This window comes from Desulforhopalus glucosivorans (assembly GCF_054397165.1).
Map to the genome: position 1 here is coordinate 4,870,001 of NZ_AP044854.1, position 57,671 is coordinate 4,927,671.

Here is a 57,671-nt window from a genome sequence, read left to right on the forward strand (position 1 = left end):
CACTTCAAGATGAGATATCCCATGGCGTAAGCCATCTGAAGGGTCGTGGTAGACCACCACGTTGATAGGTCAGGTGTGGAAGAGTAGTAATACTTGGAGCTAACTGATACTAATAACCCGTGTGGCTTATCCATATTTTTTGATTAAACTAACTACTGATTATTCTACTATTCGATTATTTAGATACTCTTAGTATTGCAAGAGCCTTGCTCTTGCAACGCTTAGAGAATCGTATCCCACGAGCCACAGGCGAGATGGGATTACATAGTAAAACAGTGCACGGTAGAATGGATACTATCCTCCCCTACCCCAGGCACAAAAAGTTTTACGGCGGTCATAGCAAAGAGGATCCACCCGTTCCCATTCCGAACACGGAAGTTAAGCTCTTTAGCGCCGATGGTACTGCACGGGCGACTGTGTGGGAGAGTAGGTCATCGCCGTATTTTTTATACAATCCCCAATTAGCATTTATGCTGATTGGGGATTTTTTTTGTGAAATATATTTTCCCAAAACAGCAAACAAAGATAATTTGCTGCCGAGATTCAGAGAAATGACGTACGCTTGCTGTCTTTCTTAATTGGTTTCGTTTATGTACGTAAGGCGGCCCATAGATGAAAATTATAGGTTGTATGTGAGACAAAGTATGCTTCACTCATAATTTAAGGACTGAGTTGCTACTGAGGTGCAATTTAAAGGACTTTGGGGGGAGATAGTGGGTTGTTGTAATTGAGAGCAGATAGTTCCTACGCTTTCAGTTTGCCAACAATTCCATCCACGGTGATATCAAGGTTTTCAATGATAATACCTGTGTATCGCTGAATTGTGTCGCAGATATATTTGCTGAGGTCGTTGAGCTCGCCTGTGAGATTTTTCCCGTAAGAGAGTACAATATGAAGTTCAATTGTGTATCCAGAGCGGAGTACTTTGATTTTTACCTTTTTAACCTGGATTTCATCATCATACTCATCAATGCAGTGGAGTATCATCTGGGTAAGGGCGGCTTCAGTGATATTAACCTTGCCGGCATTAATGGCTTCCTGATGGAAATCTGGCTGGACTATTGATTTTTCAAAAAATTTTGATTTCTTCTGACCGTCTTTTCGTTTGTCACCGCTAAAAAAGATCCTGATTGTTTCAGAGAGAATCTGAGCGTAATCTCTTTTAACCTCTATTGCAGGGACAGGTATTACATGTTTGCCCTCTTCAAACCTGGATTTGATTGCTGCTTCAATATCCTCTTGACTAGCAATTTCTTCAATTTGAATCACTTGGCTTATTGGTGGTAGATCTAATCTATTTGCAAGTCTTTCAACCATTTTGGTAGAGGTACCAAGTATAAGTACCTTTTTAACCTTTTTATCACGTAGTACCTTAATGACATCGTCGCGCTGACTAGTGTCTAAAAAGAGTGCTGTTTTAATTGCACTGAGATACAGCTTTTCCTGTTTCGCGGATCGTCCTGCTAGGATCGTATCATCATGAATGAGAAGACCGTCGTCAATGATGTATGGGATGTCTAGTTTCTCAGCAAGGAGTTTTGCCCTGAAACTCTTCCCCGTACCACTTTTACCTACAAGGGCGTACACAGTGATACCTTTAATTTTCCCTTTAACCCTGCTAAAGAAATTGTAAATTTCTTTTCCGGTAAGATAAACCCATTGATTGTCGTTATTGTTCTTTACTGAGGTCATTATATCCAATAATAAAAAGTGATAACCAGTTTTCAAATCACGTTTCCAGACAATTGAATTTATTGTCAACGTGGTAATAGGGGCAGAGGTTAATTACCCTTTGAGTCTATGTCTTCTCTTGTTTCCAATTTACCTTCAATGCAACTATCTTCCAACAAAATATCGATGATTTGCTTAGGACTATTGCAATCTAAAAGAAACTATAACTTTTTTGGGAGTGAAGAAGGGAATGCTGGCTCGTATATGATATAATTGCAAAACTTAAGTGAGGTTTATCAAAAGTGTAAAGAGGCCTACCGAAATCTAAAAAGTGGTAGGCCTATGGTTTGAACACTACACCTCTATTGGAGGATTACCCCATAGGTGTAATGGTGACTTCTACTCTTCTATTATGTGCATAACTCGATGATATTGGTTGACTCTCACCATAACCTACAGTTGTTATCCTTTGTGGATTCACTCCTTGTTGTACAAGTGCATTCTTAACCGCTTCTGCACGGTTCCAAGAGAGTTGTTGATTGTAAGATTCTGAGCCCCGTTGGTCTGTGTGTCCGGCAACCTGGATTCTGGTGTCAGGATATCTGTTAAGTACAGAGGCCATTCTTGATATTTCCTGATAGCCACCTGGTTTCAACACTACCGAATTATTGCCAAAATATGTTTCACCCTTAAATGTTGCCACCAGCACATCCTGGCTACGCCGTATGCTAGACGCTTCAGAGGCAGCCATTACGTTTCTCAGTTCCTGTTCCTGATAATCCATATATTGGCCGAGTTGGTTGCCGGTGAGTCCACCAAGGGCAGCACCTATACCAGCACCCCAGAGTGTTGATTGGTGGTCTCGACCTATTGCCTGACCTAATGCTGCACCTAATCCGGCACCGACTCCCGCTCCTATTGCTGTTCCCTGTTTTTGGTTTGTGTTTAAACTGGCACAGGAAGAGAGTGAGAATATGAGGAATAGTCCGATGATTGAATTGATAAATAATTTATGCATTTTAAATCTCCTGTCTTGAGTTCAGTGGTGTTCATTAAGTTGTGCTTGTCTTGCCTCCAAAGTAAGTTTTACAGGACTGAAAATCATTGGACATTGGGCGGTATCCGAACAGTATCTATCCATGTCGACCATATGTCGTGTACATGTCGGGTTAATATCGCGTTCTACAGAGGAAGAAATAACTCGCTTTATTTCATGTTGTGGAGATGGGTCGCGGCAAGTAAGGGGAGATCAGGAGGAGCAAACATACGTTTTGGAAGTTATATCACCTTATCATTAATTCAGTTGTATATATCGAAATAAGTAGTAAAAATATAAAAATGCATAAAACAAGGTAAGTAACATTAAAAAAAATATATAACATAGGGTGGTGAATGACAACGAATGGATGTGGAAATGCGTGATATGAATGTCCTTCTTAAAGATATGCAGAGCTATGTAAAAGATACTATTGGCCTTAATGTAGTAGCTAAAAAATGGCGAACTGATAATAAAATGCCAAGAGTATTATCTGAATTCTGTACTTTTTTTGAGGTTGAAATTCTTGGAGTCAAGTATCTGTTGATGACCATTAGCAGTAGTAAGGAAAGCTCACCGATTTATGCGAAAAGAATGATTGACTTGATGGCTGATAACTGGAGGGGGGAGGTAATCTACCTGCTTCCCCGGGTGACGAGCTATAACCGTAAGCGTCTCATTGAGAGAAAAATATCGTTTATTGTACCTGGGAATCAATTGTATCTACCAATCTGTGGCATTGATCTGCGTGAGCATTTTAAACGTTTGCGTGTCACAAAGAATACGTTTAGCCCCTCCACCCAAGTCATACTGTTGTCAATGCTCTATGGACGATTGACGGGGCAGGTCACCCCATCTCGGTTAGCAAAAAAGTTGCAATACACTTCTATGACTATGAGTCGAGGTCTCGATGAATTGACGAGTGAAGGGTTATTTAGAGAACAGACTGAGTGGCGGGAGCGTATAGTTCAGTTTGACGGGGGGAGGAAGGAGTTATGGGACGCTGTCAAAGATCGGATGAAATCGCCTGTCAAAAAGAAGTATGATGTCCTGCTTCCAACAGGTATAGTGAAGACTCACCTCATTGATGCTGGTGAGTCTGCTCTTTCACGATATAATATGATGGCCCAACCACCAAACCCAGTTTATGCCGTAAGCGGAAAGACATGGAAATTACTCTCTAACATGGATGGATTTATCGAGCTTGAGAGTAGTGAGCCCGATTCAGTAGTAGTAGAAGTATGGAAATACAGCCCTGAAGTTTTTTCAAAGAAGAACCTGATCGATCCTGTATCACTCTATTTGAGTATGGTTGAGCCATCTCGGGAAGATGTGGCTGCTGCGTTGGTGAAATTAATTACCTTTGTAGAAGAAGGTTTGCGTAATACTCAAAGTGGTTTGAAAAGTAGCTGATAAATGATGATTACGACGTGTCACGGAGAAGGGGATAATTGTATATGACCGGTGGAATATTTGCCATATTGGATGACATAGCGGTGCTTCTAGATGATGTGGCTGTGATGAGTAAGGTTGCGGCAAAAAAAACTGCAGGAATTCTTGGTGATGATTTAGCAGTGAATGCCGAAAAAGCAACAGGCTTTAGAGCGTCGAGGGAACTGCCTGTCTTGTGGGCTATTACCAAGGGCTCATTTATAAATAAAATCATAATATTGCCACTGGCTTTTCTGCTCAGTGCATATGCATCGTGGTTGATTGTCCCCATATTACTTCTGGGCGGTGCCTACCTCAGTTATGAGGGAATGGAGAAAATATACCATGTTCTATTTCATACGCCCCATGGAACCCCAGCTGCTGAAACGGTTGACGATGATACTACGTTACTTAAAATTGAAGCGGCTAAAATAAAATCTGCCGTTCGTACGGATTTTATTCTTTCAATAGAAATTATTATGATTGCACTCGGCGCAGTAATTGAACAGAAGTTTCTGCTGCAGGTGATGGTGGTTAGTGTGATTGCTCTTCTAGCAACAGTCGGTGTCTATGGGATTGTGGCTCTTATAGTACGGATGGATGATGCGGGTTTATATCTCACCAGGATGGCTGAGGGAACTAAGGGGACGGTAGCTGGGTTTCAGAGGTGGTTTGGACGTGGCCTGATAGTCTCACTTCCGTATGTTATACGTACACTTGGTATCATTGGGACCATTGCCATGCTTATGGTTGGTGGGGGAATGTTTACCCATAATATAGCTGCTGTACACCATGCACTCCAATTTATGCCATCGCTTCTCGCGACTCTTCTCTGTGGCATAGCGGTCGGTAGTGTACTTGTGGCTGTACAGCTTCTTTTTCAGCGTATGTTTGGAAATGAGACTACGTTATGATTTCTCTTGAAATAGCCCATGACATTATAAAACAGGTTACCGCTCTGGATTCGGTCGTTTTTCCATTAGAAGAGGCTTTAGGAAGAATTTGTGCTGAAGATGTTTACGCTGTAGCAGATTGTCCGACGGTTGACTCATCTCTAAAAGATGGTTTTGCAGTCATAGCCTCTGAAATTGAAGAGGCCACTGAGGAACATCCGGTTGATCTATATGTCTCTGGCACTCTTTCTGCAGGAGATGAGGTCGGGGCTACCCTAGTTGGGAGGGGTGAGGCCGTTCGTATTATGACGGGGGCTCAGATTCCTTCGGGTGCAACTTCTGTTGTCGCTTCCGAGTTTGCTGAGGTCAACGGTGCCGCTGTTCGTGTGCAGGCCGATGCTGCAGAAGGTCGCAACATTCTAAGAAAAGGAAGTGATATTAAAAGTGGCCAGCTAGTTCTCTGTGAGGGGACTGAGATTGGACCTGCACAGCTAGGATATCTGGCTTCAGCTGGCATTGGCTCTCTTCTCTGTCATCCCTCTATTGATGTAGCGGTTGTAGCAACTGGGAGTGAACTCGTCTGGCCCGGAGAAGAGCTGATAGAGGGAAAGGTTACTGCAAGTAATATGGTTGCAGCTCGTGCTGAATTAATGGGGCTTGGTTGTAAGGTTTCCACATCAATATTTCGAGACAACTTCGATGAACTAGAGGAGCAATTTAAAAATTGTATTAATCGATTTGATCTCCTTATCACTTGCGGTGGCGTACTTGATGGAGATAAAGATCTCACGATGAAGGCCATGGAACGCCTTGGTATGGAAAAGATGTTTCACCGTGTTCGCATAGGCCCAGGAAAAGGGGCTTGTTTTGGCCGTCTCGGGAGAACCCTGGTTTGCAATCTTCCTGGGGGCCCTCCATCAAACCATGTTGCATTGTTGTTGCTTGCACTTCCAGCCTGTCGCCGTCTTATGGGGGTTGACAATTGTTTTCCAGCAAAAAGTAGAGTCGTTGTGCAGGAAAAACTCCATGGACAGAAAGGATGGACGCAACTGGTGTACTGTAGAGTTGAGTATACTGGAGAAACTCTCGTGGCTACACCCTTGCAGCATATGGGTCGACTAGCAGCAATGGCCGCGGCTAATGCTCTTGTGGAGTTGCCCGAAAGCTGTGGAGGTCTGGATGCTGGAGGTGAGGCACTTGCCTGGATCTTTAGCCCGGAAAATGTACTGTATTCCTGATGGCGCAGTATGATACGGTCCCATTAAGAAGGGTAGAAAGATGTTGAGGAGTTGATTCTATCACCAAATCCATTCGGTTTTCACGTTAAGTTTCTTCTTGTTTATAATGAGAAATTTCAGTTACGGCTTAAAGAAAAGATAAGAATATATTTAAATTAATTGCTTGTTTGTAAATTATTTTTTGATTTAGAAGTAACTCGCTTTTGTCCCGAGGAATTTGACGATTATGTATTCTAGAAAGAGTGTATACTTCATTACTATTGTATTGGTCAGGCGATATCAATATGGTGGCGTATTGTCTGATATTTGAATTAACGAGGTGACTTGTAGGTAAGTAGTTAATAATGCAGGAATTGGGGCGATTGAATTGAAGATCAATTCAATCAATGTTTAGCTGTATATTGTTGTAGGGAGTACAATTTGAGTGCAATCGACGGCCTTCCCGACTATCGATTCGCGAAAAGGAAGGCTAGTTTTTCTTTCTTTTTATCACTGTAGCAAAACCTGCTAAACCAGTACCAAATAGCAGCATTGTTGCAGGTGCAGGTGCGTTAGATTCATTTTCATTCACACTGATGACACTAGACAATTCTATTGTCGATGCAGATATGTCAGTATTCTGGTGGGGTGTCATATATAGAAAAGATGCAATACCCATTATGATCGCTAGAGTTGTTAATTTGGATGTAGCATAAATATTCATCTCTCTCTCCCTTGTTAAACTTGAATCTGTTTCGTTTTTTATAGATAAGCAATATGCATACCAATAGAAGAGGTTTTGTAAAAGATGCGTGATTCCAAGCTTTGGCTACATTGAGAGAAATTGGAGATGTTACTCCTGACCTTGTTGTGGTGCGTTATCATGGAAAAACATCCGAAAATCCGGAAATGCGGATGGATTGTTTGGTAATAGGTCTCTTAAGAATCTGCTGAGTAGCTGAATAGGGGCAAAATGAGAAAAACAGAGTAATCTTTAATCTGCTAAGTATATGTTACAACAGTGGTTATGTTTATTCCTTGATGACATTCGAATTTCCGGACTTCCGTCTTCTGAGAGTGATTGGCTGTTTTTCTCGTTTTCGTTCCAGCCAGTTTTGGTAGAGATCCACGGTAAACATGAGGAGAAGTATGAAGATGACAATCCATTGGGGGATGTAAGGGAATGCGCTTCCATTAATGGCGAGGTGTGCCACGTGCCCGCCTTCAAGAATGAGAACGAAGCCGATCAGTAATAGAACAAAGAGGCCGAGTATTTCAAAGTCTGGATTTTCATTCATATAGTCGGAAATAGTTCCTGCAAAAAACAGCATAACGGCCACAGAAATTACCACAGATCCAGCCATAACCAGAAAAATATCAGTCATACCAACGACGGTGAGGATAGAGTCCACAGAAAAAAGAAGGTTCATACCAACGATAATAAAGATCACTTGGTAAAAACTCGATGTGGCTTTGACCTCTTGCTCAAGCCCTTTAGACTTATGTCGTAGTTCTTTCACCCCTTTCCATATAAGGAATAAGCCTCCAATACAGAGTACCAGCGATTTGCCGCTCAGTTCACCTACAACATGGATTGAGAGTATGTTTATATCAAGGTGATGGAAAACATTTGTTGCATATTTCAGTACATAGCTGACCATCGAGAGGAGTATGATCCTGAAAACCATTGCCAGTAGCAGGCCAATATTAACGGCAGATTTGCGTTGTGCCTGGGGGAGTTTGTTCGCGAGGATGGTTATGATAATGAGATTGTCCGCACCAAGGGCTATTTGAATAAGGGTGACCGAAAAGAGGTTAACCCAGAAAACACTCTCTGTAAGTATTTCAAACATCCTTGTCTCTCCATAACAATGTATTTTAGCGTAATGTATAAATTAATCAGGCCATCCTAGCATACCACCACCCTTGATCTCAAATGGTTTTCGCTGTATTGCTATTTTAGAGTGAGCTTATTGGATATTATGCAGAAAGAAGTGGGAGAAAAATAATGGAAGATGACTTCGATTTTTGGAATGATCATTCAACTGAATATCTGGGAATGGCTTATATGTGGGACAGAAGGAAGGTCCTGGATAATCCAGATGGCATGGGGCAAAAGACAGGAGATTGCGGTGATACTATAACGATGTATCTTCAAGTAGAAGATGGTCTAGTAAAGCAACTCTGTTTTGAACTGGATGGGTGTATTAATACAAATGCCTGTTGCAACGTTGTTGCCTCTATGGTTGAAAATAATCCTGTTGCTGAGGGCTGGCAGATTACTCCTCTAATGGTTATCGAGTACTTAGGGACACTACCAGATGATCATCATCACTGTGCGGAGCTTGCAGTGGGGACCTTCTATCTTACCTTGGCGGACTACGAAAAAAAATCATCTTGAGGTAACTGTGTATATAAATGCTACTGAAGAGGGCCCTCTGGTGGTGTTTCGGTCTGTTCGAGGATGGCTCCATTTCCCTGGGACATTGATATGACATGAAGGGCGAAATGGTAATCCATGTCTTTGGGATCGCCGCTGAATGTCGCTAGGAACAGATCGGCCATGGTGAGGATGATTTCTTTAAATGGCCCTGTAACGATCATATTTTCAACACTGTGCTCTCCTAGATTATGGACTGTGAATCTCACCATATTGTGTCACCATGCGGGTTGATGTTAATTACAAAAGAAGGTCAATTCCTCTGGATGCTGCTATCTCAGCAAGCTCTTTAAGATGAGCTCTTTGTGTCGATGCCACAATAGACTCCATTACTGAGGTTATGGTTCTGGAATTCAGGCTGAACTCCACACCACAGCAATACTCAATCCCATGTCTTTTTCTTACTTTGGACAGATGCCTCACGGTGCTGCTTATCCTCGCCCGAAGTTCATCATCTATATAGAGTTTTAAGAAGAGTTCATCCTCTAGTTGGAGTTGGCGGTGGACATGCTTGTCAATTGATATGCCCATTCCTTTTCTGCTGATATCAATTGGGTTTGTAGTGAGCTCCAGTGGACCATTTTCTCTTTCAACCTCTACGACAAAATCCTGGTGATCGGGAACCTTTGCCCGAAACTCTCTTGCATTTTTTTCAATTCGTAGAATTGATGGATAGGCGAGCTGTAGAACAGGAAGTTCGTTAATTCTGGTAATGTTTTTAAAGGTGGTCCCCATTTCAATCCCGTATTCTTTGGTGAACATGCGGAGAATCACGCTGGTGGATTGCCTGAGACGTAAGCTGCCGAGGCCGGGTTCTAGTGGGAGGGTAATGATATGGTCAAGGGAAAGAAGGTAGTCACCAGGATTGTATGTTGGTTGTAATATATCATCTTCTTCGGTTTCAGGTGCTGGGTTGTGGTCCTGAAGTCTTGAAAAATAGAGGCTTGGCATTTTATCCAGTTCTACCTCAAGGATCTTTTCATCAAGTAGGGCTGTCTGGAGGTAGGGGAGTATTTCTTCCTGATTTGTAAGTATTTCACCTCTCTCAATTTTCTCAGTGAGTTCGTCACTTGAATAGGATAAAGAGGGGAAGTAGAGCTGTAGAAGTTTTTTTATATCGTCATTCATCTGTTTTGATATTCCCTACCGTGAAAATAATAAGCACAGCTTTTTGGGGCTGATGCATTCTTTCCCTTATGAAATTATCGTAACAAACCTAACCCCTGTAAAGAGGAAGTAAAGCCAGGGTAAGTCGTTCGAAGGTGCGTTTATGTTCACATTCTCACAGCAACTCACAGTTCTTGCAGCTCTTTGTTTTTGAACAGAATTTCTGGAGTAAGGCACTAAAATGGGAGAACCTTCTTCAAAATGATGTTTTTGAAACCATCTATTGTGTATTATATACGAATGGCTTTAAAAACTTTCAGTTAAAAACAATACATTATAATATTACACAATGAAACAACTGACAACTCCAAGGATGGATCAGTGTATCGGGTGCCAATCCTGCTCACTTGCCTGTGCTCGTCTTGTACACAAGAAGCTGTCCTGGAACACTTCTGGTATTCGTATTCACTCGTCTGGCGGACTATCCACAGGTTTTGTGGCTAATCGTTGCCTTGCCTGCGATCCTGCTCCTTGTGCTGACGCCTGTCCGACAGGTGCTTTTACCCATCGGCCGGGAGGAGGGGTTGTAGTAAAGAAGAAACTTTGTATTCAGTGTTCGTCCTGCGTGGCAGTCTGCCCGGTGGATGCGATCTACGAAGATCGGGTAGGCGACGTCTATGTCTGTATTCATTGTGGTCTGTGTGTACCTTTTTGTCCCCAGAACTGTCTAGAGATGATTGAAAGTGATAACATTGAAGAGGTGTTGCTATGATGGGTGAAGAATTCAGAATTCTTCTGGTTGATGCCTCAAGTGGTAAAGGGAAGATTGTTGAGATGGAAGGGAGGAATACGGTGGCCGGTGGTAGTGGTCTGGCCGCTCTCTTGTATCAAAAATATGGAAAACCGAAGAGCCCATGGGATGATGAGGGGCAGCCGGTTATTTTCGCCATCGGCCCTTTGACAGGTTACTTCCCGCTCATGAGCAAAATTGTATGTTCTTTTAAGTCAAACTATCATGGGGAGTATACTGAAAGTCATGCCGGTGGCAGGGCAGCACTGTCGCTTCGATTTTCAAATCTTGACGCTCTGGTGATTGTTGGAAAATGCAAGGGGCTGAGTTGTCTGAGTATAGGTGCAAGCCATATTGAGTTTAAGGATGCCGCGTTTCTACGAGGAACCGATGCGGAGAGCTCCGGCAAACTCATCCGCCGGATGTTTAAGTCAGGTGGTGGGCATCGCTCTATTATGCGTATAGGTCCATCGGGTGAGCTTGGCTCGGCTATGGCGTGTGTTAATGTGGATACCTATCGGCATTTTGGCAGAATGGGTGGCGGTGCAGCTCTTGGTGCTAAAAACATTAAGGGCATTGTTATTCACGGAGATTCCGATTTTCAGGCACCTGGTGGAAAAGAATACACTAATCTATATAAGGACGTATATCAGTTAGTAACTTCCACAGATATGATGAAGAAGTATCATAATCTAGGAACTCCTGCCAATTTGCAGACGTTGAATGATATATCTTCCCTGCCCTGGAATAATCTTCAGAAAACTGCTGACCCCGGAATCACCACTATCACAGGAGAGCGCTTTGCAGATGAGACCCTGTTGCGTAACGGGGCCTGCTCCGGCTGCCCTGTGGGTTGTATTCATATCGGTTTTATTCGTGAGAAAATGGCCCAGGACAACCGTTACCACTACCATCAGGTTGCCTATGATTATGAGCCAATCTTTGCAGCCGGGACCATGCTCGGGGTAAAAAATTCGTTTGATATCCTGCGTATTTTGGATGTGATGGAACGAGTCGGTCTCGATGCCATGTCCGGTGGAGTTGCGCTGGCATGGGCAACGGAGGCTATGGACAAGGGGCTGATCTCTGAAAAAGATACACTTGTTGCCTTGAAGTTTGGAGATGCTAATGCGTATCAGCAGGCAGCGCGGTATCTTGGACGGGGTGCTAACGATTTTTATCGCTTGCTTGGGCAGGGGACACTGAAGGCTGCGGAAGTGTATGGTGGCAGTGAGTTCGCTTGCGTACTTGGGCAGGAGATGGCAGGCTACGCTACAGGAGAACTGTTTTTTGCAGCTCAAACCCTCGGTTTCAGGCATTCACACTTAGATACCGGTGCCTACAGTTATGATCAGAAGAACAGTGAGAAAAATGTTGAAAAGGCGGTGGACTTTCTTGTCGCCGATGAACCCGGCAGGGCATTTATGACCTCAATGGTGGCCTGTCTTTTTGCGCGGTCAGCCTACTCAGAAGAGATGCTTTCCCGCTGTCTCAGCGCAGTGGGGTATACCACCTTGGCTAACTCAATCCCTGAAACTTCAGAGTATATTAGACGACTCAGGTGGAAGGTGAGAGCTGAAACAGGATTTAGCCCCGATAATTTTTCAATTCCAAAGCGTTTTTATAAGGTTGAAACCTGGAAGGGTGCAGTTGATAAACAGTATCTTGATGATTTGAAAAGCGCCTATGGACAGCGAATCATGGGGCTTGTGACAGATGAGAGGTAAAGCGCTCAGCTTTTGTAATAAAAATGGGATGTCCGGTAGAGCCGGGCATCCCATTTTTTATTTACATACGTTGAAGATTACAGCAGATCGGCGATGGCAGCTTTTTCACTGAGGAGTTCTTCCTCGGTGGCCTTCATCATATTACTTTGGAACTCTGTGATTTCAAGGCCGGTCACCTCCTGCCAATCACCGTTTGCACAGACAATGGGACGAGCGTAGATCAATTCCTCGTCGATACCGTAGCTATTGCCCATGCTTGGTACACCCATGCTGACCCAACCACCGTCAGAGCCGAGGGCCCAGCTTCTCATATGGTCAACAGCAGCTGAAGCAGCAGAAGCGGCACTGGAAGCTCCGCGAGCCTTTATGATTGCTGCACCACGCTGCTGTACTGTTGGGATGAAGTCGTTTACATACCAGTCGTTGTCAACCTTATCCTTTACTGGGACGCCGTCAACAGTGGCATATGCGATGTCAGGGAACTGTGTTGCTGAGTGGTTGCCCCAAACGACCATTTTCTCAACTTTGGTAGAGTGGCTACCTGTTTTTTCAGCAATTTGCGATAAAGAGCGATTGTGATCGAGTCGCATCATGGCGGTGAAGTTGCGCGGATTGAGGTCCGGTGCATTTTTCATGGCGATGAGGCAATTGGTGTTTGCAGGATTACCTACAACGAGGATCTTTACGTCACGACTTGCATGGTCGTTGAGGGCCTTGCCCTGAACAGTAAAGATGGCTCCATTTGCTTTAAGAAGATCACTGCGCTCCATGCCGGGACCACGGGGTCTGGAACCGACGAGAAGGCCAAAGTCGATATCTTTGAAGGCGACATTTGGGTCGTCAGTTGCAATAATACCCGCAACCAGCGGGAAAGCACAGTCATTTAATTCCATGACGACCCCTTTAAGGGCGTCCATTGCGGGAGGTATTTCAAGAAGTTGAAGGATGACAGGCTGGTCTTTTCCTAGCATGTCTCCACTAGCTACCCGAAAAATAAGGGAATAACTGATTTGTCCGGCAGCGCCGGTGATTGCAACACGTACTGGGGTTTTCATTCTTTTTCTCCTAGCAGACTTTTTCGGATTATTACACAAAAACCTTCTGTTAACAGCAAACAGTAATAAGATAACATAATGTTACTCAGTAATCTAGTCCCAGGGTGCGTGTGTGGTGTAATTTATTTTACAGAAACGTAAAATGTTGTTTAAGTGCTTGAAAATTATGGTTTTCCGAATCCGCCACCCCCGGGTGTTTTAATGGTTATTGAGTCGTTGGCAGACAAAAAAACCTCATCGTTTCCTTTTAGCTCCTGTTTGCTTCCATCGTTTCGAGTAACGATGTTCTGACCTTTTTTTCCAGGACCACCGCCCCTCAGGCCATAGGGTTCAGTCTCCCTGTGGGAGGAAAGTATCGTAGCTGTCATCGGTTCTAAAAAGCGAATCTTGCGTATAACCCCATCTCCGCCAGGGTACTTCCCTTTTCCGCCGGAATCTTTTCTAATGGAAAAAGATTCAACCTGAACTGGAAAGCGGTGCTCAACGACTTCAGGGTCCGTCATGCGGGTGTTTGTCATATGGCTGTGGACAGCGTTTGTACCAGGGTGATCGGGTCCCGCCCCTGTTCCTCCACAGATGGTTTCATAGTTTTGGTGGGTGGCATTGCCGTAGACAAAATTATTCATCGTTCCCTGGGAGGAGGCAAGTACACCCAGTGCACCGAAAAGTGCATCGGTGATCCCTTGAGACACCTCGGTGTTGCCAGAGATTACAGCCGCCGGGTATTTTGGGTTTATCATGGACTTCTCAGGGATGACAAGTTGTAGAGGTTTCATGCAACCTTCGTTGAGTGGGATGTTGTCAGCCACAAGAGTTCTAAATACATAAAGAACAGCTGCCTTGCACACTCCAGCAGGGGCATTGTAGTTACCGGCGCTTTGGGGAGATGTGCCACTAAAGTCAATAGTTGCCTCTCTCTTGTCACGGTCCACCGTAATATTCACATCAATGTGTCTTCCCTCATCCATGGGATAGGTGAAACTGCAGTCCTGTAGTACATCGACCACGCGCCGTACGGATTCTTCCGCGTTATCCTGCACATGTTTCATATAGGCGTGGACCACATCTATACCGAAATTATCCACCATTTTGTGCAGTTCGATACTTCCTGTGGTGTTGGCGGCTATCTGGGCTGTGAGGTCTGCCATGTTTTGATCTATATTGCGGCAGGGATAGCGGCCTGAAGCGAGTAGGTCTCTTGTTTCTTTTTCTCGAAGGGTCCCTTTTTCAACGAGGAGAAAATTATCGATCAAAACTCCTTCATCTTCAATGTGCGTACTGTCTGGGGGGGATGAGCCAGGGGTGCGACCACCGATGTCGGCATGGTGGCCTCTTGAACCAAGATAAAAGAGGATCTCTTTTTCATCACTGCTAAAAACTGGCGTTATCACCGTGACATCTGGAAGATGGGTTCCACCATTGTAGGGAGCGTTCAGCATATAGCTGTTTCCCGGTTGCATGGATGAACCATTTTCGCGGATTATTGTTTTAATGGATTCGCCCATGGAGCCAAGGTGCACTGGGACGTGGGGCGCATTGGCAACCAGATTACCTTGTTGGTCAAAAAGGGCGCAGGAAAAATCCAGACGCTCTTTGATGTTAACAGAGTATGAGGTGTTGGCAAGGGTTGCCCCCATCTGTTCTGCAATGGACATAAAGAGATTGTTGAATACCTCAAGCATAACGGGGTCAGCAGATGTGCCAATGGCATGCTGTTTTTCCTGTTCAAGATATCGGTTGATGATAAGATTATCAAATTGATCAATTTCTGCTCTCCAGCCCGGTTCTACAATGACTGTTCCTGTTTTCTCAGCTATTATGGCAGGTCCGGTTATCTGTTGGCCCGTTTGTATACTGTCTCGGTTAAAGAGTGAAACGTTTACCTGCTTGCCATCAGCGATCATATCTACTGAGTCGACAGGGCTGAGTATCGATTTCACGGGCTCGGTGACGTTGTTGTGTGCCACTTCAACGGTTTCACTGTGTCCAACTCCTTCAACAGATAAGGCTTCAACAATCAGACCACGTTCTTTTGCAATAAAACCGAAGCGCTGTTGGTGGGCCTTCTCAAAGTTCTTCTGCATGGCTTCAACTGTATCGAAGTCAACCAGTAGGCTACTATCGGTACCGTCATAGCGGATATGGCATTTTTCGATAATTGATATTTTCTCGCTCTCCACTCCCTGTGCTGCTATCTCCTGTGATACTTCGTGGATAAATGGAGATGAGGCTTCTTCTATCGTTTGTAGAGCCTGATTATCCAAGGGGATCTCGAGCTGGGTTTCTCGCATGGCCCGAATGTCAGCCAGGCCCATACCATAGGCTGAGAGAACTCCAGCAAAAGGATGGAGAAATACCTTTTTCATGCCAAGTGCATCAGCGACTAGACAAGCATGCTGACCACCAGCACCACCAAAACAGTTGAGGGTGTAGTCGGTTACGTCATACCCCCTCTGGACAGAAATCTTCTTAATGGCGTTTGCCATATTTTCGACAGCAATGCGGAGAAAACCAGCGGCCACCTCTTCAGGGGATTGCTCGGGCAGGCCGGTGCTCGAGGCTATTTGGGTGGCAAGATCGGAAAATTTTTCCAGGACAATGTTCTTATCTAGTGGTTCGTTAGCCTCAGGGCCAAACACTTCAGGAAAATATTTGGGCTGGATCTTGCCAAGCATGACATTGCAGTCAGTAACGGTAAGCTCTCCGCCTCTTCGGTAGCATGCAGGACCTGGGTTTGCCCCTGCAGATTCCGGACCTACGCGGTATCTTGCACCGTCAAAGTTGAGAATGGACCCACCACCAGCGGCAACGGTGTGGATGTGCATCATCGGAGCTCGCATCCGGATTCCCGCAACCATGGTTTCAAAACTTCTTTCGTACTCACCGTTGTAGTGGGCAATATCAGTGGATGTCCCCCCCATATCAAAGCCAATGAGTTTGTTGTCACCTGCCATTGTAGCGGTTTTTACCATGCCGACTACACCGCCTGCCGGTCCAGACAGGATGGCATCTTTTCCCTGGAATAATTTTGCATCGGTCAGACCACCGTTTGATTGCATAAACATGAGCTGGGGGTTGTCATCGTTGTCGTTACTTAATTGCCCTGCAACGAGTTCAACGTAACGGCGCAGAATAGGTGAGAGGTAGCTGTCTACAACGGTTGTATCTCCTCTAGAGACAAGCTTTATAAGAGGGCTGACTTTGTGACTTGTTGAGATCTGTGTATAACCAATTTCTTCGGCTAATTGTGCTATTTGCTCTTCGTGGTGACTATATCTGTAACCATGCATCAAAACAATAGCGATAGCCCTGATACCCTGGTCAAAAGCTTGCTGCAGAAGAGTTCTGGCTCTTTCTGTATCGAGTTGCTCCAGTACCTCACCTTCAGCACTCACACGCTCATTAATTTCAATCACTGTCTCATAGAGCATTTCAGGAAGCTGTATGTGTCTTGCAAAAAGATCCGGTCGACTCTGGTAGCCGATGCGCAGGGCATCACCAAAGCCCCGTGTTATTGCAAGAAGCGTCCGGTCACCTTTGCGCTCGAGCAGTGCGTTGGTCGCAACAGTTGTTCCCATTTTTACTGAATGGATGATACCGGCTGGGATAGGCTCATTCTCGGAAATATTGAGGAGATCACGGATCCCCTGCACCGCAGCATCTTTATACTTTTCAGGATTTTCAGAGAGGAGCTTGTGGGTAACGAGATTGCCGTTTGGTGTTTTGGCTACTAAGTCGGTAAAAGTTCCACCGCGATCAATCCAAATCTGCCACTGTGTCATAGCTGTCTCCTGCTCGTTAATCTGATAATTTGTTGATCTTTCGTGTTAATGTAAAGACTGTTTGACAAAAATGTATTGCATTTTGATAAATTGTCGATAAAGTATCTGTAAATGAAGATAATTGCAAGTATGTGATAAAAAGTCAACATTCTTGTTTACCTTGTTGATCTTCTGTAGAAATAGTGACACATATACAGAACAGGAGTGCGGTAGAAGAAGTTATTATTAATTAAAGGATACTTTAAAAAAGTGGAAATATGTACAGTTTGAGTACAAGGTTTCGTTGAACAAATAAGTACTTTTTTGAAGCTTCCCTAAAAAGAGGTAGGTAAATGATGCTAACAAAACGACTAGTTTCAACATTAACTGGTATTACTGTAGGTTTAGGAATGAGCTGTAGTGTAATGGCTGCAACCTGGGATATGCCGACACCGTATCCGGACAAGACCTTCCACACACAAAATATTGCCGCCTTTGCAAAAGATATAGAGACCGCAACCGGTGGAGAGCTGAAGATCAATATTCACTCTGCGGGCTCACTTTTTAAACATCCTGAGATTAAGAATGCGGTGCGGGGTGGTCAGGTCCCTGCCGGTGAGTTTTTTCTCTCACTACTCTCCAATGAACATGCTGCCTTTGGTGCTGATTCTCAGCCATTTCTTGCGACAAACTATGATGAGGCCAAAAAATTATGGGATGCTCAAAAGCCGATTGTTGCAAAGCTGCTTGATAAGCAGGGTCTCATGCCGTTGTTCTCAGTTCCATGGCCTCCTCAAGGTCTCTATACCAAAAAAGAGATTAAGACCGTGGAAGATCTGAAAGGTATAAAATTCAGAGCCTATAACGCAACCCTTGAACTCTTTGCAAATAAAATTGGCGCGGCGCCAACACAGGTAGAAGTCCCTGATATTCCACAGGCATTTGCGACAGGCCGTGTTGAGGCAATGGTTACCTCCCCGTCAACGGGTGCTAACTCCAAGGCATGGGATTTTGTAACTCATTACACTGATATTCAGGCCTGGCTTCCTAAAAATATAGTTGTTGTGAGCAAAAAAGCATTTAGAAAACTTGACCAAAAATCTCAGGATGCCGTTCTTGCTGCTGCACAAACTGCAGAGGATCGGGGTTGGGAGATGAGTAAGAAAGAGACTGCTGAGAAAACAGCGATCCTGAAAGATAACGGTATTATTGTTGTGACCCCAAGCGATGAGCTGATGAAAGGGCTGAAGGACATAGGCTTGGAGATGATTGTAGAATGGCAAAAATCAGCCGGGGCTGAAGGTGAGGCTCTCCTCAAGGCGTATGAGGCTAAGTAGGCTGAGGTTATAAGGGCTATCTACGATCAGTAAGTCATGAGAAGACGGGAATACCGTCTTCTCATAATGTGTTGTCACGATAACTGGTTGTGCTCGATGAGAGGCTTTTGATGAGTAGGAGAAAATATGCGGTATTTGCTGGATAATCTGTACAAATCGAGTTGCTGGCTTGCGGCAACATGTATTGGTGCAATTTGCCTCCTCGTTGTTTCCCAGGTGTTTCTTAATATTCTTGATCGCTTAAGTACACTTATACTGGGCAGTGCTATAGGCTTAACAATTCCATCCTATTCTGATTTTACCGGGTTCTTACTCGCAGCGGCCTCCTTTTTATCTCTTGCCCACGCCTTGCGGGAAGGGTCTCACATACGGGTCGTACTGGTTCTCGGTCATTTGCCGGATAAAATTCGCCATCTGGCCGAAATCTGGTGTGTTGGCTTTGCTCTTAGTATTGCAGGTTATTTTACGTATTACACCGCAAAACTGACTCATGAGTCCTACAGTTATCACGATCTGTCGTCCGGGATGATTGCTGTGCCAATCTGGATTCCTCAATCATTTATGCTCATTGGACTTATTATCCTAACGATTGCCTTGGTTGATGAACTGGTCACTGTTTTGAGTGGCCGAGATCCAAGTTATGAAGACAAGGGTGAACGATTGCTCTCAGATGGACCTGCTACGTCTTCTGGGCTTAATGTGGATGGGGAGCTGTAAGTATGCCTGAAATATCACTGACTTTAATTCTACTTCTCATTCTCTTTTCTCTGCTTGCAAGTGGTGTATGGGTTGCTTTTTCACTTTTTGCCGTTGGTATGGCGGCCCTGGCCCTTTTTTCAGAGGCTCCATTAGGTGAGGTGATGGCGACTACTGTATGGGGAGCTAGTAATGGATGGGCCTTGGCAGCACTACCTCTATTTATATGGATGGGAGAGATTCTCTTTCGCTCAAGGCTCTCAGAAGACATGTTCACCGGTCTGTCCCCATGGCTGACCCACCTGCCAGGGAGACTGCTCCATGTGAATATCTTAGGATGTGGAATCTTTGCAGCTGTATCCGGTTCGTCGGCGGCAACTGCTGCAACCATTGGAAAAATGTCCATCCCGGAACTTGCACGACGTGGATATCCACAGTCCATGATGCTCGGTACCCTCGCGGGTTCAGCTACTCTGGGTCTGCTTATTCCTCCGTCTATCATTTTAATTGTATACGGCGTTGCAACCGAGCAATCCATTGCACGATTATTTATCGCAGGTGTACTCCCAGGCATAATGCTGGTAACACTTTTTATTGGCTATGTTGTTATCTGGTCTCTATTTCATAAGGATGCTATTCCAGCAGGGGAAGAAAATTACACCTTTAAAGAAAAGATCCAGGCATCAAAAAGCCTTATTCCTGTTTTACTTCTTATCCTAGGAGTGATCGGGTCAATCTACTCGGGTATTGCATCTCCTACAGATGCAGCTGCTGTTGGAGTTGTGCTCGCCCTTGTTCTATCGTGGTATACAGGTTCTCTTACGAAGAAGAACTTTATCGACAGTCTCATGGGCGCTACTAAGACGTCATCCATGATTGCATTTATTCTTGCTGGAGCGGCCTTTTTAACAGTTGCCATGGGCTTTACAGGGATTCCTAAGGTTCTGGCCACATGGATCGGGGGGATGAGCCTGTCTCCCTACGCACTTCTTGCAGCTCTTACTCTCTTTTTTATTGTAATGGGTTGTTTTCTGGACGGCATTTCAGTGGTGGTACTTACCACATCTGTCATAATGCCCATGGTGGAGCAGGCGGGGATAGACCCGCTCTGGTTCGGAATTTTTGTGGTTATTGTGGTGGAAATGGCGCAGATCACTCCGCCTGTAGGCTTTAATCTTTTTGTTATTCAGGGGCTTACTGGTGTTGATATTTTGAAAGTTGCCCTTGCAGCCTTACCATTCTTTCTTCTACTGCTATTAGGCCTTGGTTTGATAGTTTTCTTTCCGGAAATTGTAACTTTTTTGCCTAATATGATGGGTAATTAGCCCGCGTGTTACAGGGATTTTGGGGCTGGTTTCTCTTACAAAGAGGTGGCAGCCCGTGATGCCTGGTCATAGAGGCCTGACATTAATCTCAGAAGGGCTGCATTATGACTCATCTCTGAACCGTCGGAAATCAGTTTTCGGTAGGCCGATGTTAAACATTGTTCTCGTATTTCTCTATATTTGGCACATGCGTCCCGTCCCTCTGTTGTGGTGGTGTAGTAGATTTCCTTTCCCTTTTTTTCCCGGGCAACCAGTCCACTCTTGACAAGTTTTTTTAACGCATAATTCACTGTGTGCTGGTCTTCAACATGGAGAACAAAACAGATATCCACAAGACGCTTTTGCCGGTTTCGATGGTTGACGTTGTGGAGGACCAGTACGTCAAGGGAGCTGAAGTCAGCATAACCTGCTGCGTGCATACAGCGAATCATCCAGCGGGTGAAAGCGTGGTGGGCAATAATCATCCCATATTCAAATTCACTGAGAGGCCATGAATCTTCAGAGGCCAGGTGCTCTGAGGATACGATAGGTGCAATAGGTGGATCTTCAGGGATGATCGGATCATTACTCATAGTATTTTATTGTTGCAGTCTTGTTTGGGTACTCTCTGACAGCGGTCTGGATAGATCGGAAATAGTCGTGGTTTGGCTCACTCAGAAAATAGTGAAACAAACCAGTAAAAATATCGCAAAGGTTCAACTATTCAACTGGTGCTTCAGGTCTTCCTTCATTAATTTATAAATGATGGCGTCTATAAGTGCCTGCCAACTTGCCTCGATAATGTTAACAGAAACTCCAACCGTTCCCCAGTTTGAATCGCCGTCTTTGCTTTCAATAAGGACACGAACCCTTGCGTGGGTTCCATGTTCCCCTGTGAGAACGCGTACCTTGTAATCCACTAGTTCCATCTCTTCGAGGATTGGATAATACTCAACGAGTGCCTTGCGGATGGCACCATCAAGAGCATTAACAGGGCCATCTCCCATGGCAGCGGTGTGAACCTCGTTTCCACCAATAAAAAGACGAATAGTTGCTTCGGTAAGCGGCGGTTTATCCATGCGGTATTTGTGGTTCATTACCCGAAAACTTTCAAACTTAAAGAAGTTGCGTTGAAGGCCCATGGCCCTTCGCATGAGCAGTTCAAAGCTTGCCTCAGCACCTTCATATTGATATCCCTGATTTTCAAGTTCTTTGAGTTCAGCAATAATGGTAGAAAGAACAGGATCACTAGGCTCAAGGTTAAGTTTCCACTGTTTGGCCTTATGTAGAATATTGGAACGTCCACTCTGGTCCGAAATGAGTATACGTCTAAAATTTCCGACCTTATCTGGAGTTATGTGTTCGTAGGTAATAGGGTTTTTTTTGACGGCACTTACGTGGATTCCACCTTTGTGGGCAAAGGCGGATTCTCCAACATAGGGCTGGTAGCGGTTGTGAGGGAGATTCGCCAGCTCATTGATGAGGCGTGAGGTGGAGTGCAGTTTGTCTATATGTTTTCTTACCTCGCAGTCAACACCGAGTTTAAACACGAGGGCGGGAATGATGGAGGTAAGATTGGCGTTCCCGCATCGTTCTCCAAAGCCATTGATCGTTCCCTGGATCTGGGCCACCTTGGACTCGGTCACTGCAATGAGCGCGTTGGCTACAGCTGTTTCAGAGTCGTTGTGTGAATGTATGCCGATTTTAGCAGATTTCCCGGCGCGTTCCAAATGGGTCTTTACTGTTTCGATTATATCAGGAATCTCGTTGGGTAAGGTGCCTCCATTAGTGTCACAGAGGATAAGGGTTTCTGCGCCACCCGTAACCGCACTTTCAAGGGTTTGCAGGGCAAATTCCTGATTAGCCTTAAAGCCATCGAAAAAATGTTCAGCATCGTAGAAAAGGTGCTCTACATGTGGACGAAGGAATGCCAGGGTGTCTTCTATAATCTGAAGATTTTCTTCTAACGTGATATGCAGGGCGTCCTCAACATGAATGTCCCAGCTTTTGCCAAAAATTGTGATAACTGGAGTGCCGGCAGCAAGTAAGGCAAGGAGGTTTGGATCTTTATCCGGAGTGTTGCGGATATGGCGTGTTGAACCAAAAGCTGCAAGCTTTGCATGTTGTAAGGTTACAGAGCGCATCTTGGTAAAGTATTCAGCAGAAATGGGATTAGATCCGGGCCAGCCACCCTCTATGAAGTCGATTCCAAGTTTATCGAGGGCAATGGTAATGCGTATCTTGTCGTCAACTGAAAGGTTGAAATTCTCAGCCTGAGTACCATCTCGAAGGGTAGTGTCGTAGAGTTCAACTATGTGGGTCATGTTCTTCCTTTAAACCTTGGATCGAAAAAACTGCATACTCCGTAATGGGTGTGGGAGAAAAGATTCGATAATTTATGTCTTAGAAATTCGTCTCTTGTTTTTGTGAGAGAATTTTGTGAAGGCCTTTATCCCGGCTTATTTCTCTTTTACCGAGGTTATGTAAATCGCAAAATGCAACCGTGCATAATAAAAGAGTTCGGTGCAAAAAGCAAAAGCTTAAAATTTGTTTCGTTCCTTTGGGGATGGGTGGGACACGTAACGGGCTTTAGATGAGTATTCTAGGTGGATGGTGGGAGGGTTTTTAGGGGGAAAGATTGAATAAAAACCACCCATCCTGAAACAATCAGAATGGGTTGTTTTTGTACTGATCCCGGTAAAGGAGAAGAATGCCGGGGTACGACGTCGTTTAGCCAAAGAAGATGTTTGGCAGAAATGTTACGATACTTGGGAAGAGCCCAAGAATAAAAAGACCTAAGATCTGCAATCCAACAAACGGCAAGATACCCTTATAGATATGGCCCATGGTATAACCTTCCGGGGCAACCCCTTTAAAGTAAAAGAGAGCATAACCAAAAGGAGGTGTGAGAAAAGAAGTCTGTAGATTCACACACAGGAGGATGGAGAACCAGAGCGGATCAAAACCAATCTCGGTTGCAATGGGCATGAAGATCGGAACAGTAACGAGCAGGATTGCAGCCCAGTCGATGAACATTCCCATAAGAAAAACAATACCCATCATGATGAGGAGTACAGTCCACTTAGAAAGGCCTGAACCAACAAGCACGTCGGCCACAACATCACCACCACCCATAGAGAGGAAGACGGTGGAGAAGAATTTACCACCAATAAAGAGCATCATAACCATGGCAGTAGTCGACATGGTGGCATGGGCGGATTCTTTTAAAACAGTCCAGTTGAACTTTCCATTGGCAATAGCAAGAATAAGAGCACCAAGAGCACCAAGGGCAGCGGCCTCAGTAGGTGTAGCAACACCTGCGAGGATAGTTCCCATCACAGCGAGGATGAGAGCCATTGGTGGAATCAGTGACTTTAAGGTCTTTACAATTTTCTTTGTAGCCGTCCAGTTAGAAGCCTCTTCTTTGGAGATAGGAGGTCCAAGCTGGGGATTGATGTTACAGCGAATAAGGATGTAAACAAAGTAGAGTGAAGCAAGGAGCAGACCCGGAAAGATGGAACCGGCAAAGAGGTTACCGACAGAGGTCTCTTTCATTCCGGTCAGTCCACCATACACAACCATCATGATAGATGGCGGAATAAGAATACCGAGGGTACCTGCGGCACAGATGATACCTGCAGACATCTCCTTTTGATATCCCTTTTTCATGAGAGCAGGTGTTGCAAGGAGTCCCATGGCAACAACGGAGGCTCCGATGATACCTGTGGTGGCAGCAAATACGGTACAAACAACGACAACCGCAAGACCGAGCCCACCTTTAAGTCCACCAAGGACCACAAAGAGCGTCTCAAATAACTCATCGGCTACCTTTGACCGATCAAGCAACTGGGCCATCAGAATAAAGAGGGGGATGGCAACCAGTACGTAGTTGTTCATAAGGCCCCATGCATTATTGGAAAACATGTCAAAGAGGCCAACGATGTCCCAGCCGTTATCAATAAGACCAAAGAGGGTCGCGACAGCAGCAAGGGTGTAGGCCAGTGGATGGCCCAGGGTAATTGCGAAAATAAGTGTGCCAAACATGGCCACTGTGAGCATTTCAGGACTCATGATTAACCTCTATTTATCGTTGTTAAAAAGAACCTGCAGGTCTTTTATGAGATTGGAAATACCCTGCAGCAACAGCATTGCAAAACAGAGGGCCATAACAATTTTAAAGGGGTAGATAATAGGAGCCCAGCTTGTGGAGTTCCTTTCCAGACCTTCAACAGAACTGATTGCAAACTTGCTGGCGGATACGGTCATACAGATCATAACCGGCATAAAGAGAACAACAGTTGTAATTGCTCTGAGTGCAGCCTGGACTTTCACTGGTGCAAGTGAAGAAAAGATATCAACCTGTACGTGTCCTTTTTTGACATCAGTATAGGAAATACCAAACATGTAGTGCATACCGTACAGAAAGGCGGTGGCCTCAAAACCCCATGTGGTGGGAGCGTTGAAACCGTAACGCATAATAACTTCGTAAATAACAACACCCAGGAGGGGAAGTATAAGCATTGAGGTCAATTCACCTTGTTTCCTGGTGAATGTGTCTATGCCGTCAGATATTTTTGAGAACATCACAGAATCCTTGTAGTCACATGATTGAACAAAACCCGGTAAACGAGAACTAGTCGGCCAGGATAAGTGCCTTAGAAATTCATTTCAAATAATGTAAAAATGAATTTCTAAGAAACTAATAACGCAGGGGAAAAAGGCCCTCTCTGGTACATTAGAGAGGGCCTTTTCAAACGTCTGCAAAAGCAGATACTTACGAGGACTTACTCAGTAATCTGACCTGAAATGTAAGTCTCATATGGCCAAGGAGTAGCGCCACCTCGTGCTTCACGCCATACGGAGTACTCTTCGATGAATGCTTCCTGGCTGTCGAGGGCTTTCTTAACATCTGGGTGCTTGGTCTTCACTTCATCAAGATAGGTCTTAGCAACCTTACGGAACTCGATGAGGGTCTCTTTATCCATCTTCACGATTTCAACTTTTTCTTTGAACTTGTTGATCGCTTCAGCGTTCAGAGCGTTAATCCAGTTGTAGGACCATGCCTGGGTCTCAGCAGCAGCGATCTTTACGATCCACTTGAGATCTTCTGGAAGCTCTTCCCATGCTTTCTGGTTGAAAAAGAGTGCACACTGGATACCAGGCTGATGAACACCAGGCTGAATAGCGTACTTGGTGATTTCGTCAAAACCCATTGGGTAGTTGATTGCAGGAGAACTGAACTCAGCAGCATCAATAACACCACGCTCAAGAGCGAGATATACCTCGCCACCAGGTAGTGGAGATACGGAAGCACCGAGGTTATTCATGATATCCATGAACCAGCCTGGGGTACGAAGACGCATACCTTTGAAGTCTTCCATTTTGGTTGCGCGCTTGTTAGAGAAAAGTCCCATTTCCTGACCGAGCTGTCCACCAGGAAGTGCGAAAAGACCGAACTGACCGTAAAGGTCCTGCATCTGCTGCAAACCACCTTTTTCCTGGAGCCAGATGTTATACCCTTCAGCATCAAGACCAAAAGGAACGGAAGCAAAGGCAACGAAAGCCTCATTCTTACCTTTCCAGTATCCAGGCCAGTCATGTCCTACCTGAGCGGAACCTTTAGCAACAGCGTCAAAGGATTGCATTGCAGGAACGAGTTCGCCTGCAGAAAAAGGCTTAATGTTAAGACGACCAGCAGAAGCGAGTCTTACGGAGTCAGCAAAGTGAGTAGCAACATCATAAAAGAGCAGCCCTTTAGACCAGGGCATAACCATTTTCCACTTAATTGTTTCAGTGGATGGCTTGAACTTAACCCTTTTGGCTTCAGCATGACGGGGGTCGCTACCGAACTTTTCTCGTTTGGCAGCGTTTGCTGTGCTCAAGGTGAGCCCTGTGGTCAGCAACAGAGTGAGAGCGACTGCAAAAAATCTTTTCATTTGTAACTCCTCTTTTGATCTTTGTTTTTAGCATTGACAACTTTTGATGCCAATACCTGCCTTACCAGTCGAACTGATAACTTGATTGGTTGACAGACGAATTGGTAGTACCAATTTTTTATCATATTAAAAAATAGTGTCAAGAAAAAACTTGCTCCTGGTCGTTATCTCTGATAAATAAAAGGGCAGAGGGCAATTGTGGCTTCAGCGGTTATGCTGAGTTAATAGAGGGAATTTTTACAAAAAATGGTCATACCAATACATTTTGTTGTGGGTCGTGTTAATTTTTTTCCAGGAAAAACGTCTTAGGTTGAGAAAAAAATAGCTATACAACTCCGGTCTCGATTTGAATGGACCTCTAAAAAACCTTGTGATTAACAGGTGGTAAATAGTTTGATACTGCTCTTTTCTTAGGTATCACACAGGAAATGTGTATGCTGGGTTGATTAGAGTTGCATTAAATTGGTCTATTGCCTACCCTAGTGGCTCTGTTGTTGACAGGTTTTAGTGTGTAGTCAGTGCAGTTACTCTATGAATTGCACTAAGTATGATGGTCGGACCCATTTCGTTTTTTGTACGAATTGTGCCGCCGTTGTCAATTTTAGAATATTCGGGAATAATGAATCTTAAACCAATAAAACCAAAGCGTATTTCTGATCAGGTCTTTGAACAAATTCGCGAGTTGATTTATAAAGGTGAATTTAAGCCGGGGCAGCAGATATTACCTGAACGGGAACTAGCCCAATCAATGGCAGTAAGTCGAACATCTGTGAGAAACGCCATTAATAAACTCGTTACCATGGGGTTATTGGAGCATCGCCAGGGACAGGGAACTTTTGTCAGTTCTCCTGAGCGAAGAGAAGGGAACCCGCTCGCGGCTGTTATGGCTACAGATGAGGCAACTCTTGACGATCTACTTGAGGTTCGCATGGGCCTTGAGTGCAATGCTGCATTTCTCGCTGCACAACGGGCAACAGAAACAGACATCATTGCTATTAAGAAGAGTCTCGTGGAAATGGAAGAAGATCTTGCTACAACAGACAGGATTGGAACCGGATCAGATGCTGCATTTCATATGGCGATTACCTTTTCAACAAAGAATCCAGTTCTCATTCACCTGATGAGAAATTTTTATGATTTTCTCTTTGTTGGCATTAAAAAGAATCTGACCCATATGTACATGGACCGGGACGCTTTGGAAGAAGTAATCGTCCATCACACGGAAATTTTTGCAGCAGTAGAACATCGCGTTCCCCAGGATGCGTATGATGCAATGCAGAATCATATACGATTTGTACAGAACTACTTTAAGGGCAGAAATACTTGATATGTACTGATAAAGAATTCATGGTCGAAAATAAAAAGCCCCGTTTGTGCTCAGCACAAACGGGGCTTTTTATTTAATGTATTCTACTTAAAGCCGTAGAAACCGGGAAAGATAACAATGGAAAAGAGTACGCACATCTGGATAATGATGAACGGAATCACACCACGGTATAAGTCGACCGTCCTCACCTCAGGCGGACATACTCCTTTGAGGTAAAAGAGGGAAAAACCAAAGGGAGGTGTGAGAAAAGAGGTCTGCAGGTTCATGGCAATAAGGATTGCGAACCAGAGTGGGTTGATACCAATTGCTTCGGCAATAGGGAGCAGTATCGGTACAACAATATAGGAAATTTCAATAAAATCGATAAAGAAGCCAAGCACCATGATGGCAAGCATCGAGAGTAAAATAAAGGTCCATTTCTGTCCTGGAAGATTAGTGAGTGTATCTTCAACAATGTAGTCAGCACCACTATAGACAAAGACCATGGAAAAGGCTGTGGCACCAATAAGGATGGCGAAAACCATTGCCGTGATTTTGACGGTCTCAATGGCCGCCTCATCAACGATCTGAAAGCTGAGCTTTTTATACATTGCGGCAAGTATAAGTGCACCAACACTACCAACCGAGGCTGATTCTGTGGGTGTTGCGATACCTGCAAAAATAGAACCCAGCACAAGTATAATAAGGGTGAGTGGTGGAAAAATTGCAAAAACTGCCCTTTTGACATTTCCAGAACGGGTTCCCTGTTGTGGGGGAAGTGGAGGCGCTACTTCTTTGTTGATAAAGGCCAAAATGAGGATGTAGGTAATATATAAGACAACAAGGAGAAGGCCAGGCCCCACCGCTGCCTGGAAAAGGTCACCAACAGGTTGTTGAAATACATCGCCTAAGATAATAAGTACAATTGAAGGAGGAATGATTTGCCCCAGGGTTCCGGCAGCGCAGATGGTCCCGGTTGCCAGCTGTTTGGAATAACCGTATTTGAGCATAACTGGAAGAGAGATAACTCCCATGGCAACAACCGAGGCTCCAACCACTCCAGTGGATGCGGCAAGAAGGGCTCCAACCAGTACAGTGCTTACTGCAACTCCACCCCTGACCTTGCCAAAGAGTGTTCCCATGGCTTCAAGAAGACGCTCGGCCAGCTCCGATTTTTGCAGAATGATCCCCATAAATATAAAAAGTGGGATCGCCATTAAAATCGTGTTGTTCATGATGGAGTAAATACGAAACGGCATCATAGAAAACATCTGAAAAAACTCTTCGGAAACGAGAGCAAAGCCAAGATCTGGGGCGAGTTCTATGATGGCTGCAAAGATACCAAAGAATATCGAAACAGAACCGAAAGTAAAGGCCACCGGATAGCCCACTGACAACATGGCTAGGGCTGCAAAGAACATTACAATACCAATCATTTGCTCACCTCCTGTGTCTTGGTGAGCCGAGCAGCATTTTCACCTCGTAATAGATTTATGTTTTTTATGGTGTAACCTACAGATGCGAAGATAAGGGTAAAAAAGGCCAGGGGAATCATACCCTTGATGACCCATCTAAAAGGAAGTCCACCGGGATCCTCTGAGATCTCCTTGATTTGGTAGGCATCATTTACGAAATTGAATGAGCCAAAGAAAATCAACAGGGCAAGTGGTAGTAAAAAAAAGATTGTACCAAAAATATTGATAATTGCCTTTTTTCGTACAGTATACCTGTCGTAGAGGAAATCCACCCGAACATGCCCTTCGTCAAGAAGAGCAACTGATACCCCAAAAAGAATAACAATAGAAAAGAGATGCCATTCCATCTCCTGCATTCCCACTGAACTATTGCGAAAGAAATAGCGCATGACAACATCAAAAAACACATTGAATGTCATCAGCAGTAGTACCACAGAAAGAATTCTACCGAGTATGCGGTTCATCCGCATAAAAACCTGTTCCGCTTTAATCAACATACTTCTACTCCTACTTCAATTTTCAGTGGTGACGCCTGCTTTAAGTATCCGACGTTGTACATCTGATATGGATACAAGTGAGCAAAAATGACAACGCCCCTCCATAAAAGTTATGGGGGGGCGGTTTTTAGCAACTACATACGACCTGCGTCTTACTCAGCAACCATTTCGGATGTCTGTAAGTAGTATTGAGTAGACATTTTGGTCCATTCACGAGCTTTGCTCATGTAGGCTTTTTGTGATTCATACACTTCTTTAAAATCAGGATTTTCAGCAGCATAACCTTCCATAACCTCATCCGTGGCCTTTTTCATAGCCTTGAGAACTTCTTTAGGGAAGATTTTAACTTTAATATTAGGGAACTCTTCTTTTATTTGTCCCCAGGCGACAGCACTCATGTTGAAGTTGTCGCTGTACATATCTGCTGAAACTGCCTGCATGGCTGTCTTAAGGACAGTCTGATATTCGGCAGGAAGCTTGTCGAACTCCTTCTTGTTGATAAGGAACTGCATATCAGATGCAGGCTCATGCCAGCCAGCATAGTAGTATGGAGCAACCTTGTGGAAGCCCATTTTGATGTCCATTCCAGGACCAACCCATTCAAGGGCGTCAATGGTGCCACGGTCAAGGGCTGTGTAGAGCTCACCTGGTGGGATATTGGTTACGTTGACACCAAGTTTTGCAAAAACTTCACCAGCAAGACCAGGGATACGCATTTTCAGACCTTTAAGGTCATCAAGAGAGTTGATTTCCTTACGGAACCATCCACCCATCTGTACACCAGTGTTACCACCAGGGAAGGAATAGATGCCGAACTTATCAAAGGTCTTTTGTTGCAGCTCCATGCCATCGTTGTAGTAGAGCCATGCGGCTTGCTCAGCTGCGGTCATACCAAAAGGTACGGTGGTAAAAAATACTGAAGTGATGTCCTTACCTTTCCAATAGTATGCTGCGGAGTGGCCCATTTCGTATTGGCCACCTTTAACCATATCAAGAATTCCAAGAGGAGCCTTATGCTTTTCAGAGCCTTCAACACGAATGGTAAAATTACCACCGGTCATTTCTTCCACCATTTTGGCAAGTTTGGGTGCAGGAGAGGCCAGTGGGGTCAGGGTGCTCGACCAGGTCATGGCCATTTTCCAGCGGATCTTTTTTGCTGCCATTGCAGGTGTAGCTACTATGGCAATAGCTGCAAATGCTAAGGCTATCTTTCCAATATGTTTCATAGTCTCCTCCAGTACTTGAGTAAGGGTATACCCTCAGTGGGTGGGGTTGGCTACAGGTCACCGTTCTCGGTTACTTGCAGTTAGAATAATTATGTAGGTTGCATATATGTAATACGTTACAGGTATTATATCAATACCTTTACGCTGTAAGCCCTGTCGGTGTTGGAAAAATACGGAATTGTAGTGGTTCAGCTGACATTATAAGATTTTTTTGCCAAAAAGTGATGATAATAGATTCACTGCCATCTGGGCAGTGCGGTTTTGAATATCTAGTATGGGGTTTATTTCCATAATATCAACAGAGTGGATCATTTTTGTGTCGGCCAGGATCTCCATGATGAGTTGGCCTTCACGGTAGGTGAGGCCTCCCTGGGAAGGCGTTCCTACCCCTGGGGCATCAAGAGGGTCCATGACGTCTAGATCGAGACTGATATGAAGCTTATTGAGATGGCCTAGAATATCCAGGGTATTGGTAAGGACTGTTCGAATACCCATCTCGTCCACGTCACGCATGGTAAAAACTGTACACCCGGCCTCTTTAATGAGGAGTTTTTCTTCCGGGTCCAGGTCGCGTATACCTATCATGACCGTGTTTTCAGGTTTAACCTTAGGGCCACTGCGACCAATATTTATAAGTTCAGGGGCGCCTTTGCCAAGGAGTGTGGCAAGGGCCATACCGTGCACATTCCCACTGTAGGAACTTTCGGGAGTGTTGAAGTCTCCGTGGGCATCAATCCAGATGAGTCCCACATCACAGCCATGGGTCACTCCACCGACAGTGCCTATGGAGGCGGAGTGGTCACCACCGAGGAAGATTGGAATCTCGCCAGCCTTAATGGCTGCCCGACCAAGTTCATAGGCGGTGGTACACGCTTTTTCGATGAGGGGTAATCGCTTTTCTATGGTGGTGTCGCTCAAAGCGTAATGGCCGGGGATAGTTATATCCCCACTATCAAAACATTCATAACCAAGGGTTTGAAGGCTTTGCGCAAGATTAGCGTAGCGTACAGCACTTGGCCCCATATCTACACCCCGGTGGTTTTGGCCAAGGTCCATGGGGATGCCAATGATTCGGGCTTTTTTTGTCATAGACATTTTATCTCCTGAGGTGATTCCAAAGGTTGACGATAAAGTCCTGAACGTTTGTGAGAATAGCCTGGGCTTGGGCAGAACCCCTATTTGCCAGTTTGTCAGCGCTGAATTCTGACATATCCACCACATAAAAATAAACAGGGCGAACTGTTCCATCCTCTAAAACCTTATAACCAGGCGTCATATTGCCAAAGGCGATGGAGTGGAGCTGGGTTGCCATTGTGATGACTGTGGTGGCCTTTCTGGCATGTTCACGCATCAGGTTCTGGGAGGTGTATACATTACCAACAGTTTCCGGCAGGGGGCCGTCGTCGCGTATTGAGCCCGCCAACACATAGGGGACGTTGGATTTTTCGCAGGCGTACATTATACCATTATCTATTCCCATGGTTTTGATGGCGTTTTTGATGGAGCCCGCCTTTCTTACCTGGTTGAGGATGTCGAGGTGGTTGTAGTGGCCCATGGGTTGTAGGGTCTGGGTGTAAATGTTTTGACCGAGGCCGGTGTTGTATATTGCAGCTTCTATATCATGGGTGGCAAGGGCATTACCCGCCATAAGGCCATGGCAGTAGCCGTTTTCAATCAGCCCCTGCATGGCTGCTCTGGAATCCTTGTCAAAAGCAACAGCGGGGCCAAGAACCCAGACAATATGACCATGGTCCCGGTCATGTTTTAATATTTCGTATAGGGCGTCGTAGGAGTAGGAAAAAGGAGTTTCTCTTGTGCCCCGAGACCTGAAAGAGAACTTGTCTTCATTTTCCTCTATCTGGTCAAATCCGGTGTTGTGGACAAGAATACCTTCTTCACCATTTTCAGTGCGGCCAGTTACGACCATGTCACCGGCTTTAAGGTTTCTTGCTTCAACCACATCAACCTCAAAGTTTTTCACTACAAAAACGGCATCCATCCTACTCTCTGGTGCAAGGGCCCATTTGTCATCTTTTACTTTGATGTATTCAGGGTGGTTGGAGGTCGCATGATAGTTATCGGGGGCGAGTCCGTCACCCGGTGCGGGTTTGAGGGTTGCGAGGGGGCTTTTAATTAAAAATTCTTGATCAAAGTCAGGTGGGGTGTAGGTGACAGTCAGGCTCATTTGCATCCTCTCTTCTGTATGGTTTACTCATTGAATTCAATTGCAATGGATTATATGAATTGTTAGAAAAATTGCAATCTTTGTTCGGGTGGCCTGTAACTTGACCAATACGTGTAATAGATATACAATATAAGTTATCTATGTCACAACGTTTCTTTAACTTTGTCAGGTGCTTATGAATCGATCCGCTTTTTTGACGACCGGTCTTGCAATCAAAGCGCTCTCTCGTCTGACCAAGGCTGACATTGTCACGCACGGCAAAGAGAACCTTCCTTCTGGACCCACCATTTTTGTGATGAACCATTTCACGCGGGTCGAGACCATTATTCTTCCTAATTATATATATGAACTTACAGGGAAACCTGTATACTCCCTTGCTGCTGCGGTCCTTTTTAAAGGGGGGCTGGAAAAGCTTTTTGACCTTGTAGGGGTGGTTTCAACGGCGGATCCCCAGCGTGATGAACTTATTCTTCAGAGTTTACTGGCTGGTAATTCCAACTGGATCATCTTCCCTGAAGGAAGTATGGTCAAGACCAAAAAAATCGTCGACGATGGCAAATATATGATTGCCCATCCAAGCGGCATGCATGAACCCCATACAGGGGCTGCAGCGCTTGCCCTTCGCGCGGAGTTATACCGCCAGAAACTTGTGGTGAAAGAAGCTGAAGCGCCAGGCAGTACGAACCGAATGTTAGAGCTGCTGGGTGTAAAGAGCTTCAGGGAGGTGGCCCAGCAGCCCACAACTATTGTACCTGTAAATCTCACCTATTACCCCATTCGGGCCGCTGAAAATATCGCCCTTGATATAGCCTCTAAGATTGTAAAAGATATGCCCGAAAGGGTGGTTGAAGAAATTATGACAGAAGGTACGATGCTGCTTTCTGGGGTTGATCTTGATATTCGTTTTGGAAAGCCCATTGAGATCAACAACTACCTCTCTGATAGTTGGATGGATTCTGAATTCACCGGGTATTCGGTTTCTCCGGAGATTAAAAAGGAGATGAAGACTACTGCCTATAACGTCATGCAGCAATATATGGATGATATCTATAGTCTGACTACGGTGAACCACGAACATCTATTTGCCAGTTTTCTGAGGCTTTACCCCTTTAAACGATTGCTTGAGACCGAGTTTAGGCGCAGGGTATTTTATGCCGCAACACTCATAAGTGATAAGGCTCGTGGCCTTGATATCGCTCTTCACAAGTCGCTGAAGTCCGAACAAAGCCACCTTGTTACCGATGATAGATATAAAAAGTATGAGAACTTCTTAAAATTGGCGCTTGAAAAGGGCATTGTTGAAAAAAAGGGGAAATATCTGGTTCGTGACCGTTCAAAATTATCAGTTCCCCTCAGTCTACACAGGGGACGGATTAATAACCCCATTGAGGTTATGGCCAATGAGGTAGAACCGCTAAAAAAGTTACAGTTTCTTATTAAATCCATAGCATTACAACCGAACATCCTTCTTAAACACTCAGTTGCCAGGTATCTCCTGAAAAAGAACCTGGATCAGTATAACCTGGATTGTAGTCGATTTGGCAGGCTTGGAGATGGCGGGAGTTCTTGCGTTGGCAGACCCTTTCTTTTGCAGGGGGTCAGAAAAACAGGTGTGGTCTTGGTCCACAGTTACCTGTCCCTGCCAAAAGAGGTTGAAAACATAGCCAGATCTTTCAGGAAAAAAGGATTCACGGTTTATGTGGTGAGGCTTCCTGGTCATGGCACCTCTGCTGAAGATCTTGCAACAAGAAATTATCAACAGTGGGTTGAGGCGGTGGAAAACGGTTATGTCATAATGAGTTCTTTGTGTAAACATGTCATTGTTGGAGGCGTTGGTGTTGGTGGCAGTCTGAGTCTTGATCTTGCTGGCAGGGTCCCGGAGGTGAAGGGAGCCTTTGCCGTTTGCCCTCCATATAGTCTAAAAAATTATTCAACTAATTTTATGCCGGCCCAGGATGTTTGGAACAGGATGTTAAATAAACTCAGCCGGGGTGAGGCTCAGGAGAAATATCTGGAGTTTTCCTATGGAAACAGTCTCATTAACTATGTGGAGAATCCTGTAGAGGGTATTCGCCAGCTTGGTGATTATCTGGGGTCAATCAGCAAAAACTATAGTAATGTTCATCAGCCGGTTTTTGTAATTCAGGCCGATGAAAATCAGGTGGTTGATTCGAAGGGGTCGCGGAAAGTGTACAATAAGATTGGTTCAAAAAATAAAGAATTTTGTCTGCTGAGTTCAGATCAACACATTCTTATCAATGGCGAAGGGGCCGCCAAAGTGGTAAGAAAAATAGTATCATTTGCTCAAAGCTTGTGATCGAAGAGAATTATCCGATTTAACTGAAAATAAGAGTGGAGCAAGAGATTGACTGGGGTAACTGAGGAATCAGTCTGGCATGCATACTATGATGCCTTTCCATATATTAATAAGGATGATGTCCGGCCTTTCTGTCATCCGAGGAAGTTACTGCATCCGGACGGAAGTGATCGGTCGATTATTCTGATTCATGGCTTGTCCGACTCCCCTTACTCGGTGCTTGCTATTGGAAATTATTTCCACCATGACCTGGGCTACGATGTGTATCTGCCGTTACTTCAGTGTCATGGGTTCAACCATGCAAACGGTATGCGTGGTGTCAAATTGGATGCCTGGAAGAAAAACATACAGTTTGCAATTGAGGTGGCAACTCAACGCGATTGTCGTGTGTCCATAGGTGGGCTTTCCACCGGAGGGGCTTTAGCGTTTCATTTTATAGTACAAGACCGAAGACTTGGGGGGGAATTGTATCTATTTTCGGCAGCCTTTGGTTTGTATGGCGGTAAAAAAAATATACTCTCTCCAATTATTGAAGGCTTTTTAAAGCTGCCGTTTGTTCCCTTACTCACAACCGGTTGCTCCCTTATTGATGAAAATCCCTATCGCTACAAACGGGTTCCCCTTGTCGCTGGACGTGAACTCGCTTTTCTGATGGTAGAAAACCAGGTATTGCTTAAGGAAATAGCCGCTGCCGAAGTATTTCCAACCAAGGTTTTTTCGGCCTGGTCTGACGCGGACAGGGTTGTACGCACTGATCTGCTAGCAGATTTTGAAGAAATCCTGATTGAGGGTTGCTTTGAATCATTTGTTGTACCGAAGCGTGTCGGCGTTTCCCATGCCGGTGTTGTGTTAGCTGAACATGTCTACGGGGTGAATTCCTCCCCGGATGATCCTCCTGTGGAAAATGCAAATCCATATTTTAACCTGATGATGGATTCGATGGCCCGTTTTGAAAACGTACATCGACTGGACTGAGATGGGTTCTCTCAGGTTCTTCATTATTCTATCACTTTGTATACTCCCACGCCTGGTCTTTGGTCTTGAACCTAGCGAGGTTCTGGTTGTCGCTAATAAGGATATGGCTGGCAGCGTTGACCTTGCAAAATATTATATGGGAAAACGCGGTATTCCTCCTTCCCACCTTCTGTCCCTGTCCCTTAGTCTTGAGGAAACCATGGCGCGGCAGGAGTATGATCAGGGGCTTGTCCCGGCGGTTACTGCCTTACTTGATAAGTTACAACTAAACCCACCTAAGCAACGCATTGCTGCTATTGTTCTCATGTATGGCGTGCCGCTGAAGGTTGCGGCTCCAGTGCCGGGCCGCGAGACCATTGAGCGCATTCAAGATTATCGTTTAGACCAGAAGAAACTTGAAGAAAATAGTAACGAAGATGTTCCCGACATAAAGATAGAGAAAAAGCGTCTTGGTGAAAAAATTAGTGAATTATTGAACCTTAATCAGCGGGCTGCCGTTGACTCGGAACTCTCCCTTGTGAAGGTAACAGAATATGATCTTAATGATTGGATTAAAAACCCCTATTACCTTGGTTATCAGGGGCAGGCGTTAGCGATAACCAAAAATGATGTATTATTAGTGTCTCGCCTCGATGGGCCCGATCCTGAGACGGTGTATCGCGTTATCGATGACACGCTCTGGGCTGAGAAACATGGTCTGCAAGGACGGGCCTATTTTGATGCACGCTGGTCAGAGGCCGAATCAGCCGGGAAAAATGATGGCTATGGTTTTTACGACCTCTCCCTTCATAAAATCGCTAAGATTGTGGGGCACAGACTGCCGGTAACGCTTGATGAGACGGGACAACTCTTTGCACCACAGGCCTGTCCTGATGCTGCGTTGTATTGTGGCTGGTATTCTCTTGGTCAATATGTGGATAGTTTTGCCTGGCAGCGGGGGGCCATAGGTTATCACATTGCAAGTAGCGAATGTACAACCCTGCGCAAGTCGGAAAGTAAGGTCTGGTGTAAGCAGATGCTGGAAAAAGGTGTTGCAGCAACGATCGGCCCTGTCCATGAACCATATGTTCAGGGCTTCCCTCTTCCTCAGATATTTTTCGCTCAACTTATAGAAGGATATATGAGTCTTGGGGAGGCGTATCTGGTTTCTCTACCGTATATTTCATGGCAGATGGTGTTAGTGGGGGACCCTTTGTATCAACCATTTTCCCCTCTGGAGCTAAGCTCAACTCCAGAGGGGTGAGATGGTTAAGCAGTCAGTTTGGTTAGTTTGCATCGCGGTACATGGACTCAATGTCTTTGGCCAAATGTTGTTCAATGACCTTACGTTTCATTTTAAGGGTAGGGGTGAGCAGGCCTTCTTCCACAGTCCACGGTGAGAGATTTAAGGTGATTTCTTTTATGAAAATAAATCCTGGGAAACCACTTAACAGTTTGTCCACCCTGTCTTTAACGACCTCTTTTACCTCAGGGAGCCTTAAGGACTCCTGAGTTGCAGGAACGCCTAGCTTCTGGGCAAACTCCTCCCAGAAAAATGGATTGAGGACGCAAATGAGTGTGAGGTAGGGGCGTCCCTCTCCAATCACCATAGTGTTTTCAAACATCGGATCAAGGCTGATAGCCATTTCCATATCGGTGGGAGACACCTTCTCTCCGTTACTAAGAACGATGATCTCCTTTAAACGGCCCGTTATAAAAATACGACCATCTTCTAATCTTGCCTTATCGCCTGTATGGAGCCAACCATCGGTGTCAATTATTTCATTGGTGGCACTTTTGTTGTTCCAATACCCCTGCATATTGCAAGGACCTTTAACTAAAAGTTCGTCATGATCACCTAACTTTACCAATATGTCGGAAAGTGGTTTGCCAACAGAGTCGGGGTGGTTGTCTTCAGCCCGGTTGACGCTGACAACAGGGCTTGTCTCCGTAAGGCCATATCCTTGATAGATTGGCAAGCCAAGGCCTATGAAAAACTTGGAGATATCACTGGAAAGAGCAGCACCACCAGCGATGATGATACGGAGATTGCCGCCCAGTTTATCACGAACTTTTACTCCTACAAGCTTGTTTAGTATTGGTTGCAGGAGAAGGGACGGCTTCCAGCTTGCCCTCTTTTGTGTGAACAGGAAATGTTGCCAGCCAGTGTCGATTGCCTTCTCAAATAGTTTTGTCTTGGCAGGAGATGCACTTTGGACCTTGGAGGTGATGCTGGCGTACATCTTTTCAAAAATTCTGGGAACTGCAACCATTACAGTTGGTTTGATGGTCAAAAGATCTTCAGCCAGGTCCGGGATGGATCTTGCAAAAGTAACACTGGCACCGGCCATTATAGGTAAATAGTATCCGGCTGTTCGTTCCAACATATGTGACAGTGGCAAAAATGATAGAAATGAATCACTTGGGTAGATGTCCATGGCGAGAAGCCCTGCATAACTGTTGGAGAGAATGTTTTCGTGGCTCAGCATAACTCCTTTGGGTGGGCCAGTGGTACCGGAGGTGTAAACAATGGTCGCTGTGTCTGAATTGGTTGGTGTAAAGACGCCAGTATCTGTTTTGTCTATTGCAGGAAGCCAGTCACTAAGGCAAATCAGTAAAGACTCTGGTTTCTGGACTTGGCAATCATCTATGGTGATTACTCTCTGCAGGCTGGTTACATCTCTTAATTTGGGGGCGAGATCGTCGTAATAGATGCTGCCGGGACAAATAAGGACCCTTGAATCAGTATCTTTTAATATATAGGCTATATTCTCAGGCCTGTCGTTGAAATAGAGCGGAACAACTATGAGGCCAAGAGATAGTGCCGCCTGTTCGAACATAACCCAGAAAATGGAGTTTGGCAGCATTATGGCCACCCTGTCACCAGGGGTAAGATGTTCATTTTTTAGGGCAGCCCTCCACTGGCAAAGATGTGTAAACATTTGTTGCCAGGTTACTTCTTCCCAGCAGGTGTTAGTTGCAGAAAAATGTGCGTAGGCAACCTGGTCAGAGGAGCGCTGTACTCTTTCTAAAAATAGTTCAGAAAGAGAATCGCAAGAATGGGCAGAGATATAATCGGTAGGGCTGTTTTTTGTCATTGGTCCCCCTTGTTAGCTAGAATAAATGAGCCTGTTGAAAAAATAAAATTTTCGTCCAAGGTTGAGGCTTGTGATAAATTTTACCACAGGCATATAGCTGATATCTCGAAGTCTCCGCTTATTTAGTGCCTTACCATTGAACTTCTGTCCTAAATAACAAGAAACGCAGTGAGCTATGCGAAATCGTGAGGTCGAATTAACCGACAAAGCTCTTTCCCAGCTTATTTTCTGTTTACTGGGGTTAGTATATTATAAGCTTTCACCAGCCTGGTGCACAAATAATATGTTGCCTATCTGGTTCTGGAATTAAGTTTTGCTTTCTGGTAACGTGTTGTACAAGTAAAAGATTGTTATCAGTTTAGTCCTTTGGGGGGCATTTTAGGTCCTGATGTATCATTTTTTATGAATGGATTTTGTGAAAGTGGTTACATCTGTCAGGTAAGCGTACGACTTCAGATTGAAAACTGAGCTGAGTGTCGGTTTGTTTTGCGATTTCTGTGGGTAGGTCTTTTTGAGGGATACCCTTGCTAGGGGTATTCGTTTTCTGATTTTTTTTTAATTTTAAAATCCGAATAGATAAACTGGTTGTATGAAATTGAATTTAATACGAGGCTACTATGAAAGTTAAAAATTTGTGTAAATGCTGTCTTGTAGTGATAATAGGTTTGTTTTCATACACAGCTTCCTGGGCAGAAGAGGTACCCTGGACGAAGAAACTACCCTTTGAAAATGCAACAATCAACTACACCATTAGTGGATTGGAGCAGGGAGAAGAAATACTTTATATACGTGATTACGGGAAAGAACAGGCGACTTATTCGGATTCAATCACCAAGATAATGGGGATGGCAGTGGAGGAGAAGAGGGTCGAGTTTGTTGATGAAGATTATGTTTATTCATACGATCTTCAGGCCAAAGAGGGAACTAAAAGTGTTAATCCTCAAAAATATATGGCCAAAGCCTATGCTAAGTTGACCCGGGAAGAGAAAAAACAGGTTTTGAAAAATGCCGAGGAAATGGGCACTGCTTTTACGAGTGGAATGGGCGGTAGTATTCAGGAGAAGGCCACTGAAATTCTGGGGTATGAGTGTGACAAGATAGATATTATGGGTGGTGGTGCGACCTATGTCATGCATGGGACAGGAATCCCGCTTAAGGTTGAAGTCAACATGATGGGGATGAAGCTCGTTACTATGGCAACTTCCGTTGATACCGGGAAAATTGATCCCAGGCATTTTGTACATCCCGTAGGAATAGAAGCAAAGGTTGATCCGGAAGCAGATGCCGTGGCTGAGGCGATGGGCCAGCAGGTTATTGATTCTCTCAAAGATCCTGAGGCTGCCGAAAAGGGCATGAGTGCGCTGCATGGTGCTGCGGCCCAGGAAAATATGACAGAAGAAGAAAAGCAGATTATGGAAGAGGCAGGAGAGCTGCTCAAAGGAATGCAGAATATCTTTGGTCAATAAAGAGTAGTACTGAATAGTTTTAGGAGATGTTGAAATGAAACGAATTATGCTCAGCTGTCTATTGATGCTGACCCTCGCTGCCTGTGGTGGTGTTGATGTGCAGACAGAGATTAGTGAAAAAGCCGATTTTAGTCATCTGCTTGCTTATGGTTGGTTAGATATGAAGGACGCTTCCCTGGAGGGCGTTCGGGTAGACAACCCTGATGTAGCGGAGTGGGTTAAGGTCTCTGTTGAGAAAGAGTTGAAGAAAAAGGGGTATATAAAAGCCACTCAGGGACAACCTGATTTTCTGATCAGCTGGTTTGGTGCTGTGGAAACAAAGGTTAAGGTTGAGTCTGTTTCTCATTTGTATAGCTCCTATGGTTATGGTCCAGTGGCTTCGAGTATGCCTCTTGAGGTTCAAAAGGGTGACACCAGTCGCGAATACAAAGAAGGTACTATATTGCTTGATGTGCTCGATCCTGTTAGTCACACTATGCTTTGGCGGGGGAGCGGTACTGATCGTGTTTTAAAGGATCTAGACAAAGAAGAAGCTGCCCTTTATGTGAACAGGTTGGTTGGAAACATACTCAAATCATTTCCAGTAGCGAAAAAGTAGAAGATAATTTTCGTAAAAAAGCACGTATATTTAGTGGGTTGTTTGTTGGCTTGTGATTATCTTTAAAAAGATAAGAAAAAGATGTTAAAAATCTGTTGACAGCTTAGGGCGAGCAGTATATATTGCCCGCCTACGTTGCTTCAGCGATAAAAACAAACTTAATCGCAACATGATTAAGAGCTGATAAAACGAACGCTCCTCGATAGCTCAGTTGGTAGAGCAGGTGGCTGTTAACCACCTTGTCGCAAGTTCGAGTCTTGCTCGAGGAGCCAGTTTACTTCAGGTTCTCTTTAGAGCCTTTTTTTATATAGTCGGGGCGTAGCGCAGCCTGGTTAGCGCGCCTGCCTTGGGAGCAGGAGGCCGTAGGTTCGAATCCTACCGCCCCGACCACGAAATATAAGGGTTTCAGCTTTTTAGCTGGAACCCTTTTTTTCGTTTTAAGCATAAATTAAGCATAATCGATGCAGTGTTTTGTGATAGGGTTAAAAGAGTGTCAAATAAAGATTGCTGGTGGGGTGAGTGCTTTCAACGTAGGTCTTTTGGAAAGGTAGCCATTGATACGACGTTTGAGGAAATCAATGTCAGAACTAGATACTTTAGTGCCATTTGGTATATGCCAGTCAGCGAGCATTTCGATTTCCAAAATGAAAAAACCACTGCGTTTGAGTATGTTGATTTTAGTCCTGGAGGTCTTGCTGGTGTCGGTTACTTCGATACCGATTGGTGAGCCGATATTTCCGTAGTATTTGTAGTCAGGGTCTAAATTGAAGCAACAATCAACATATACCTTTTTATCACTGTGGACTGGATCACATATTTTCCATTCATCACTTGCTGATTCTATTTCTATAGTAATCTCCTTTCCATGTACCAAAAAATGAAATTCTGACATCCTGCACAAGGCGGCTTGTACCAATTCATGAGCAATACCTTTACTACCTCTACCATGCCCACCCCCTGTTGGAGTAGTTAAGTATGAGAAGCTTGAAGCTCCACTCTTTCGTTCAACAGGGAATAGATATCTCAGGGCGTTTAGGTCAAACAAGTATTTCCATTTCTCTGGGGTCAGTTTTGGACGCTGAAAGGGGGGTAATATTGAAAGCTGATTGACAATTATGTGGCTGTTTGGCGAAATAGTAGACATTCTAGTCGGTAAGTTTTGAGCTGTCTACTAACTTATGAATTAAGAGACACGGGGGTAAGGAAAGCTAGTTTGCGCTGTGTGAAAAAAATTTGGTAAGATCTTACTGCAAAACTTAAGAGCGGGTTGTTTCCAGGTCCTCTGAATGGAGTATGTACTGTTTTGTCTCTAGAGACATTTATGTGTTGTATTTGAAAGAAAAATGTATGCATAATTCTTTCAAAAATATTTAGAGTTGAATGTTGCAACGAATTGTAATAGTGCATTATATAGAGAGAATATTGGAAAATATTTTTTGGTTAAGGCTCGTTACCCTTTATACGTTGATGCGGTTGACGATTCTTACTGAGACATGATGAGAATTTTAACTACTATGTAGTTAAAAACTACAAGGAAATAGGGTGTCTTTTTGTTTTCGAGAAGCAAAAACATTTTGATTAGTTCTAATTAGAATATTTCCATGGGCACTTGGGGCTTGCACTTATCATCTGAAGAGGTAATGTGAGAAAAATGTATACTTATTTCTTTCAAAATATCGATGACTAAACATACAAAAAGTGTTGATTATAAGATAATTAGCAGAATTTATGGCAAGAAGAGGGGGTGGGTCTTTACTCCAGGAAGTTTTAAGGACCTGGGCTCTCGTTCTGGCATAGATATGGCACTGATGCGTTATAAGGAAAAAGGCACAATTCGGAAGTTAGCACGAGGGTTATATTATTATCCGAAAGTGGATCCAGTTCTTGGTTTTATGCCCCCTTCCACTGAGGATATTGCTCGAGCTCTTGCTGGTCGAGATGCGACAAAAATACAACCGTCTGGTGCTCATGCAGCAAATTTGCTAGGTCTGACGACACAGATTCCAATGAAAATGGTGTATTTAACAGATGGTCGGTCTAGAACGGTTAAGATCGGTAATCGTCAGATTGTTCTGCAGCATAGAGAACCGAAAAATTTAGCAACAGCTGGAAAAATTAGTGGCCTCGTCATACAGGCACTAAAGTACTTAGGGCAAGATCATGTTGATGATCAACTAATTGAACAACTTGATCGACGTCTCAGTAGTGCTGATCGCGAGGAATTACTTAAGGATATACAGTACGCGCCAGAGTGGATATCTAAAATTATTATAAGGTTAGGTGTGGACTTATGACCATGTTGAAATTTCTAGAGTTGACTGACGAGCAGCGGAAAGCTGTGTGTACTGCAACTGGAGACTCTTTATCGTTACACGAAGTTGCCGTAGAAAAAGATTTCTGGGTGTGCTGGATTTTGAAGAAGCTATTTACCATTCCTGAATGGGGAGCTCATTTGACTTTTAAGGGAGGAACATCTCTTTCTAAAGGATGGGGGTTAATAGAAAGGTTTTCAGAAGATATTGATATTGTAATTTACCGTGGGCACCTCGGTTTTGGTGGTGAAGATGCACCTGAAAATGCACCCAGCGGGAAGCAGAAGAAAAAAAGGAGCAAGGCTCTAACTAAAGCTTGTCAGGAATGTGTCTCAGAGAAGATCGCTCCTGCATTGTCCCATGCTATTGGACAGGAAATTCCTGCCACTTTTAATTGGGAATTAAAGCTTGATCCAGATGATTCCGATGCTCAAACGTTGCTGTTTGACTACCCTTCTGTTTATGGTGAAGAATCTTTATATCTTCGACGTGCCGTCAAGATAGAAATGGGGGCTCGATCAGATGTTGATCCCGCTGAGTCAATAATGATTTCCCCTTATATTAACAAATCGTACCCTGACTTGTTTACAGACTCATTTGAAGTGAGGGCTGTTGCTCCTGAACGAACATTTTGGGAGAAAACAATGCTGCTACACGAAGAAAATTGTCGAGAACAAAAAGCCCGACGTTTTCTCGCCCGGCACTATTATGATATTTATTGTCTTATGCAGGCGGGCATTGCAGAAAAAGCAGCACGTGATCTGGATTTATTTCAACGTATTCTTGAGCATAGGATGTTCTACTTCAAGCACAACTGGATGGATTACGGAACTATTGCCCCTGGAACTCTCCGAATACTTCCCTTGCAAGAACATATGGCAGATTGGGAGTCAGACTATAGAGATATGGTAAAGGAGATGTTTTATGGCACCGCTCCATCATTTGATGAAATAATCGTTGCAATTAAGGATTTTCAGGATCGGTTCAATACCTAAGTGGAAAATTGTTATTGCTGGTACACATGATAAGCCTTGCGGGCTTAATTTCTGAACAAGAGGGGATAACGGAGACGTGGCACCTGACACCCTGAAGATGTTGATGTGCTTATCTTCCATGGACCACTGGCAGGTGTTCTTGATGATGTGAATAGGGAACTGAATGGACTCTGTTAAGATTGTAAAAGAAAAAGTAGATATTGTTCAAATTGTGATGGAGTCTGGAGTGGGGCTTAATCAAATAGGTTCTACCGGTCGATATATTGGTTTGTGCCCTTTCCATGGGGGAAAAGAACCCTCATTTAGTGTAGAAAGCGATAAACAAATATTCCATTGTTTTGGATGTGGTGCATCTGGTGATGTTTATAGCTTTTTAATGAAACATCGAAACATTCTGTTCAAAGAAGCTTTAGCATATCTCGCAAAGAGAGTTGGGAAATCCCTAGCTGAGTATAAACCAAAAGATAGACAGGAATATAAAAAGAAGGAGCAATGTTATAAATTTGTATCTAGGGTGGTGAATTATTATCACAATACATTATTTAATGAATTCATTGGTGTAGAAGCATTTGATTGCCTTGGGAAACTTAATATCACAAAAGAAATGTGTGAAAAATATAAAATTGGATATGCACCAGATCCTGAAAAGTATGGGTACAAATATTTGTGTGATAAATTTAGTGCTACGCAACAAACGCTTGCCCTAGAATTAGGCTTAATGGCAAATAGTAATGGGAAGGTATACGATACTTTTAGAAACAGAATTACAATTCCTATAAAGAATAAAACGGGGCAGTATGTTGCACTTACTTCACTAAACACAGGGGACGTAGGTCGAAAATATTTAGTTTCAAAAGAGTCCATTATTTTTAAAAAAGATCAAACCATTATTCGATTTCAAGAGCATTTAGCAAATATGCTTTCCCATCAAGAAGAATCTTATAAGTGATAAGGAAATTACTAAAACACTATAGCCTACTATCACTTAATGCCAGAATGTTAGCTATCAAAAGTATTGATGCCGATTATGCTAGATAAAAAAGAATACCAACAAACGAGAACCCAGCTGCTTGGTTGGGTTAAGAAGCAGCTGACCGGCTTTGATTTAGAGGATGATAGACTGGTTGGGGTGCCGCCTCTCGACCGATTTTTTTCTGGTATTCTTTTCCCATTACAGCAAGCAGGTGAGTTAGGGGCAGATGATAGCTGCGAAGAAGAACAGGGCAGTCAACCTGTCCGAAAGAATCTAAAATACACGCCACCGTCTTCTGCAGGGTTTTCATTTTATGTAACAGGAAAAGAGGTAGCATTACGAGTTAACTGCCAGGCGGTCTGTTACGAGAAAGAGGAAAAGGGAAGAGACGAGCAAGGGCGTTTCGTTACGGGTGAGGATCAATGGAAGCGAGGTTATTTAGCAAATAAAGATGGTGAAGAAAAGCAATTTTTACCTGATGGAGATTCTGAATACACTGTACTGGGTGGTAAGGCTCGCCTCTGTACTTTGTGGCGGCCTCATGAGGACGGCTATATCGTTACAGTTTCTCTTTCTAATCAACAAAGAAGTGATGAACAAATACCACAAGTAGAAAAATATATTGATTTGAATCAAAAATCTCTCTTTGAAACAGCCCTAACTTGTTTTGTAGAAAAAGGAGAGGTTGCCAATTATCCATCGGTTGACCGGGCGTTACTGACCGAAGAGGAGAAAGAACTTGAGCTTCGCTACAAAGATGTCCGCATTCTAGCTGTTGGTCATGGAACTGGGGTCGATTGGTTTGTTGATAAACGAGGTATAACTGTGATCCTGGCTGATTTTATGCCTTCAGTCGAAGTTCCACAGGTAACAGCCAATACCGGAGATGCAGGTTCTAATATTCTTAAATTTGAATATCTTTGTTCCTGTGATGAAAACAGTGATGTCGTCGAAGATCTAAAAAGTTTTGTTGCTGGTTACAAAAGTTGGATTCATAAACAATCCAGTGATGCACGAACTGAAATTGAAGAAGATCAGCAAGCTGCGAATAAAATAGTCAACAATCAGATAATAGCCAAAGAGCGAATGGAAGCTGGAATACTTCTACTCAAGTATGACGCCAATGCTAGATTTGCCTTTTCTCTTGCAAACAAAGCTATGGTCATGCAGATGCAGGCTGTTGAAATGGCAAAAAGTGGCAAACCTGTAGAGAGTAGTAAGTTCGGGTGGAGACCTTTTCAGCTTGCATTTATCCTGATGACTTTAGCTTCTGCGGTTGATGGAGATGATGACTATCGTGATATTGTTGACCTGATCTGGTTTCCCACAGGTGGCGGTAAAACAGAAGCATATCTTGGTCTTTTGGCTTTTTTGATGATTTACAGGAGAAAGCGCTATCCATCAAGCCATGGTGGAACTGTTGCTATAATGCGATATACGCTTCGTCTTTTGACCGCCCAGCAGTTTACCAGGGCGACCAAGGTTATCTGTGCCCTTGAGCTATTACGACAAAATGACCCGGCAATGCTTGGCTCAGAGAGATTCAGTATCGGTTTATGGGTTGGTCAGGCCAGTTCGCCCAATACTTGCAAACAGGCATTTGACTATCTGAATAAAAATCAATTGTCAAAGTTTATCATCACAAGTTGTCCTTGGTGTGGAGCACGTTTTACAAAAGAAAATTACGCCGTAGATGAAGATTCTTTTTATTACAAGTGCTTCAACAAAAAATGTGATTTTGGGTGCAAAGGTGACAGTACACTGCCCTGCAACACAGTCGATCATATGCTCTATAAGAACCCTCCCAGCCTGCTTATCGCGACGGTTGATAAATTTTCTCTGCTCACCTGGGATGAAAGACCAGCAGCTTTTTTCGGAAGCAAGGGGAACAGGCCACCAGAGCTCATTATACAGGATGAACTTCACTTGATAGCGAGTGAGCTTGGATCTGTTGTTGGATTATACGAACTTGGTATCGACGTTTTACTTGAAAAAAAAGGGGTCCGCCCCAAATATGTAGCGTCAACGGCAACAGTAAAAAATGCAGAAACTCAGATTCAGGCACTTTATGGTAGGGAAATGCAGGTATTCCCACCTTCCGGACTACGGTATGACGATTCCTATTTCGCAAAAACGGTACCTCTCAGCGTAAAACCAGGGCGAATGTATATCGGTTTCCTGGCGAACTTTCCATCACGATTACGCTGCCTTTCCCCTTTGACAGCAACCTTGTTGGCCGCCCCAGTACATCTTTTCAGAGATCGTGAGCTTTTTATGGATAGCTGGTGGAGCCAGGTGATTTACCACGGTAGTTTGAAAGGTGTAGGAAACAGTAGAACCTTATATCAGAGCAGTGTTCTGAAATACCTGAATCGGTTGATTTTAGAAGGCATGAGGATCTCAATTGAAGAAGTCAGACCTGGCATTTTGGGTGACAAAAAGATCAGGGATATTGAAGATTATCAAAAAATAAATGATCCAGAAATAAAACAAATTGTAGACCAGTACCTCCCTGTTCGTAATCTCTTGGTAAAAACTCTCACCAGCAGGCAAACAGCAGAGGAAAACAACAGAGTTTTTGATCAGTTGACAAAAGAATACAATGAAAACTCTGCGATTGATATTCTTCTGGCAACAAATATGATTTCCGTTGGCCTTGACGTGGCCAGACTTGCTGTCATGATTATCAATGGCCAACCACTGACAACTTCGGAATATATCCAGGCGAGCAGCCGAGTAGGGCGTTCCGATACTCCTGGCCTTGTTTTTGTAAATTACTATAAAACACAGGCAAGAAGCCTCTCTCATTATGAAAATTTTCGTTCATACCACGAATCATTCTATCGTTTTGTAGAACCTTCAAGTCTTACTCCTTTTACCTATCAGGCAAGAGAGCGTGCATTGCATGCAGCTTTGGTCATTGCAATGCGGCATGGCATTGCATCCCTTACAGCTAAAGATGGTGCGGAGAATTTTTCCAAGGATATGGAAGAGGTTCAAGAAGTCATTGACCTCATGGAAAGAAGAATTAAAGATGCAATCTTACCTTTTGATCAGGATACTGTCAGTGAAGAAGAGTACACGGAACTCCTAGAGAATGTGAATCAGGTTTTGGAACACTTACATAGACGTGTTGATGAATGGGATCAGGAAGCTGAGGATGTAAAAAATAGAAGAGGAAACCTGAATTACTGTCGAGACAGTAATGACAGAAGCGCAGAGGGCCTAATGGTTGATTTTACAGATCGAACTGATGTCCGGAAGTGGAAGACACTTCGCTCAATGAGAAATGTGGAAAATAGTGCTCTGCTAAGACTTGTGGGAGGCGTAACACAGCCATCATGAAACAGGAAAAGCTATATACACCTCTAAGATTTTCTCATCTTACCTCATATGCAGGGATAGGTTCAATTGTCCGGGACAATGAAGACCGATTAATGACCCTGGTGGACACAAGATACTGGACTGATAAAAATGGAATCTGTACAGCTGAACCCTTAAAACGTATTTCCAGTGAAATCAGAGTCTGTTGTGCTGGCGGTAAAAAGCTCAAGAAACCGCCCGTAGCCGGATATGACGACAAGAAAGGTGTTGTGGGTCATGCCCTTCCTGGCGTGGTCTTCCCAAAATGGACAGTATGTCCTAAGTGTAAGCTCCTTCACTATAATCCATGGCTTGATCAGGGGATCGGTCTTTTCGAAGATCCTATATGCTCCAACAAGGCATGCAATGGTGCAAAACTGGTACAGGTAACCTGGTGTGCAGCAAGTAGCCAAGGGTATCTTGACGATGTCCCCTGGCACAATGTGTGTCACTTGAATAGTACCCAAAAATGTGAACGGGACAGTGGGAAAAGTTATCTACGAATCAGTGCGGACTCTTCAGGCAGAACGATCGTCAAATGTGATAAATGTGGCAGATCTCAAAAGATAAATGGACTTAAATGCGGCGTGATTAATAGGCCGCAGCCCTGGTTGAAATTTTCCTATAGCCCTGATTTTGAACCTGTAGCGGGAGACGATGTTAAGATTTTAGAGGTAAATGATCCGAGAGTGTACTCTCCTCAAACGTCAAATGCCCTTGTGATCCCTCCTGAGTCAAGGGAAGTTGCCCGTACTGTCTATGATCGCATTGCGGGGAGTACAGCCATTTTGCAAAGAATTGATGCTATACGTTCCTCAATGAAGAGGAATGCAGAGATTGGCCGATTAGCAAAAGAATACGGTTGCACCAAAAAAGAAATGGATGTGGCCTTAGAGAGGTTAAGTCACGAATCAGAGGATGATGGGGTTACGGGTAATGATTTTGACTGCAAAGATCAGTCCCTGCTTCGTAAAGAGTATGATGCATTCTTGACCCCCATAGATGACCTGAAAGAAGAGGAAGATTTTGTTATCGACATAAAAAGTAAGGCTTGGAAGCAAGAACTTTCTTCTCTAGGTGATACTTTAGAACAATTTGTTGTCGGTAGACTTGTTGATCAGCTCGTTATGGTCAAGAGGTTGAGAGAAATACGTATCTATAATGGTTATAGAAGATGTCCAAATGATGATAACGAAGGCGAGGATGATCAGGAGGGAAGGCTCGTTTCCCCGTGGGTTATTGGAGAACAAGATTGGCTACCAGCCATAGAGCTTTATGGTGAGGGTGTTTTTTTTACTTTAGATGAAAAGTTGTTATCTCTTTGGGAGAAAACAACAGCTGTAAGGCTAAGGGCAGATAAGCTCTATGAGCATTACGAGAAGTCACCATTATTTATCGATTCATTGCCGCCAATTGAGCCGAGGTTTCTGCTGTTACATATTTTCTCGCACCTTTTGATGAGGGAACTTGAGGCAATGGCAGGTTTTCCAGCTGCTTCCCTGAACGAAAGGATTTATAGCTCAGAGGTGCACAAGATGGCGGGAATCCTAATCTACACAGCTGTCCCTGACATTGCCGGATCGCTTGGAGGTATACTTGAGTGTGCCAAGCCCAAAAAATTTCTCTCGCTTCTGCTTAACTGTTTTAGGCAAGCTGCATGGTGCTCACTTGATCCCGTCTGCTCCGAGCATGAAGGACAGGGGCCGGGGCTGTTGAATAGAGCATCTTGTCACGCCTGTGCTTTAGTACCTGAAACAGCATGCAGCTACAGCAATGTATTTCTGGATAGAAACTTTATAAAAGGGAATACAGAGGCAGGAATTCCAAATTTGCAGGAGTTTGTACTCAAAAATTGTAAGTGAAGTTGATGGTATAGCAATTATGTTGACCACTTTATCTTAAGAGAAGAAAATGGCAAAACGATATCTTAAATTACCAGGTTACGCCGAGTTGACTAAAGAGCAGGATGCAGCCATTGCACTTCCGTTTGAAGGACAATATTTGGTTGTTGGTGGCCCTGGAACAGGTAAATCAGTAGTAGCACTCATTCGTGCCCGTATGCATAAAGATGAGGGAAAACAGCTCCTGCTTACTTACAATCATATACTCAGTGAGTACTGTAGTCAGTTGGTAGAAAAAAGTGTGGATTGCGACACCGCAATTTCTTGGTTCTGTAACAAACATTATCAGTTGACCGAGGAGTTTGTTCCAAAGCGACAGCCCACAATAGAGGAAAAAGAGCAGAAAAGGGATCTGTCTTACTCTTATGATTATGGTTCCATTATTGAGTGTTATGAGAAAGGTGATGTGAAAAATCCTGGAGAATTCCCTCACAATCTCAGTATGATTATTGATGAGGGACAAGATTTGCCAGAAGGTTATTATTTAGCACTAGATGCAATGGGTTGTGAGAATTTTTTTATTACAGCGGACCAGAACCAGCAAATAAGGGAGAATGAAAATTCCTCTATTAGTGAACTTGCTAACTTACTTGGCCTGAGTGTCCCGAAAATTGGTGAAGTATCAGGTCCAAGTGATGTTATTTACCTTTCAGAAAACCATCGCAACACCGCACCAATCGCAACATTTGCCAATCATTTCTATACAGATAATTCTAGTCCAGCTCCACAGATTCCTGAAAAAACCTCTGTGGATACACCTGTGCTGTATGAATATAAGCTGGTTGTTGATTGTGTAAAGATGATATTAAGGGAAGCGGACAGTGATCCCTCTCTTCTGATAGGGGTAATAGTTGCAACTGACACGAAACGAGAAGATTATGTACAAAAATTGCAAAAAACTGAAATTCCTCGTGATAACGAAACGCCTAGAGTTAAAAGTTACTCTGCATCTCAAAAGGGCAATGTAGAGATTGATTACTCAGAAGGTGGAATTGTCGTTCTCTGTGATAAGTCTGTTAAAGGAATTGAGTTTGACTCCGTTTATATTATTATGGATGGCCTAAAAATTCACAACAACAATACTACATTGATGAAAAAACGACTATTTGTAATGGCCTCAAGAGCTATGAATAGGCTGGTTCTTTTCAAAGGTGTCTCTTGCAGCAAAGATATAGCAGAGTTGCTACCCACTGACGAAAATTTATTAGAAAGGGATATTTTGTAAAATGGCTAATACTAACAAGAATCAAGGTCGTTGGTTTTTCCCAACAAACAAAGGCAACCTTGGAGCAGCCCTGCTTTGTGGATTGTTACGAGATAAGAAGGGGTATGGTGAGGAAAAATACTATTCTGATGTTACAGAGAACTTTGAGAGTGGTATCCCAATTTATCGTGGTACATCACAAGAATTAAAAAAAGTATTGCACAGTAAACATCCAGACCAAACTAATTTATCTAGATGTTTGCTGGAGATAGATCTGCCTTTGTTGAAAAATATATCTCTTGATGAAAATGTTGTGCTGTTACCCGCGCCATTACCAATCTCATCGGTAAAGAAAATTGTTTTTGAAAATAAGGAAATAGGGGACCAAATATTCAAAATCATTTCTGGGACAGATGACAACATACCTTTAGCAGAACTTAGCTTTGGAAGCGAGAAAGACCTGTTTGTCCGCGAAAATTCTTTGCTCTTGAATGAAGAAGGTGATGGTAAGCAAATTCGCGCAGAAATATATAAACCTCACGGCCAAGTTTGCAAACCAGTTGATTACGATAAGGTGTTTGCCTATGGAGGAGTACTCTGCATGTTATTTTATTTCGCCAAGAATGGTGAGGTGGCGAATAGTATGCTTAATGCTTTTGGTAAAAAAACTGACAACGTTTCTTCCGTAAAAGAATACCATGATATTTTCAAGGTTGTTGAAGACTTTTTTTACACCAAAGGTCACCCTGAATCCTTCTCTCCAGCTTCAAGAGTAATCAGGGAAGTGGTTACAATACTCTGCAGTGAAAAAGACTTTGGCGTCCAATTGGGACTCATTTTAGATACACTTAAAAGCGAAAAACTGCTTGGTGTTTTTGAGGACAAGTACAAGGGGCGTATTTCAGAGATAGCAAATAAACTCAATGATTTTTATAAAAAGAAATTGGACGAAACAGCTAGTCAAACATTTGCAGGTGAGGAAAAATCAGCTCTCGCCCGGCAACTCCTTTATCTGTTTTTCAAAGACATGCCTGAAAAGGTAATCGATGAAAAGTTCTCAGCTATTGATATGAAACAGGAGGAGATCGTTCTGGTGGGTATGCTTGCCGGAATACGGTTTGGCTTTAATGGGATGCCAGCGTCACTAAGGAAATATTCTGGCCTCTATAGATACGTTTCACATAAGATGGCCAGCTATGCACATGAAATGGTAGAATCTGACTTGAAGCTAGGGAACTTTACCCCACCTAAGACTGTTTTTGACATTGTGTTACGGAAGGGAGTCGCGAAAGGCAAAAAACTTGATTTTTTAAGTTGGTTTTCGAAAAAATACGGATTGGATTCTTGTTTCGAAACAAAATTGTCAGGGAGTCAGATAAAACAGTTTATTGGAAAGATAATGGAGATAGCCGGATGCATGGCAAGGGAGGCTCTGGGGAAAATATTCCCTAGTGACGTTACAGTTCCATCTGAAACACCTGTAAGGCCAAAAGATATAACTCTTGAAGGTGTTATTGTTCCTGACTGGTGTGTTGAAGATAAAAAGTACTTTGGAAAAATGAGGGATGTTGCTATTACCAACGGAGATTATGAAGAGATTTTAAGGAAATGCAAATAATCCCATCAACACCCTATCAAAATGGCTCCAGTGCTGAGTCTAAGGTCTTTTACCGGATCCGAAATTGTTTTGTATCTGATAATAGCCACACTGCATTTCATTCCCTGAATCTAACAAGGCATGAGAGTAAACGGTTTGGTGAGGCTGATTTTGTTCTGGTCAATTCGTTTGGCCTATTCGTTCTGGAAGTTAAGGGAGGCCGTGTAAATTATCAAGATGGACAATGGATAACTGTTAATCGGGAAGACCAGATTTGTTATATCCAGGATCCGTTTAAACAGGCTTCGGGAGCTATGCATGGAATTGCTAAGGCTGTTGGGGAGTCTGGTGACATTGGTGAGACACGTCTTGCGATCGGGTATGGTGTTGTCTTTCCCGATGTTGAGTGGAATAGTAATAGTTCGGAATGGGACCGGGCCACAATTTGTGATCTGAATGACTTTAGACATTTTGAAAAATGGCTTAGGAGATTCTTCAGTTACTGGCGAACAAAACCAGGTAATGATGTACGGTATGACTCAAAGCAGCTCGACAGTCTAAAACAATTCCTCCGACCTGAATTTGAGCTGGTTGAGCCACTCTATCACATACTGAAAAATCAGAGTCGTGTAGCGGTTAAACTCACAGAGGATCAGTATAAATATGTTGATATTGCGGAGGTAAATAATCGTGTCCTCTGCTATGGTGGAGCTGGAACTGGTAAAACATTTCTAGCAGCAGAACTGGCACGGCGATTAGGTAATAAAGATAAACAAATCCTTTTTTTGTGCAAGTCAAACTGGTTGAGGCAATATTTGTCAACTTTGATAAAAGGATGTCACCTTACATTCTCAACAATTAATAGTGTCAAGCTGGATAAAAAGCGTAAAAGGATTAGGAAGTTTGACGTGTTGATTGTTGATGAAGGGCAGGATTTGTTTAATTTCAACGATCTTGACAATATGGACTCTCTTTTAACAGGAGGTCTCAAGGCTGGAGAGTGGTACATATTTCATGATGTAAACAACCAGGTTGGGTTGTTTGAAGATGAGAACAAAGGGCAGGTTAAAGAAGTTCTTGCCCATTTAAAGGATTGCTCACCTGTTAATATCCCTTTGACTACAAATTGTCGTAATACTTTTAATATACTTGATACTATTCAGTCTTCACTCCAATGTGATGTGGGAAACACAGGTACTGGAGAAGGACCAAAAACAGAAGAATTTTTCATCTCAATTCAACAAAGAGGTGAAGCTCTTGAAAAACTGATAACGAAATTACTTAACCAGGGTGCAAAAGAGTCTTCAATAACCATCCTTTCTCCTAAGCCTTATTCGCAGTCTTCTGTTGCGCTTCTTCCTAAGGATATTGGTAGAGGAATACAAGAACTTGATGAGTACTCTGTTCGTTCTTTTCCGCCGGCAAAGATGAGCTTCTCAGAGATAAAAAACTTCAAAGGGCTTGAAAATGACGTAGTTATTGTAGTCGATCTAGCAGCACCAAAGAGCATTCAGAAAACTGGAGATAAAACTCAGCATTATGTCGCCATGAGTCGGGCACGGGGGCTTCTTTGTTCAATTTGGATTAAAGACCTTGGTACGTTACAGTCGTGACTATTTAACTTCGAAGGGAAGGCGGCTGTCACCGATATATCCAGTCTAATCGTCATCTCCTGATCAGTTGAGTCGGGACTCCACACTGTCATGAAGAACATTGATGAAAATGTGATGATACTGAACATTACTCATACATCTCATGATGCATGAATAAGAAAAAATCGCATTTTATATTTGTTCAGTGATTGTTAAAATTAGATTTTCTAGTTTTCCAAGTGCTTCTTTTTTTTCATCCAGATAAACAAATCTGTCATAGATCTCCTCCACTCCACTTTGTACATGACCGATAATTCTTTCGGCAATATGGAGTGGGATTTTTTGACGGGCAAGAAGGGTGCGCATTGTTCGCCTAAGGTCATGTCCGGTCCATTCTGATACCCCTGTTTGGCTAATTAACTTGAGTCTTGCTTTCCTTATACTGGTTGTTCTTCCTTCTCCTTGATAACCAAGCCTATTGGTATTGTGTTTACTGGGAAAAAGCCATTTTTCGTTACTTAATCGTGGTTCTATAATTTGCCAGGCATAAGGCGGGAGGGGAAGTATGTTTGGAGATTGGTTTTTCGCTCGAGGTGGGGCTGGTACAGTCCACTGCTTGTGCCTATCGTCAATATCACTTGTTTGCATAGCACAGATATCTTGAGTTCGTTGACCAAGAAGCAATAGAAGTTTGTATATGTCCCTCATGTTCGAGCTAAGGATATCTGTTGCAGTCCATATTTTTTTTATTTCTTCGTCAGTGAGAACTCTCTTTCGGCTGTATTCTGTGTGTTTAATCTTTTTTATACTTGGAAAAGTATTTGTTTCAATTAATTCTTCTTCGCATGCATGGTTGAAGGCTCTTCTAAGCAATTCAAGGGCACGGTTGGCCATGACTGGTGCTCCACGTTTGGTGATTATTGAGTGGAGTCCTTTTATATGTTGACGCCTGAGATCAGATGCTTTGATAGTACCTAGGTGAGGAATGATGTCTTTTTCACTAATGCGTTGGCTTTCGCGTAAACCCTTTGATAGGAGAGGTGTCTCTTTCAGATAAAGCTCCATGATAACAGCAATAGTTGGTTCTTTCTTTTTGATTTGTTTATCGGCTTGAGGGTCTTCACCTCGATCAATATTGCCACGTATTTTTCTGTACTCCTTTGTAGCTTCTTCAAGAGTGCATTCGGGATAGGGGATTGGAAGGCTGTATGCCTTTTGTTTACCATTCATCATATAGCGGACAATCCAAGTTTTCTTTTTAGCACCGACCCTGATCATAAATCCGGGTAGCGTCTTGTGGCAGTAATCAGTTTGACGGTTGTTTAGTGGCCTGAGGGATGCCGCTTCACGGTCAGTACTGAATTTTTTTCTTGGCGTTCTTTTTGGGGATGTCATTGCGGGAATAAGTCTAATAAATATAAATTAAGCATAATTAAGCATAATGGATGCGTGAATTTTAAAGATTCACTATGATACTTAATGAGGTGAAAAGAGTCAATAGAATGAGTTAAGTCGTGGGTGTATGCTGTTTCTGTTGGTTTCTTTGTGTGTCGTTGAAATACAATGCCTCCTGCCTTGGGAGCAGGAGGCCGTAGGTTCGAATCCTACCGGCCCGACCATTTATATGTATAAAAGCCAATCACTTACACAGTGGTTGGCTTTTTTCATTTCCAGACCCCCTACCTCGCATTTGACGTTTCTTTGACGTTTTACTGCATGCCAGTAATCCAATCTCAAAAAAGAATACCATTAAGTCTTAGTCTTCTCTGCTACAATGTGGGAAAATGAAATATTTACAGCCTGTTGTAGTTCCTTCTTGTATGTTGTTATTAAATATTCGTTGCTTGAAGCGACCTAACAGTTAATGAATCTATCGGTTCATTTAGGACTTTAAAGAACATCTTGCCTTTAAAGGAAAAGGGATGGGAAAGAAAATCATACTTGTCCATGGGCTAGGAGGGACTTCTGATAAAACTTGGGGGCAGTTTGTTAAACAGCGTCGAAATTTGACCCCCAATCAGCGTCCAAGGCTGACCCCTTAGTTTGGATCATTAATTCTTCTTAAAATCTCTTGACTCACTAATATAAAGAGGTTTTAAGGAAAATTAATGTCTCTGACAATCGATTCAAGAGGGGTCAATATTCAACGCTGAAAGGGGTCAATTTTGAATGCTGATTGACAAATGGGAGGAATTGCGGATTTTTTAAGCC

At 43.7% G+C, this 57,671-nt stretch carries 45 protein-coding genes, 2 tRNA genes and 2 rRNA genes (2 of these 49 running past the window's edge); 27 read left to right on the top strand and 22 right to left on the bottom strand.

Going from position 1 to position 57,671, the window contains the following annotated elements; translation table 11 throughout:
* Positions 1 to 134 (top strand): 23S ribosomal RNA (locus ACX6CI_RS20815) (it extends 2,886 nt beyond the left edge of the window).
* Positions 135 to 326: 192 nt separating this feature from the next.
* Positions 327 to 443 (top strand): 5S ribosomal RNA (gene rrf, locus ACX6CI_RS20820).
* Positions 444 to 744: 301 nt separating this feature from the next.
* Here rrf and ACX6CI_RS20825 read toward each other — a convergent pair.
* Positions 745 to 1,692, bottom strand: a complete 948-nt coding sequence (locus tag ACX6CI_RS20825) for an Asp23/Gls24 family envelope stress response protein (protein WP_458775571.1) — start codon at positions 1,690 to 1,692, stop codon at positions 745 to 747.
* A gap of 352 nt (positions 1,693 to 2,044) precedes the next feature.
* The gene (locus tag ACX6CI_RS20830; RefSeq protein WP_458775572.1) at positions 2,045 to 2,689 is read right to left on the bottom strand and encodes an OmpA family protein; all 645 of its coding nucleotides are present in this window, start codon (positions 2,687 to 2,689) and stop codon (positions 2,045 to 2,047) included.
* 396 nt (positions 2,690 to 3,085) lie between these two features.
* On the opposite strand from ACX6CI_RS20830, the gene ACX6CI_RS20835 reads away from it, so the two are divergent.
* The 3 genes from ACX6CI_RS20835 to ACX6CI_RS20845 are packed head-to-tail and all read left to right on the top strand — an operon-like array spanning position 3,086 to position 6,269.
* A complete protein-coding gene (locus ACX6CI_RS20835) occupies positions 3,086 to 4,120 on the top strand; it encodes a hypothetical protein (RefSeq protein ID WP_458775573.1) in 1,035 nt (344 codons plus the stop codon).
* A gap of 44 nt (positions 4,121 to 4,164) precedes the next feature.
* The gene (locus ACX6CI_RS20840; RefSeq protein WP_458775574.1) at positions 4,165 to 5,052 is read left to right on the top strand and encodes a DUF808 domain-containing protein; all 888 of its coding nucleotides are present in this window, start codon (positions 4,165 to 4,167) and stop codon (positions 5,050 to 5,052) included.
* The gene (locus ACX6CI_RS20845; protein ID WP_458775575.1) at positions 5,049 to 6,269 is read left to right on the top strand and encodes a molybdopterin molybdotransferase MoeA; all 1,221 of its coding nucleotides are present in this window, start codon (positions 5,049 to 5,051) and stop codon (positions 6,267 to 6,269) included. The genes ACX6CI_RS20840 and ACX6CI_RS20845 overlap by 4 nt, the downstream gene beginning before the upstream one ends.
* A gap of 469 nt (positions 6,270 to 6,738) precedes the next feature.
* On the opposite strand, the gene ACX6CI_RS20850 is transcribed toward ACX6CI_RS20845, so the two are convergent.
* Complete coding sequence (locus ACX6CI_RS20850) at positions 6,739 to 6,972, bottom strand: PEP-CTERM sorting domain-containing protein (RefSeq protein ID WP_458775576.1); 234 nt, start codon at positions 6,970 to 6,972, stop codon at positions 6,739 to 6,741.
* A 307-nt stretch (positions 6,973 to 7,279) separates the two neighbouring features.
* Complete coding sequence (locus ACX6CI_RS20855) at positions 7,280 to 8,101, bottom strand: TerC family protein (RefSeq protein ID WP_458775577.1); 822 nt, start codon at positions 8,099 to 8,101, stop codon at positions 7,280 to 7,282.
* A gap of 155 nt (positions 8,102 to 8,256) precedes the next feature.
* Here ACX6CI_RS20855 and ACX6CI_RS20860 point away from each other — a divergent pair, with 155 nt between their 5' ends.
* Positions 8,257 to 8,649: an iron-sulfur cluster assembly scaffold protein gene (locus ACX6CI_RS20860; RefSeq protein ID WP_458775578.1), complete on the top strand. Its 393-nt coding sequence runs from the start codon at positions 8,257 to 8,259 to the stop codon at positions 8,647 to 8,649.
* 20 nt (positions 8,650 to 8,669) lie between these two features.
* Here ACX6CI_RS20860 and ACX6CI_RS20865 read toward each other — a convergent pair whose 3' ends face one another.
* Together ACX6CI_RS20865 and ACX6CI_RS20870 are read right to left on the bottom strand one after the other, a co-directional pair.
* Positions 8,670 to 8,900: a hypothetical protein gene (locus tag ACX6CI_RS20865; protein ID WP_458775579.1), complete on the bottom strand. Its 231-nt coding sequence runs from the start codon at positions 8,898 to 8,900 to the stop codon at positions 8,670 to 8,672.
* 28 nt (positions 8,901 to 8,928) lie between these two features.
* Positions 8,929 to 9,816 carry a PilZ domain-containing protein gene (locus ACX6CI_RS20870; protein ID WP_458775580.1) on the bottom strand — a complete coding sequence of 296 codons (888 nt, stop codon included), beginning with the start codon at positions 9,814 to 9,816 and terminating at the stop codon, positions 8,929 to 8,931.
* 328 nt (positions 9,817 to 10,144) lie between these two features.
* Here ACX6CI_RS20870 and ACX6CI_RS20875 point away from each other — a divergent pair, with 328 nt between their 5' ends.
* Entirely contained in the window at positions 10,145 to 10,567 is a 423-nt protein-coding gene (locus tag ACX6CI_RS20875; RefSeq protein ID WP_458775581.1) for a 4Fe-4S binding protein, read from the top strand.
* Complete coding sequence (locus ACX6CI_RS20880) at positions 10,564 to 12,312, top strand: aldehyde ferredoxin oxidoreductase C-terminal domain-containing protein (RefSeq protein WP_458775582.1); 1,749 nt, start codon at positions 10,564 to 10,566, stop codon at positions 12,310 to 12,312. Before ACX6CI_RS20875 ends, ACX6CI_RS20880 begins: the two co-directional genes overlap by 4 nt.
* Positions 12,313 to 12,389: 77 nt before the next feature.
* Here the strand turns inward: ACX6CI_RS20880 and ACX6CI_RS20885 are convergent, their stop codons facing one another.
* On the bottom strand, positions 12,390 to 13,367 hold the full coding sequence (locus ACX6CI_RS20885) for a malate dehydrogenase (protein WP_458775583.1): 978 nt from the start codon (positions 13,365 to 13,367) through the stop codon (positions 12,390 to 12,392).
* A gap of 164 nt (positions 13,368 to 13,531) precedes the next feature.
* The gene (locus tag ACX6CI_RS20890) at positions 13,532 to 17,149 is read right to left on the bottom strand and encodes a hydantoinase B/oxoprolinase family protein (RefSeq protein WP_458775584.1); all 3,618 of its coding nucleotides are present in this window, start codon (positions 17,147 to 17,149) and stop codon (positions 13,532 to 13,534) included.
* A 332-nt stretch (positions 17,150 to 17,481) separates the two neighbouring features.
* Between ACX6CI_RS20890 and ACX6CI_RS20895 the strand changes: the two genes are divergently transcribed.
* The 3 genes from ACX6CI_RS20895 (at position 17,482) to ACX6CI_RS20905 (ending at position 20,486) form a co-directional block, all read left to right on the top strand.
* A complete protein-coding gene (locus ACX6CI_RS20895) occupies positions 17,482 to 18,465 on the top strand; it encodes a TRAP transporter substrate-binding protein (protein ID WP_458775585.1) in 984 nt (327 codons plus the stop codon).
* A gap of 126 nt (positions 18,466 to 18,591) precedes the next feature.
* The gene (locus ACX6CI_RS20900) at positions 18,592 to 19,182 is read left to right on the top strand and encodes a TRAP transporter small permease (protein ID WP_458775586.1); all 591 of its coding nucleotides are present in this window, start codon (positions 18,592 to 18,594) and stop codon (positions 19,180 to 19,182) included.
* A 2-nt stretch (positions 19,183 to 19,184) separates the two neighbouring features.
* Positions 19,185 to 20,486, top strand: a complete 1,302-nt coding sequence (locus tag ACX6CI_RS20905) for a TRAP transporter large permease (RefSeq protein WP_458775587.1) — start codon at positions 19,185 to 19,187, stop codon at positions 20,484 to 20,486.
* Positions 20,487 to 20,521: 35 nt separating this feature from the next.
* Here ACX6CI_RS20905 and ACX6CI_RS20910 read toward each other — a convergent pair whose 3' ends face one another.
* From ACX6CI_RS20910 to ACX6CI_RS20930, 5 genes are all read right to left on the bottom strand, one after another.
* Positions 20,522 to 21,058 (bottom strand): winged helix DNA-binding protein, encoded by a 537-nt coding sequence (locus ACX6CI_RS20910; protein ID WP_458775588.1) that lies wholly within the window; start codon positions 21,056 to 21,058, stop codon positions 20,522 to 20,524.
* 123 nt (positions 21,059 to 21,181) lie between these two features.
* Complete coding sequence (gene cimA, locus ACX6CI_RS20915; RefSeq protein ID WP_458775589.1) at positions 21,182 to 22,789, bottom strand: citramalate synthase; 1,608 nt, start codon at positions 22,787 to 22,789, stop codon at positions 21,182 to 21,184.
* A 406-nt stretch (positions 22,790 to 23,195) separates the two neighbouring features.
* Positions 23,196 to 24,536, bottom strand: coding sequence for a TRAP transporter large permease (locus ACX6CI_RS20920; RefSeq protein ID WP_458774855.1), 1,341 nt, complete (start codon positions 24,534 to 24,536; stop codon positions 23,196 to 23,198).
* A gap of 9 nt (positions 24,537 to 24,545) precedes the next feature.
* On the bottom strand, positions 24,546 to 25,049 hold the full coding sequence (locus ACX6CI_RS20925; RefSeq protein WP_458775590.1) for a TRAP transporter small permease subunit: 504 nt from the start codon (positions 25,047 to 25,049) through the stop codon (positions 24,546 to 24,548).
* A 200-nt stretch (positions 25,050 to 25,249) separates the two neighbouring features.
* A complete protein-coding gene (locus ACX6CI_RS20930; RefSeq protein WP_458775591.1) occupies positions 25,250 to 26,401 on the bottom strand; it encodes a TRAP transporter substrate-binding protein in 1,152 nt (383 codons plus the stop codon).
* 619 nt (positions 26,402 to 27,020) lie between these two features.
* Between ACX6CI_RS20930 and ACX6CI_RS20935 the strand changes: the two genes are divergently transcribed.
* Entirely contained in the window at positions 27,021 to 27,728 is a 708-nt protein-coding gene (locus tag ACX6CI_RS20935) for a FadR/GntR family transcriptional regulator (protein WP_458775592.1), read from the top strand.
* 83 nt (positions 27,729 to 27,811) lie between these two features.
* Here the strand turns inward: ACX6CI_RS20935 and ACX6CI_RS20940 are convergent, their stop codons facing one another.
* From ACX6CI_RS20940 to ACX6CI_RS20960, 5 genes are all read right to left on the bottom strand, one after another.
* Complete coding sequence (locus ACX6CI_RS20940; protein ID WP_458775593.1) at positions 27,812 to 29,143, bottom strand: TRAP transporter large permease; 1,332 nt, start codon at positions 29,141 to 29,143, stop codon at positions 27,812 to 27,814.
* Positions 29,140 to 29,679 carry a TRAP transporter small permease subunit gene (locus tag ACX6CI_RS20945; RefSeq protein ID WP_458775594.1) on the bottom strand — a complete coding sequence of 180 codons (540 nt, stop codon included), beginning with the start codon at positions 29,677 to 29,679 and terminating at the stop codon, positions 29,140 to 29,142. The genes ACX6CI_RS20940 and ACX6CI_RS20945 overlap by 4 nt, the downstream gene beginning before the upstream one ends.
* 152 nt (positions 29,680 to 29,831) lie before the next feature.
* Entirely contained in the window at positions 29,832 to 30,905 is a 1,074-nt protein-coding gene (locus ACX6CI_RS20950; RefSeq protein WP_458775595.1) for a TRAP transporter substrate-binding protein, read from the bottom strand.
* A 198-nt stretch (positions 30,906 to 31,103) separates the two neighbouring features.
* Complete coding sequence (rocF, locus tag ACX6CI_RS20955; RefSeq protein ID WP_458775596.1) at positions 31,104 to 32,000, bottom strand: arginase; 897 nt, start codon at positions 31,998 to 32,000, stop codon at positions 31,104 to 31,106.
* A 1-nt stretch (position 32,001) separates the two neighbouring features.
* Positions 32,002 to 33,090: a putative NPN-dependent ornithine cyclodeaminase gene (locus tag ACX6CI_RS20960; protein WP_458775597.1), complete on the bottom strand. Its 1,089-nt coding sequence runs from the start codon at positions 33,088 to 33,090 to the stop codon at positions 32,002 to 32,004.
* Between the two features lie 175 nt (positions 33,091 to 33,265).
* On the opposite strand from ACX6CI_RS20960, the gene ACX6CI_RS20965 reads away from it, so the two are divergent.
* Genes ACX6CI_RS20965 through ACX6CI_RS20975 form a run of 3 tightly spaced genes read left to right on the top strand, consistent with a single transcriptional unit; the run spans position 33,266 to position 37,625 of the window.
* Entirely contained in the window at positions 33,266 to 35,407 is a 2,142-nt protein-coding gene (locus ACX6CI_RS20965) for an alpha/beta fold hydrolase (protein ID WP_458775598.1), read from the top strand.
* 48 nt (positions 35,408 to 35,455) lie between these two features.
* Complete coding sequence (locus ACX6CI_RS20970; RefSeq protein WP_458775599.1) at positions 35,456 to 36,382, top strand: alpha/beta hydrolase; 927 nt, start codon at positions 35,456 to 35,458, stop codon at positions 36,380 to 36,382.
* 1 nt (position 36,383) lies between these two features.
* Positions 36,384 to 37,625, top strand: coding sequence for a TIGR03790 family protein (locus tag ACX6CI_RS20975; protein WP_458775600.1), 1,242 nt, complete (start codon positions 36,384 to 36,386; stop codon positions 37,623 to 37,625).
* 22 nt (positions 37,626 to 37,647) lie between these two features.
* Here ACX6CI_RS20975 and ACX6CI_RS20980 read toward each other — a convergent pair whose 3' ends face one another.
* The gene (locus tag ACX6CI_RS20980) at positions 37,648 to 39,459 is read right to left on the bottom strand and encodes an AMP-dependent synthetase/ligase (protein ID WP_458775601.1); all 1,812 of its coding nucleotides are present in this window, start codon (positions 39,457 to 39,459) and stop codon (positions 37,648 to 37,650) included.
* 617 nt (positions 39,460 to 40,076) lie between these two features.
* Between ACX6CI_RS20980 and ACX6CI_RS20985 the strand changes: the two genes are divergently transcribed.
* The 4 genes from ACX6CI_RS20985 to ACX6CI_RS21000 all read left to right on the top strand — a co-directional run bounded on the left by ACX6CI_RS20985 (position 40,077) and on the right by ACX6CI_RS21000 (position 41,913).
* Complete coding sequence (locus ACX6CI_RS20985; RefSeq protein WP_458775602.1) at positions 40,077 to 40,925, top strand: hypothetical protein; 849 nt, start codon at positions 40,077 to 40,079, stop codon at positions 40,923 to 40,925.
* Positions 40,926 to 40,959: 34 nt separating this feature from the next.
* Positions 40,960 to 41,523, top strand: a complete 564-nt coding sequence (locus tag ACX6CI_RS20990) for a DUF4136 domain-containing protein (RefSeq protein WP_458775603.1) — start codon at positions 40,960 to 40,962, stop codon at positions 41,521 to 41,523.
* A gap of 196 nt (positions 41,524 to 41,719) precedes the next feature.
* A tRNA-Asn gene (locus ACX6CI_RS20995) sits at positions 41,720 to 41,795 on the top strand.
* Positions 41,796 to 41,835: 40 nt separating this feature from the next.
* Positions 41,836 to 41,913: transfer RNA gene (locus tag ACX6CI_RS21000), tRNA-Pro, on the top strand.
* A gap of 103 nt (positions 41,914 to 42,016) precedes the next feature.
* Here ACX6CI_RS21000 and ACX6CI_RS21005 read toward each other — a convergent pair.
* Entirely contained in the window at positions 42,017 to 42,568 is a 552-nt protein-coding gene (locus ACX6CI_RS21005) for a hypothetical protein (RefSeq protein ID WP_458775604.1), read from the bottom strand.
* Positions 42,569 to 43,202: 634 nt separating this feature from the next.
* On the opposite strand from ACX6CI_RS21005, the gene ACX6CI_RS21010 reads away from it, so the two are divergent.
* The 8 genes from ACX6CI_RS21010 (at position 43,203) to ACX6CI_RS21045 (ending at position 55,481) form a co-directional block, all read left to right on the top strand.
* The gene (locus ACX6CI_RS21010) at positions 43,203 to 43,817 is read left to right on the top strand and encodes a DUF6088 family protein (protein WP_458775605.1); all 615 of its coding nucleotides are present in this window, start codon (positions 43,203 to 43,205) and stop codon (positions 43,815 to 43,817) included.
* Positions 43,814 to 44,830, top strand: a complete 1,017-nt coding sequence (locus ACX6CI_RS21015; protein ID WP_458775606.1) for a nucleotidyl transferase AbiEii/AbiGii toxin family protein — start codon at positions 43,814 to 43,816, stop codon at positions 44,828 to 44,830. Before ACX6CI_RS21010 ends, ACX6CI_RS21015 begins: the two co-directional genes overlap by 4 nt.
* 163 nt (positions 44,831 to 44,993) lie before the next feature.
* Positions 44,994 to 45,779: a CHC2 zinc finger domain-containing protein gene (locus ACX6CI_RS21020; protein ID WP_458775607.1), complete on the top strand. Its 786-nt coding sequence runs from the start codon at positions 44,994 to 44,996 to the stop codon at positions 45,777 to 45,779.
* Between the two features lie 78 nt (positions 45,780 to 45,857).
* Positions 45,858 to 49,148, top strand: a complete 3,291-nt coding sequence (locus ACX6CI_RS21025) for a helicase-related protein (RefSeq protein ID WP_458775608.1) — start codon at positions 45,858 to 45,860, stop codon at positions 49,146 to 49,148.
* Positions 49,145 to 51,028, top strand: a complete 1,884-nt coding sequence (gene drmB, locus ACX6CI_RS21030) for a DrmB family protein (RefSeq protein WP_458775609.1) — start codon at positions 49,145 to 49,147, stop codon at positions 51,026 to 51,028. The genes ACX6CI_RS21025 and drmB overlap by 4 nt, the downstream gene beginning before the upstream one ends.
* A gap of 49 nt (positions 51,029 to 51,077) precedes the next feature.
* Positions 51,078 to 52,292, top strand: coding sequence for a DEAD/DEAH box helicase (locus tag ACX6CI_RS21035; protein ID WP_458775610.1), 1,215 nt, complete (start codon positions 51,078 to 51,080; stop codon positions 52,290 to 52,292).
* Position 52,293: 1 nt separating this feature from the next.
* Positions 52,294 to 53,889: a hypothetical protein gene (locus ACX6CI_RS21040; protein WP_458775611.1), complete on the top strand. Its 1,596-nt coding sequence runs from the start codon at positions 52,294 to 52,296 to the stop codon at positions 53,887 to 53,889.
* The gene (locus tag ACX6CI_RS21045) at positions 53,880 to 55,481 is read left to right on the top strand and encodes a nuclease-related domain-containing DEAD/DEAH box helicase (RefSeq protein WP_458775612.1); all 1,602 of its coding nucleotides are present in this window, start codon (positions 53,880 to 53,882) and stop codon (positions 55,479 to 55,481) included. Before ACX6CI_RS21040 ends, ACX6CI_RS21045 begins: the two co-directional genes overlap by 10 nt.
* A gap of 171 nt (positions 55,482 to 55,652) precedes the next feature.
* Here ACX6CI_RS21045 and ACX6CI_RS21050 read toward each other — a convergent pair whose 3' ends face one another.
* Complete coding sequence (locus ACX6CI_RS21050; protein ID WP_458775613.1) at positions 55,653 to 56,855, bottom strand: tyrosine-type recombinase/integrase; 1,203 nt, start codon at positions 56,853 to 56,855, stop codon at positions 55,653 to 55,655.
* A 748-nt stretch (positions 56,856 to 57,603) separates the two neighbouring features.
* Positions 57,604 to 57,671 carry the end of a hypothetical protein gene (locus tag ACX6CI_RS21055; RefSeq protein WP_458775614.1) on the bottom strand. The gene runs 82 nt beyond the window's last position, so the window shows 68 of its 150 coding nt (coding positions 83-150); its start codon lies off the right edge, out of view — the gene reads right to left on this strand; its stop codon occupies positions 57,604 to 57,606.

Coding starts and splice junctions, on each gene's coding strand:
- ACX6CI_RS21015 (WP_458775606.1), top strand. CDS start 43,814: ATGACCATGTTGAAATTTCTAGAGTTGACTGACGAGCAGCGGAAAGCT.
- ACX6CI_RS21035 (WP_458775610.1), top strand. CDS start 51,078: ATGGCAAAACGATATCTTAAATTACCAGGTTACGCCGAGTTGACTAAA.
- ACX6CI_RS20930 (WP_458775591.1), bottom strand. CDS start 26,401: ATGAAAAGATTTTTTGCAGTCGCTCTCACTCTGTTGCTGACCACAGGG.
- ACX6CI_RS20890 (WP_458775584.1), bottom strand. CDS start 17,149: ATGACACAGTGGCAGATTTGGATTGATCGCGGTGGAACTTTTACCGAC.
- ACX6CI_RS20990 (WP_458775603.1), top strand. CDS start 40,960: ATGAAACGAATTATGCTCAGCTGTCTATTGATGCTGACCCTCGCTGCC.
- ACX6CI_RS20980 (WP_458775601.1), bottom strand. CDS start 39,459: ATGACAAAAAACAGCCCTACCGATTATATCTCTGCCCATTCTTGCGAT.
- ACX6CI_RS20905 (WP_458775587.1), top strand. CDS start 19,185: ATGCCTGAAATATCACTGACTTTAATTCTACTTCTCATTCTCTTTTCT.
- ACX6CI_RS20835 (WP_458775573.1), top strand. CDS start 3,086: ATGCGTGATATGAATGTCCTTCTTAAAGATATGCAGAGCTATGTAAAA.
- ACX6CI_RS20925 (WP_458775590.1), bottom strand. CDS start 25,049: ATGTTCTCAAAAATATCTGACGGCATAGACACATTCACCAGGAAACAA.
- ACX6CI_RS20900 (WP_458775586.1), top strand. CDS start 18,592: ATGCGGTATTTGCTGGATAATCTGTACAAATCGAGTTGCTGGCTTGCG.
- ACX6CI_RS20845 (WP_458775575.1), top strand. CDS start 5,049: ATGATTTCTCTTGAAATAGCCCATGACATTATAAAACAGGTTACCGCT.
- ACX6CI_RS21010 (WP_458775605.1), top strand. CDS start 43,203: ATGACTAAACATACAAAAAGTGTTGATTATAAGATAATTAGCAGAATT.
- ACX6CI_RS20885 (WP_458775583.1), bottom strand. CDS start 13,367: ATGAAAACCCCAGTACGTGTTGCAATCACCGGCGCTGCCGGACAAATC.
- ACX6CI_RS21050 (WP_458775613.1), bottom strand. CDS start 56,855: ATGACATCCCCAAAAAGAACGCCAAGAAAAAAATTCAGTACTGACCGT.
- ACX6CI_RS21045 (WP_458775612.1), top strand. CDS start 53,880: ATGCAAATAATCCCATCAACACCCTATCAAAATGGCTCCAGTGCTGAG.
- ACX6CI_RS20830 (WP_458775572.1), bottom strand. CDS start 2,689: ATGCATAAATTATTTATCAATTCAATCATCGGACTATTCCTCATATTC.
- ACX6CI_RS20960 (WP_458775597.1), bottom strand. CDS start 33,090: ATGAGCCTGACTGTCACCTACACCCCACCTGACTTTGATCAAGAATTT.
- ACX6CI_RS20920 (WP_458774855.1), bottom strand. CDS start 24,536: ATGAGTCCTGAAATGCTCACAGTGGCCATGTTTGGCACACTTATTTTC.
- ACX6CI_RS20910 (WP_458775588.1), bottom strand. CDS start 21,058: ATGAGTAATGATCCGATCATCCCTGAAGATCCACCTATTGCACCTATC.
- ACX6CI_RS20825 (WP_458775571.1), bottom strand. CDS start 1,692: ATGACCTCAGTAAAGAACAATAACGACAATCAATGGGTTTATCTTACC.
- cimA (WP_458775589.1), bottom strand. CDS start 22,789: ATGACCCACATAGTTGAACTCTACGACACTACCCTTCGAGATGGTACT.
- rocF (WP_458775596.1), bottom strand. CDS start 32,000: ATGTCTATGACAAAAAAAGCCCGAATCATTGGCATCCCCATGGACCTT.
- ACX6CI_RS20945 (WP_458775594.1), bottom strand. CDS start 29,679: ATGTTGATTAAAGCGGAACAGGTTTTTATGCGGATGAACCGCATACTC.
- ACX6CI_RS20875 (WP_458775581.1), top strand. CDS start 10,145: ATGAAACAACTGACAACTCCAAGGATGGATCAGTGTATCGGGTGCCAA.
- ACX6CI_RS20860 (WP_458775578.1), top strand. CDS start 8,257: ATGGAAGATGACTTCGATTTTTGGAATGATCATTCAACTGAATATCTG.
- ACX6CI_RS20985 (WP_458775602.1), top strand. CDS start 40,077: ATGAAAGTTAAAAATTTGTGTAAATGCTGTCTTGTAGTGATAATAGGT.
- ACX6CI_RS20880 (WP_458775582.1), top strand. CDS start 10,564: ATGATGGGTGAAGAATTCAGAATTCTTCTGGTTGATGCCTCAAGTGGT.
- ACX6CI_RS20940 (WP_458775593.1), bottom strand. CDS start 29,143: ATGATTGGTATTGTAATGTTCTTTGCAGCCCTAGCCATGTTGTCAGTG.
- drmB (WP_458775609.1), top strand. CDS start 49,145: ATGAAACAGGAAAAGCTATATACACCTCTAAGATTTTCTCATCTTACC.
- ACX6CI_RS21025 (WP_458775608.1), top strand. CDS start 45,858: ATGCTAGATAAAAAAGAATACCAACAAACGAGAACCCAGCTGCTTGGT.
- ACX6CI_RS20855 (WP_458775577.1), bottom strand. CDS start 8,101: ATGTTTGAAATACTTACAGAGAGTGTTTTCTGGGTTAACCTCTTTTCG.
- ACX6CI_RS21040 (WP_458775611.1), top strand. CDS start 52,294: ATGGCTAATACTAACAAGAATCAAGGTCGTTGGTTTTTCCCAACAAAC.
- ACX6CI_RS20935 (WP_458775592.1), top strand. CDS start 27,021: ATGAATCTTAAACCAATAAAACCAAAGCGTATTTCTGATCAGGTCTTT.
- ACX6CI_RS20895 (WP_458775585.1), top strand. CDS start 17,482: ATGATGCTAACAAAACGACTAGTTTCAACATTAACTGGTATTACTGTA.
- ACX6CI_RS20850 (WP_458775576.1), bottom strand. CDS start 6,972: ATGAATATTTATGCTACATCCAAATTAACAACTCTAGCGATCATAATG.
- ACX6CI_RS21020 (WP_458775607.1), top strand. CDS start 44,994: ATGGACTCTGTTAAGATTGTAAAAGAAAAAGTAGATATTGTTCAAATT.
- ACX6CI_RS20840 (WP_458775574.1), top strand. CDS start 4,165: ATGACCGGTGGAATATTTGCCATATTGGATGACATAGCGGTGCTTCTA.
- ACX6CI_RS20870 (WP_458775580.1), bottom strand. CDS start 9,816: ATGAATGACGATATAAAAAAACTTCTACAGCTCTACTTCCCCTCTTTA.
- ACX6CI_RS20975 (WP_458775600.1), top strand. CDS start 36,384: ATGGGTTCTCTCAGGTTCTTCATTATTCTATCACTTTGTATACTCCCA.
- ACX6CI_RS20950 (WP_458775595.1), bottom strand. CDS start 30,905: ATGAAACATATTGGAAAGATAGCCTTAGCATTTGCAGCTATTGCCATA.
- ACX6CI_RS20965 (WP_458775598.1), top strand. CDS start 33,266: ATGAATCGATCCGCTTTTTTGACGACCGGTCTTGCAATCAAAGCGCTC.
- ACX6CI_RS20865 (WP_458775579.1), bottom strand. CDS start 8,900: ATGGTGAGATTCACAGTCCATAATCTAGGAGAGCACAGTGTTGAAAAT.